General features: G+C 61.7%; 51 protein-coding genes and 1 pseudogene (2 of these 52 only partly in view). 30 read left to right on the top strand and 22 right to left on the bottom strand.

All coding sequences use genetic code 11. The features are described from left to right. The 6 genes from FHX11_RS18695 to FHX11_RS18670 form a co-directional block, all read left to right on the top strand. Window positions 1-272, top strand: partial view of an amino acid ABC transporter permease gene (locus tag FHX11_RS18695; RefSeq protein WP_246781069.1) — the end only. 397 nt of this gene lie to the left of the window's left edge; 272 of the gene's 669 nt are visible here — the last part of the coding sequence; the start codon falls outside the window, past its left edge; the stop codon is at window positions 270-272. Window positions 273-281: 9 nt separating this feature from the next. Further along, on the top strand, window positions 282-932 hold the full coding sequence (locus FHX11_RS18690) for an amino acid ABC transporter permease (protein WP_184359247.1): 651 nt from the start codon (window positions 282-284) through the stop codon (window positions 930-932). Beyond that, a complete protein-coding gene (locus FHX11_RS18685) occupies window positions 919-1,650 on the top strand; it encodes an amino acid ABC transporter ATP-binding protein (protein ID WP_184359245.1) in 732 nt (243 codons plus the stop codon). The genes FHX11_RS18690 and FHX11_RS18685 overlap by 14 nt, the downstream gene beginning before the upstream one ends. A gap of 36 nt (window positions 1,651-1,686) precedes the next feature. Continuing rightward, a complete protein-coding gene (locus FHX11_RS18680) occupies window positions 1,687-2,466 on the top strand; it encodes a transporter substrate-binding domain-containing protein (protein WP_184359243.1) in 780 nt (259 codons plus the stop codon). A gap of 99 nt (window positions 2,467-2,565) precedes the next feature. Further along, window positions 2,566-3,573, top strand: a complete 1,008-nt coding sequence (locus tag FHX11_RS18675) for a succinylglutamate desuccinylase/aspartoacylase family protein (RefSeq protein WP_184359241.1) — start codon at window positions 2,566-2,568, stop codon at window positions 3,571-3,573. 25 nt (window positions 3,574-3,598) lie between these two features. Next, window positions 3,599-4,702, top strand: a complete 1,104-nt coding sequence (locus tag FHX11_RS18670) for a LacI family DNA-binding transcriptional regulator (protein ID WP_184359239.1) — start codon at window positions 3,599-3,601, stop codon at window positions 4,700-4,702. Between the two features lie 487 nt (window positions 4,703-5,189). Here FHX11_RS18670 and FHX11_RS18665 read toward each other — a convergent pair whose 3' ends face one another. After that, on the bottom strand, window positions 5,190-5,333 hold the full coding sequence (locus FHX11_RS18665) for a DUF1127 domain-containing protein (RefSeq protein WP_184359237.1): 144 nt from the start codon (window positions 5,331-5,333) through the stop codon (window positions 5,190-5,192). Between the two features lie 306 nt (window positions 5,334-5,639). On the opposite strand from FHX11_RS18665, the gene FHX11_RS18660 reads away from it, so the two are divergent. The 11 genes from FHX11_RS18660 (at window position 5,640) to FHX11_RS18610 (ending at window position 18,110) form a co-directional block, all read left to right on the top strand. Next, window positions 5,640-6,833 carry an ABC transporter substrate-binding protein gene (locus FHX11_RS18660; RefSeq protein WP_184359235.1) on the top strand — a complete coding sequence of 398 codons (1,194 nt, stop codon included), beginning with the start codon at window positions 5,640-5,642 and terminating at the stop codon, window positions 6,831-6,833. 19 nt (window positions 6,834-6,852) lie between these two features. Further along, complete coding sequence (locus FHX11_RS18655) at window positions 6,853-7,725, top strand: branched-chain amino acid ABC transporter permease (RefSeq protein WP_184359233.1); 873 nt, start codon at window positions 6,853-6,855, stop codon at window positions 7,723-7,725. 40 nt (window positions 7,726-7,765) lie between these two features. Then, window positions 7,766-8,752: a branched-chain amino acid ABC transporter permease gene (locus FHX11_RS18650; RefSeq protein WP_184359231.1), complete on the top strand. Its 987-nt coding sequence runs from the start codon at window positions 7,766-7,768 to the stop codon at window positions 8,750-8,752. Further along, window positions 8,749-9,522: an ABC transporter ATP-binding protein gene (locus FHX11_RS18645; RefSeq protein ID WP_184359229.1), complete on the top strand. Its 774-nt coding sequence runs from the start codon at window positions 8,749-8,751 to the stop codon at window positions 9,520-9,522. Before FHX11_RS18650 ends, FHX11_RS18645 begins: the two co-directional genes overlap by 4 nt. Then, entirely contained in the window at window positions 9,512-10,255 is a 744-nt protein-coding gene (locus tag FHX11_RS18640; RefSeq protein WP_184359227.1) for an ABC transporter ATP-binding protein, read from the top strand. The genes FHX11_RS18645 and FHX11_RS18640 overlap by 11 nt, the downstream gene beginning before the upstream one ends. Before the next feature lie 42 nt (window positions 10,256-10,297). Continuing rightward, window positions 10,298-11,506: an aspartate transaminase gene (locus tag FHX11_RS18635; RefSeq protein WP_184359225.1), complete on the top strand. Its 1,209-nt coding sequence runs from the start codon at window positions 10,298-10,300 to the stop codon at window positions 11,504-11,506. Between the two features lie 85 nt (window positions 11,507-11,591). Continuing rightward, the gene (nac, locus tag FHX11_RS18630) at window positions 11,592-12,530 is read left to right on the top strand and encodes a nitrogen assimilation transcriptional regulator NAC (protein WP_184359223.1); all 939 of its coding nucleotides are present in this window, start codon (window positions 11,592-11,594) and stop codon (window positions 12,528-12,530) included. Window positions 12,531-12,825: 295 nt separating this feature from the next. Next, window positions 12,826-14,889, top strand: coding sequence for a hydantoinase/oxoprolinase family protein (locus FHX11_RS18625; protein WP_184359221.1), 2,064 nt, complete (start codon window positions 12,826-12,828; stop codon window positions 14,887-14,889). 11 nt (window positions 14,890-14,900) lie between these two features. Then, a complete protein-coding gene (locus FHX11_RS18620) occupies window positions 14,901-16,577 on the top strand; it encodes a hydantoinase B/oxoprolinase family protein (protein ID WP_184359219.1) in 1,677 nt (558 codons plus the stop codon). A gap of 10 nt (window positions 16,578-16,587) precedes the next feature. Next, window positions 16,588-17,391 carry an SDR family oxidoreductase gene (locus FHX11_RS18615; protein WP_184359217.1) on the top strand — a complete coding sequence of 268 codons (804 nt, stop codon included), beginning with the start codon at window positions 16,588-16,590 and terminating at the stop codon, window positions 17,389-17,391. 17 nt (window positions 17,392-17,408) lie between these two features. Continuing rightward, window positions 17,409-18,110: an aldolase/citrate lyase family protein gene (locus tag FHX11_RS18610; protein ID WP_184359215.1), complete on the top strand. Its 702-nt coding sequence runs from the start codon at window positions 17,409-17,411 to the stop codon at window positions 18,108-18,110. A gap of 94 nt (window positions 18,111-18,204) precedes the next feature. On the opposite strand, the pseudogene FHX11_RS29955 reads toward FHX11_RS18610, so the two are convergent. The 6 genes and pseudogenes from FHX11_RS29955 to FHX11_RS18585 form a co-directional block, all read right to left on the bottom strand. Beyond that, a pseudogene (locus FHX11_RS29955) lies at window positions 18,205-18,314 on the bottom strand (IS481 family transposase); the annotation flags it as partial. Between the two features lie 279 nt (window positions 18,315-18,593). Beyond that, window positions 18,594-19,640, bottom strand: a complete 1,047-nt coding sequence (locus FHX11_RS18605; protein ID WP_348649717.1) for a LacI family DNA-binding transcriptional regulator — start codon at window positions 19,638-19,640, stop codon at window positions 18,594-18,596. Between the two features lie 82 nt (window positions 19,641-19,722). Beyond that, the gene (locus tag FHX11_RS18600; protein ID WP_246781068.1) at window positions 19,723-20,883 is read right to left on the bottom strand and encodes an alpha-hydroxy acid oxidase; all 1,161 of its coding nucleotides are present in this window, start codon (window positions 20,881-20,883) and stop codon (window positions 19,723-19,725) included. A 99-nt stretch (window positions 20,884-20,982) separates the two neighbouring features. Beyond that, window positions 20,983-22,290 (bottom strand): MFS transporter, encoded by a 1,308-nt coding sequence (locus FHX11_RS18595; RefSeq protein WP_184359211.1) that lies wholly within the window; start codon window positions 22,288-22,290, stop codon window positions 20,983-20,985. Window positions 22,291-22,468: 178 nt separating this feature from the next. Continuing rightward, on the bottom strand, window positions 22,469-23,410 hold the full coding sequence (locus tag FHX11_RS18590) for a dihydrodipicolinate synthase family protein (protein ID WP_184359447.1): 942 nt from the start codon (window positions 23,408-23,410) through the stop codon (window positions 22,469-22,471). 205 nt (window positions 23,411-23,615) lie between these two features. Further along, window positions 23,616-25,001, bottom strand: coding sequence for an FAD-binding oxidoreductase (locus FHX11_RS18585; RefSeq protein WP_184359209.1), 1,386 nt, complete (start codon window positions 24,999-25,001; stop codon window positions 23,616-23,618). A gap of 556 nt (window positions 25,002-25,557) precedes the next feature. Here FHX11_RS18585 and FHX11_RS18580 point away from each other — a divergent pair. Next, window positions 25,558-26,883 carry an acetyl-CoA hydrolase/transferase family protein gene (locus FHX11_RS18580; RefSeq protein ID WP_184359207.1) on the top strand — a complete coding sequence of 442 codons (1,326 nt, stop codon included), beginning with the start codon at window positions 25,558-25,560 and terminating at the stop codon, window positions 26,881-26,883. Window positions 26,884-26,928: 45 nt separating this feature from the next. Here the strand turns inward: FHX11_RS18580 and FHX11_RS18575 are convergent, their stop codons facing one another. The 3 genes from FHX11_RS18575 to FHX11_RS18565 are packed head-to-tail and all read right to left on the bottom strand — an operon-like array spanning window position 26,929 to window position 29,567. After that, window positions 26,929-27,513, bottom strand: coding sequence for an isochorismatase family protein (locus FHX11_RS18575; protein ID WP_184359205.1), 585 nt, complete (start codon window positions 27,511-27,513; stop codon window positions 26,929-26,931). A 40-nt stretch (window positions 27,514-27,553) separates the two neighbouring features. Beyond that, on the bottom strand, window positions 27,554-28,624 hold the full coding sequence (locus tag FHX11_RS18570) for an alkene reductase (protein WP_184359203.1): 1,071 nt from the start codon (window positions 28,622-28,624) through the stop codon (window positions 27,554-27,556). 40 nt (window positions 28,625-28,664) lie between these two features. Further along, complete coding sequence (locus tag FHX11_RS18565) at window positions 28,665-29,567, bottom strand: SDR family NAD(P)-dependent oxidoreductase (RefSeq protein WP_184359200.1); 903 nt, start codon at window positions 29,565-29,567, stop codon at window positions 28,665-28,667. Between the two features lie 176 nt (window positions 29,568-29,743). Here FHX11_RS18565 and FHX11_RS18560 point away from each other — a divergent pair, with 176 nt between their 5' ends. The 5 genes from FHX11_RS18560 to FHX11_RS18540 all read left to right on the top strand — a co-directional run bounded on the left by FHX11_RS18560 (window position 29,744) and on the right by FHX11_RS18540 (window position 35,361). Continuing rightward, complete coding sequence (locus FHX11_RS18560) at window positions 29,744-30,619, top strand: LysR family transcriptional regulator (protein ID WP_184359198.1); 876 nt, start codon at window positions 29,744-29,746, stop codon at window positions 30,617-30,619. A 46-nt stretch (window positions 30,620-30,665) separates the two neighbouring features. Further along, a complete protein-coding gene (locus FHX11_RS18555) occupies window positions 30,666-31,418 on the top strand; it encodes a TetR/AcrR family transcriptional regulator (RefSeq protein ID WP_184359196.1) in 753 nt (250 codons plus the stop codon). Between the two features lie 214 nt (window positions 31,419-31,632). Further along, on the top strand, window positions 31,633-33,195 hold the full coding sequence (locus FHX11_RS18550) for an MFS transporter (RefSeq protein WP_184359194.1): 1,563 nt from the start codon (window positions 31,633-31,635) through the stop codon (window positions 33,193-33,195). A gap of 4 nt (window positions 33,196-33,199) precedes the next feature. Next, entirely contained in the window at window positions 33,200-34,225 is a 1,026-nt protein-coding gene (locus FHX11_RS18545; RefSeq protein ID WP_184359192.1) for an HlyD family secretion protein, read from the top strand. 182 nt (window positions 34,226-34,407) lie between these two features. Then, window positions 34,408-35,361 (top strand): NAD(P)-dependent oxidoreductase, encoded by a 954-nt coding sequence (locus tag FHX11_RS18540; RefSeq protein ID WP_184359190.1) that lies wholly within the window; start codon window positions 34,408-34,410, stop codon window positions 35,359-35,361. A gap of 29 nt (window positions 35,362-35,390) precedes the next feature. Here FHX11_RS18540 and FHX11_RS18535 read toward each other — a convergent pair whose 3' ends face one another. Then, entirely contained in the window at window positions 35,391-36,599 is a 1,209-nt protein-coding gene (locus tag FHX11_RS18535; protein WP_184359188.1) for a TIGR03862 family flavoprotein, read from the bottom strand. Window positions 36,600-36,879: 280 nt separating this feature from the next. On the opposite strand from FHX11_RS18535, the gene FHX11_RS18530 reads away from it, so the two are divergent. The 4 genes from FHX11_RS18530 to FHX11_RS18515 all read left to right on the top strand — a co-directional run bounded on the left by FHX11_RS18530 (window position 36,880) and on the right by FHX11_RS18515 (window position 40,916). Continuing rightward, window positions 36,880-37,587: a TetR/AcrR family transcriptional regulator gene (locus FHX11_RS18530; protein WP_184359186.1), complete on the top strand. Its 708-nt coding sequence runs from the start codon at window positions 36,880-36,882 to the stop codon at window positions 37,585-37,587. Window positions 37,588-37,715: 128 nt separating this feature from the next. Further along, the gene (locus tag FHX11_RS18525) at window positions 37,716-38,873 is read left to right on the top strand and encodes a Gfo/Idh/MocA family oxidoreductase (protein ID WP_184359184.1); all 1,158 of its coding nucleotides are present in this window, start codon (window positions 37,716-37,718) and stop codon (window positions 38,871-38,873) included. 12 nt (window positions 38,874-38,885) lie between these two features. Beyond that, a complete protein-coding gene (locus FHX11_RS18520) occupies window positions 38,886-40,061 on the top strand; it encodes a dihydrodipicolinate synthase family protein (RefSeq protein WP_184359182.1) in 1,176 nt (391 codons plus the stop codon). 30 nt (window positions 40,062-40,091) lie between these two features. Next, a complete protein-coding gene (locus FHX11_RS18515; RefSeq protein ID WP_184359179.1) occupies window positions 40,092-40,916 on the top strand; it encodes a sugar phosphate isomerase/epimerase family protein in 825 nt (274 codons plus the stop codon). Window positions 40,917-41,003: 87 nt separating this feature from the next. Here the strand turns inward: FHX11_RS18515 and FHX11_RS18510 are convergent, their stop codons facing one another. The 3 genes from FHX11_RS18510 to FHX11_RS18500 form a co-directional block, all read right to left on the bottom strand. Further along, window positions 41,004-42,110 (bottom strand): branched-chain amino acid ABC transporter substrate-binding protein, encoded by a 1,107-nt coding sequence (locus tag FHX11_RS18510; RefSeq protein ID WP_184359177.1) that lies wholly within the window; start codon window positions 42,108-42,110, stop codon window positions 41,004-41,006. Window positions 42,111-42,384: 274 nt separating this feature from the next. Beyond that, window positions 42,385-43,392 (bottom strand): pyridoxamine 5'-phosphate oxidase family protein, encoded by a 1,008-nt coding sequence (locus FHX11_RS18505; RefSeq protein ID WP_184359175.1) that lies wholly within the window; start codon window positions 43,390-43,392, stop codon window positions 42,385-42,387. A 21-nt stretch (window positions 43,393-43,413) separates the two neighbouring features. Beyond that, a complete protein-coding gene (locus tag FHX11_RS18500; RefSeq protein ID WP_184359445.1) occupies window positions 43,414-44,031 on the bottom strand; it encodes a glutathione S-transferase in 618 nt (205 codons plus the stop codon). A gap of 127 nt (window positions 44,032-44,158) precedes the next feature. On the opposite strand from FHX11_RS18500, the gene FHX11_RS18495 reads away from it, so the two are divergent. Beyond that, entirely contained in the window at window positions 44,159-45,073 is a 915-nt protein-coding gene (locus tag FHX11_RS18495) for a LysR family transcriptional regulator (RefSeq protein ID WP_184359173.1), read from the top strand. Between the two features lie 28 nt (window positions 45,074-45,101). Here the strand turns inward: FHX11_RS18495 and FHX11_RS18490 are convergent, their stop codons facing one another. From FHX11_RS18490 to FHX11_RS18460, 7 genes are all read right to left on the bottom strand, one after another. Then, window positions 45,102-46,487, bottom strand: a complete 1,386-nt coding sequence (locus FHX11_RS18490; RefSeq protein WP_184359171.1) for an FGGY-family carbohydrate kinase — start codon at window positions 46,485-46,487, stop codon at window positions 45,102-45,104. Further along, complete coding sequence (gene rhaM, locus FHX11_RS18485) at window positions 46,484-46,810, bottom strand: L-rhamnose mutarotase (RefSeq protein WP_184359170.1); 327 nt, start codon at window positions 46,808-46,810, stop codon at window positions 46,484-46,486. Before rhaM ends, FHX11_RS18490 begins: the two co-directional genes overlap by 4 nt. Next, on the bottom strand, window positions 46,807-47,820 hold the full coding sequence (locus FHX11_RS18480; protein WP_184359168.1) for an ABC transporter permease: 1,014 nt from the start codon (window positions 47,818-47,820) through the stop codon (window positions 46,807-46,809). The genes rhaM and FHX11_RS18480 overlap by 4 nt, the downstream gene beginning before the upstream one ends. After that, window positions 47,817-48,821 (bottom strand): ABC transporter permease, encoded by a 1,005-nt coding sequence (locus FHX11_RS18475; protein ID WP_184359166.1) that lies wholly within the window; start codon window positions 48,819-48,821, stop codon window positions 47,817-47,819. Before FHX11_RS18475 ends, FHX11_RS18480 begins: the two co-directional genes overlap by 4 nt. A 10-nt stretch (window positions 48,822-48,831) precedes the next feature. Further along, window positions 48,832-50,367 (bottom strand): sugar ABC transporter ATP-binding protein, encoded by a 1,536-nt coding sequence (locus FHX11_RS18470; RefSeq protein ID WP_184359164.1) that lies wholly within the window; start codon window positions 50,365-50,367, stop codon window positions 48,832-48,834. A gap of 72 nt (window positions 50,368-50,439) precedes the next feature. Then, window positions 50,440-51,435, bottom strand: a complete 996-nt coding sequence (gene rhaS, locus FHX11_RS18465; protein WP_184359162.1) for a rhamnose ABC transporter substrate-binding protein — start codon at window positions 51,433-51,435, stop codon at window positions 50,440-50,442. Window positions 51,436-51,487: 52 nt separating this feature from the next. After that, on the bottom strand, window positions 51,488-52,300 hold the full coding sequence (locus FHX11_RS18460; protein WP_184359160.1) for a DeoR/GlpR family DNA-binding transcription regulator: 813 nt from the start codon (window positions 52,298-52,300) through the stop codon (window positions 51,488-51,490). A 205-nt stretch (window positions 52,301-52,505) separates the two neighbouring features. Here FHX11_RS18460 and FHX11_RS18455 point away from each other — a divergent pair, with 205 nt between their 5' ends. Next, on the top strand, window positions 52,506-54,602 hold the full coding sequence (locus tag FHX11_RS18455; protein ID WP_184359158.1) for a bifunctional rhamnulose-1-phosphate aldolase/short-chain dehydrogenase: 2,097 nt from the start codon (window positions 52,506-52,508) through the stop codon (window positions 54,600-54,602). A gap of 225 nt (window positions 54,603-54,827) precedes the next feature. After that, the gene (gene rhaI / locus FHX11_RS18450) at window positions 54,828-56,120 is read left to right on the top strand and encodes an L-rhamnose catabolism isomerase (RefSeq protein WP_184359156.1); all 1,293 of its coding nucleotides are present in this window, start codon (window positions 54,828-54,830) and stop codon (window positions 56,118-56,120) included. A gap of 34 nt (window positions 56,121-56,154) precedes the next feature. Here the strand turns inward: rhaI and ggt are convergent, their stop codons facing one another. After that, window positions 56,155-57,671, bottom strand: partial view of a gamma-glutamyltransferase gene (gene ggt, locus FHX11_RS18445; protein ID WP_184359154.1) — the 3' portion only. 73 nt of this gene lie beyond the right edge of the window; only the last 1,517 of its 1,590 coding nucleotides appear in the window; its start codon lies beyond the right edge, outside the window; its stop codon occupies window positions 56,155-56,157.

Raw genomic sequence — 57,671 nt, 5'->3', positions numbered from 1 at the left:
TATTGTCGCGGATCGTGCTGCCGCCCGCCCTGCGCAATATCTATCCCTCCGTCACGGCGCAGTTCGTGCTCCTGCTGCTCGGCACGTCGATCGCCTCGCAGGTATCCGCCGACGAGTTGTTTCACGTCGCCGGCTTCATCGACAGCCGCACCTATCGCAGCTTCGAGGTCTACACCCTCATTTGCGCGATCTATTTTGCACTCGTCATCCTCTTCAAGATCGCCTTTGCCGTCATCGGCCGGATGGTCTTTCGTTGGCCGATGCATCGATAGGATCAGGCGATGCGCTCGTTTACATTTTCCGATTTTCTCTTTCTTCTGACGGCGCTGGAATGGACCTTCCTGATGGCGGCCATGGCGCTGGCATTCGGCGCGCCTCTGGCTGTACTGCTTGCCATTGCCCGCAGCGGTAAAGTCATGCTGCCGCGTTACGCCGCGAGCGCCTTCATCGATCTCGTCCAGGGTATCCCGCTGCTCGGGCTGCTGATGTTCTTCTATTTCGGCGTGCCGGTCCTGCTTGGGACCGACGTGCCGGCGCTGGTCGCGGTCGGTGCCGCCCACACCATCTATACGGCAGCCTTCCTGGGCGAAGTGTGGCGCGGCGGCATTCAGGCCGTCAAGCAGGCACAATGGGAGGCCGGTGCCTGTCTCGGCCTTTCCTGGCAACAGCAATTCATCCACATCATCGGTCCGCAGGCATTCCGCGTCGCTCTTCCGGCAACGGTCGGTTTTCTGGTGCAGCTCATCAAGAATACCTCGCTCGCCTCGGTCGTCGGCATCGTCGAGCTGGCGCGCGCGGGTCAGATGGTCAGCGCCGGAACCTTCCAGCCGCTTTTCGTCTATCTGCTGATCGCCGGCATCTATTTTGCCATCTGTTTTCCCTTGACCACCTGGTCTCGCAAGCTGGAGGCGCGGCTCAATGGCGCTCGTTGAAATCAAGAACGTTCATAAGAATTACGGCCATCTCGAAGTCCTCAAGGGCGTTTCGCTCGATATCGAGAAAGGCGAAATCGTCACCATTATCGGACGCAGCGGTTCCGGCAAAAGTACCTTGCTTCGTTGCATCAACGCGCTGGAAACCATCCAGGGCGGCGAGATCCTGCTCGAAGGACAGTCGGTCTCGGCGGATATGCGTGATCTGCGCGCCATGCGTCAGAAGGTCGGCATCGTCTTTCAGGCCTTCAACCTTTTCCCGCACATGACTATCGAGCGCAACATCACATTGGCGCCCGTGCTGACGGGCAAGGTCGAAAGACCGGCGGCTCGCGCGCTTGCTCTTTCCGTGCTGGAGCGTGTCGGCCTGGCCGACAAACTCCACGCTTATCCCGAGCAGCTTTCCGGCGGTCAGCAGCAGCGTGTCGCCGTCGCCCGCTGCCTCGCCATGTCGCCGCACCTCATGCTGTTCGACGAGGTCACCTCCGCGCTGGACCCCGAACTGGTCGGCGAGGTGTTGAAAGTGATGGAGGAGATGGCGCGGCAGGGCATGACGATGGTGCTCGTCACCCATGAAATGAACTTCGCGCGCAATGTCGCGACCAAGCTCGTGTTCATGCATCAAGGCCGCGTTTGGGAACAGGGAGACCCGAAGAGCCTCTTTGCCAATCCGCAAACGCCGGAGCTCAAAAGTTTCATCGGTCACCACAATCAATGACCGATGGAAGGAAGCCATTCAAAAAAGGGGAATGATATGAAATTCATGAGCAGCATCTTCGCGGCGGCATTCACGCTCGCAAGCCTTACCTTGCCGGCCAGTGCCGATACGCTCGCCGATGTCATCTCGAACGGCAAATTGCGTGTCGGCGTGCTCCTCGATGCCGCACCCTGGGGGTACAAGGGTCAGGATGGCAAGGACACCGGTCTTGATGTCGAGCTTGCCCGCATGATGGCAAAGGATCTGAATGCCGAGCTCGAAATCGTGCCGTTGACCGGCCCAAGCCGCATTCCGAGCCTGCTCGCCGACAAGATCGACGTGCTGATCGCCGCAGCCGGCGCCACGCCGGAACGCGCGCAGCAAGTGATGTTTTCCCAGCCCTATGCCGCCGTCAGCCTCGGCGTCTTCGGCGCCCCCGGCGCTCCGCTCGCCAATGTGGCAGATCTCGCCGGCAAGCAGATCGCGGTTGCCAAGGGCTCGACGCTCGATACCTGGCTGACGGACAACGCACCCGGTGCCCAGCTCGTTCGCTTCGAGGATACGCCCTCGGCAATTTCCGCATTCCTCGCTGGCCAGGCACAATATTTTGCCGAAAACAGCGCGATTGCGGCCAAGGTGATGGAGGACAATCCTGGCAAGCCGGTCTCGCTCGCCTTTCTCATCCGCCAATCGCCGGCTCATGTGGCAGTGAAGCAGGGGGAGCAGAATTTCCTCAACTGGATCAATACGTTCCTGTTCTATCATAACATGAACGGCGATCTGGCGAAGTTGCAGAAGACCTTCTTCAAGGAAGAACAGGCCCTTCCGCATATGTAAGATCATCAGCCATTCCAGGCTCGCCGTCAGGCGGGCCGTCGAACCCTCGGACCAATACCGCTCATGCAAATGCCGGGCATCCGGCGCGGAAGGCACCTCATGCATACCGGACTATTCCATTCGATCGACTTTAGCGCAGACGGCAAGCATTCCGCCTGGCTTTCGGCCCCGTTCTCCGTCGATCGGTCGCCCTATTTTCATGTTCGCACCCCGATATCGGTCATCCGCAACGGCGAAGGTCCGTCGGTGCTGCTGATGGCCGGCAATCACGGCGACGAATATGAGGGCGAGATCAATCTCGTGCGCCTCATACGCGCTGTCACCGTGCAGGACATCCGCGGCACATTGACGATCCTGCCCTTCGCCAACATGCCGGCGGTGATGAATGGCCGCCGCTGCTCGCCGCTCGATGGCGGCAACCTGAACCGCGCCTTTCCGGGCAGTCTCGAGGGCACGCCGACAAGCCGCATGGCCCACTTCCTCGAGCACGATCTCTTCCCGCGTCACGATATCGTTTTCGACCTGCATTCCGGCGGAACGTCGATGGCTCATCTGCCGACCGGGCTGATCGAGGAGAGCGACGATCCCAAACGCCACAAGCGGGCGACCGAGCTTTTGAAAGCGCTCGGCATGCCTTATGTGTTCATCGCCCGCAACGGCGTGGATGCTCCGACATCGATGGCCGCGGCCGCCCGTGCGGGGGCGATCGGCATCAGCGGCGAGTTCGGTGGCGGCGGGACGGTGACGCCTGAAACCATGTCGATGTCAGCGCTCGCCATCAATCGTCTTTTGATCGCAGCCGGCATCACCGACAAATCGCTGCTGCCGACCCGCTCCGAACCACAGATCACCCGTCTGCTGAAGCTCGATTCGCACGATCAGGCGATCTACGCCAGCCGCACGGGCTGGTTCGAGCCGGCCGTCGATATCGGCGCGGAGGTGAAGGAAGGCGATGTCGCCGGCTGGTACCACGATTTCGAGCGCCTTGGAGAAGCGGAGGAAACGCTGCGTTTCGCCGCGGCCGGCATCGTCATTTCCCGCCGCCTGCACACCCAGTGCCAATCCGGCGATTGCCTCATCCAGGTCGGGCGGATAATCAAGGGCTGAGACCTTAGCGCGGAACCGAACATTTATGGCCGATCATCAAAGGGATGCACGCGACAGTGCCGTTATTTACGACGATGTCGTCCGCATTCCGGCCGCAGCGGTTGAGGGCGCGATCCCGATCGGTGGACAGGCACCGGATGGTGCCCCCGCCAGCATCGGAGACGTCGCGCGGCTGGCGGACGTCGCGCCGATCACCGTATCGCGCGCCCTGCGCAATCCCGAGCAGGTGAGCGCAGAAAAACGCGAGCGCATTTTTCAAGCGGTGAAACAGACCGGTTATCGCGTCAATCCCTTCGCCCGCGCGCTGAAAAGCGGACGATCCAATGTCGTCCTGGCTTTTGCATCGAACATGTTCAGCGAGCAGTTCGCGCTTGCCCTGCATGCTTGCGCCGAGGTCCTGGAGGCGGCGGGCTATCTGTTTCTCGTCGGCCAGACGTCCTATTCCTATGAGCGTGAAACAGCTGCCATCCGCTCCCTTCAGGCCCTGAAGCCTGCCGCCGTCATGTTCACGGGGGTCATAGAGCTGGAGGCGAACCGTGAGATCCTGCGGGATCTCGCTATCCCCATCATGGAGACATGGGCATTGCCGCGGGATCCGATCGACATGCTGGTCGGCTTCTCGAATACCGAGGCCGGCCGGCTGGCGGCGGCAACCCTTGCCAGACAGGGACACAAGAAAGTCGCCTACGTCGGCCGCAAGGGCGGCCGTGGCGCATTGCGCCTGAAAGGCTTTCGGGAGGGCTGCCTGGAAATGGGGCTCGATATGGTCGGGGAGCTGCTGGTCGACGACGTCATTGGCCCTTCCGATGGCCGCCGGTGCCTGTCGGAACTTCTCGAGAGAGGTACGGGCGCGGAAGCACTATTCTGCGGAAATGACCTTCTGGCGCTCGGCTGCATCATGGAGGCGCGCCGGCGTCGTATTTCCGTTCCTGAAAGCCTTGCGGTCATCGGTTTCGGGGACAGCGATATTGCCGCTGAAATTCCGCCCGGTCTGACCACGATCGGCATCGACAGCGCTGAACTTGGGCGCTGCGCGGGCGAAATGTTGCTGGCGAGGCTTTCGGGCCAGAGGCTGGAAGAACGCATACGGCGTCTCCCATTGGTCTTGATTTCTCGTGGCAGCCTTTGACGCAGCTTGGCGCATTCCAATTACAAGGCACTACCTACCAATTCTAGCTGCGCAATAGGCTATAGTCAGCAGGGCTTCGGACTTCGCGGTTTCGATTCCGTTCAAGAACTGCATGGGCGGCTTCTGCCGGCTCGGCGAAATGGCGAAGAAGTCCAACTCTGCCGATTGTCGCCGGGGTCAACTGACGGCGGAGGAGGGTGTGGAGGAACGCGGCACGGGATTGGCTCATCGAAGATACGATGCGCAGTGAGCCGAGTTGGTTCGGCCCCGATCTCTTCCGCCGGAGCCAGCTGACAGCCATCGCATCGAGCGTTCCAAGCCCTTCGATGGAGTTCACTTCGGCCTATGCCGGTGCAGGGTTGCTCGGAGCAAGCAACGTTTGGAACTCATGTCCTCGTCGCGCGTGAACTGCCGGAGCGCAAACGGCAGACGATCCCGCCGCTGGTGAACGGCGAAGTCATGGAGCAGCTTGATTTTTATCGAGTCATCAACGCGCTTTGCCAAGCACGGCAGAGCGGATATGCGAGCGCGAAAGCCCGAGGTCGCTCAGGACGTGATCATCAAGCCGTGAAAGCTCCCGGATTGCTCTGCGGTTTTCAGTGAACTGCCGAAATCGTTCTGCGATTTTCATGGTATTTCCCTTGTTGGTTCTGCCGAGGAAATAAGCTTTCGAGTGATTGTTTTGAAGGCATTTGATCGCATAGGAGGCATCCGCTTTTCGCAGGGCGCATTGCTTTCAAGCGCCAGCAGAAAATGTCGAGTTCCGCCATAAAGAAACGCTATGGCGGCAGAATGGAGTTGTGTTGGCCAGAGACACTTCTATGAACCTACTCTGACGACAGCGGTGAAAGCCGCATCCGACAGAACCGCTTAAGCGGCAGTCGCAAGGCTCAGCGAAAATGCCGAGCTTACGCATTCGAGAACACGGAGTGGGAACATGGTCCTCAATTTGACGCGTAGAACTCTTTGCATTTCCACGGCGAGCCTTATGCTTGCCATGGCTTCCCCGATCTACTGCGGCGCTGCCGTCGCCGATGAAAAGCCCATCAAGCTCGGGATCGTCGCTCCGATGAGCGGCCCGAATGCCCGCTATGGCGCGTTCTCGATGCACGGCGCCGAATTGGCGGTCAAGGAAATCAACGATGCGGGCGGCGTCGACGGTCACAAGATCGAACTGTACAATGCTGACAGCCAGGGCACGCCGGTCGAGGGCGTCTCGGCCACCCGCCGTCTTATTGACGAAGACGAGGTCGGTTTCATCATCGGCGACGTCTCGAGCTCTGTGACTCTGGCCATGCAGCCGGTGGCCGAAGATGCGCAAGTTCTCCTCCTGAACGCAGCATCTTCCAACCCGAAGATCACCTATGGCGCCGGCGTCGGCGGCTTCAAATGGACCTACCGCAACTATCCCACAGATGAAAATCGCGCCTTCATCGTCGCTAAATATGCGGCGGAACAGCGTGGTTTCACCAAATTCGCGGTTCTATCGGTCGACACAGACTACGGTCGTTCCGCGATCGCCTTCACGAAGAAGTATCTTCCGCAGTTCAAGGGCGAGATACTGAGCGAGGACTATTACAAGGAAGGCGAAGTCGACTTCCGCAGCGTTCTTTCGAAGATCCGCGACAATGGCGCACAGGCGATCATCATGTACGGCCTGGCCGACACGACCCCCATCGTTGCTCGCCAGATGGTCGAACTTGGTCTCGCCGGAAAGGTGACCTTGATCGGCAATGGCGAGTTCAATACCGCCAAGACGATCGCCACCGCGCCGACGGCGCTCGAAGGCGCGGTCGAGGCGGCTGCGTGGCTTCCCGCGTGGGATTCCCCGGAAAGCAAGGCGTTCGTCGAGAAGTTCACCGCCACCTACAAGGACGCGCCCAACAACCATGCCTACGTTCATTGGGACACGGTCCGTCTGCTCGCGAAAGCCATCCACGAAGCGGGCAGCATCGATCAGGAAAAGGTTCGAGAGGCTCTGTCAAAGATCAAATATAAGAGTCCGGTCGGCGAGGTGACCTTCGACGATCACAATCAGGCCCGCCTGCCGATGATCCTTCTCCAGATCGAAAACGGCAAGCCGGCCATCAAGGGAGCCTATACGGCAGATATCCAATATCCCGCACAATAAGCTCGAAAGGCGGATGGTTATGATCTCGACGATCCTCGAGCAAATTGTGAACGGCGTCGTGACCGGATCCGTCTATGCGATCGTGGCGGTCGGCATGACGATGATCTTCGGCGTCCTGCGGGCGATCAATTTCGCCCATGGCGAATATTACATGCTGGGCACCTTCGGCGCGTGGTTCGCCGTCGACTATCTGGGTCTCTCTTATGAAGCCTCGATCGTCGTCGGCGTCGTCTCCACCATCGTCGTCGCCTATGTCGTGGGCAAGCTCGTCATGCAGCGCATGGTGGGGGCTCCGGCGGAGTCCGGGGTGCTCGCAACCCTGGGCGTCGCGCTGGTTCTTCAGAACACGGTCATCCTCGTCTTCGGAGGCGGCTACAAGTTCTTCTCCGCCGGCTATATCGAGCCCGTGTCGATCCTCGGCTTCAGCCTCGCAGAGCAGCGCATCATCATTCTCGTGACCTGCCTTCTGGTGTTCATCGGCCTCGAATTGATGGTGACCTATAGCCGGATGGGCAAGGCGATGCGCGCGGTATCGCAGAATGTCGAATGCTGCGAAGTGGTCGGCATCGATGTTCCCCAGGTGGTTCTCCGCACCTTCATTCTAGGTGCCGCACTCGCGGCGCTGTCCGGCGTCCTGACTGCGCCGGTCAATGTCAGCGTCTATGGCGGCATGGGCGAACTGATTACCTTCAAGACCCTGCCGATCATCATCATGGGCGGCTTGGGCAATGTTCGGGGCACGTTCTTCGCGGCGATGATCCTCGGTATCGCGGAAAGCCTGGTGGCGACCTATGTCGGCCTTCAGTTCCGCGACACGGTGGGGTTCGCGACGCTGATCCTGATGCTGATGTGGCGACCGCACGGTCTCTTCTCGACGCAAGCGCGCTTCTAAGCGACCGCCGGCATATTCTCGAACTCTGAGGACTTGTGAAATGTCTCTCGCTCAAACGACCCAGCAGGCAAGGCGACGCGATCTCCGCATCCCGCTCGCGGCCGTGCTGATCGTGCTTGCCGTGGCGGCGCCCTTCATAGGAAGTCGCTATGTCACCCACGCATTGATCATCGCGTTGATCTTCATGCTTCCGGCGCACGGCCTGAACCTTCTCGTGGGCTATACCGGCCTGCTTTCGCTCGCCCAGGCCGCCTTCTTCGGCATCGGCGCCTATACCGCCAGTCTCCTGGCCGTGAATTACGGAACGCCCTTCTATGTCAACTTCGCAGCCGCCGCGCTTGTTTCCGGCGCGCTGGCGCTTCCGCTCGGCATTCCGGCCTTGCGTCTGAGATCGACCTCCTTCGTGATGTGTACGCTGGGCTTCGTGATCATCGGCCAGGCCATCGCCAAGAATTGGATTTCAGTGACACGTGGGGATATGGGCCTCTCCGCCATCCCGAAGCCGCATTTCGCGCTTGGGCCGCTGTCGTTCAACGTATCCGGAACGACGAACTTTTATTATCTCGCGCTGGCCACGGGTATCCTGGCGACGCTGCTGGCCTGGGCTATCGTGAAGTCGCCCGCCGGGCGCAACATGGTCGCGATCCGCGAAAACGAAACCCTTGCCGAATCCGTCGGCATCCCGACGTGGCGCTATAAGCTGATCGTCTTCATGATCAGCGCGGCCTTCGCCGGTGCCGGCGGTTGCCTCTACGCACATTATCTGACCGTCGTCAGCCCCTTGACCTTCCAGATGTACTATTCGACCACGATGCTCATCATCGTTCTCGGTGGCGGCGCCGGACTAATCTCCGGAACGGTGTTCGGCAGCCTGCTGTTCGTCGGTCTGACGGAAGCGCTCCGCGTGACCCCCGAACTGCGAATGATCATCTATGGGATCTGCCTTCTCATTCTCGTCTTCGGCTTCAAGAAGGGCTTCGCTCCGCTGATCAACCGCTTCTGGAGCGCGATCGGAGGTGGCAAATGACCGCTCACCTGCCGATCCTCGAGATCAAGAATCTCAGCAAATCCTATGGCGCGGTGAAGGCCGTCAACGATGTCAGCATGCACATCGATCGCGGCGAGATCGCCGGCCTCATCGGCCCGAATGGCTCCGGAAAATCCACCTTCTTCGATTGCACGACCGGCCTTGCCCGTCCTGACACGGGAACCGTCATCCTCGACGGGCAGGACATCACCGGCTGGTCTTTGAACCGCATTGCGCGCGAGGGACGGATGCTCCGCTCCTTCCAGAAAACCGTGACGTTCAAGGCTCTCGACGTCGAGGAGAACCTTGTTATCGCCGGGCAGATGTTCACATTCCCCGACGTCGCCTCGACATTCGGTCTCGGCCGCAGATCGCGCCAGCGCATCGACGCACTCCGGGAACGGGCAAGGGATCTCATTCGGATGGCGGGTCTCTGGGACGTTCGCCACCAGCCGGCCGGCAATCTTTCGGGCGGTCAGCAGAAGCTGATCCAGTTCGCCTCGATGCTCATGCCGGAGCCGAAGCTCATCCTTCTCGACGAACCCATGGCCGGCATCAACCCGAAGATCATCGAGCGTGTCGTCGAGACGATCGTCTATGCGAACAAGTCGCTCGGTGTCAGCTTCCTCGTCATCGAGCATAATATCGATGTCGTCACCAGCATCTGCCAGCGGGTCATCGTTCTCGATCAGGGCACTAAGCTGGTGGAGGGACTGCCGCATGACATCATTCAGGACCAGCGCGTAAGGGAGGCCTATCTTGGCGGCTGAATCGAACCTGTCGATCCAGGGCCTGCGCGCAGGCTATGGGAACCTGGATATCCTCAACGGCGTCGATCTCGACGTTCCGCCCGGCCAGTTTGTCGCGCTGATGGGACCGAACGGCGCCGGCAAGTCGACCCTTCTGAAGACACTCTACGGCATGACGACGATCAAGGGCGGCTCTATCGAATGGCGCGGCAAGAATATCGCCGGCATGAGGTCGCGGGCGATATTGGGCGAGGGCGTCTCCTTCGTGCCCCAAGGCCGCTGCAATTTTCCTGTGATGACCGTTGACGAGAACCTTCAAATGGCGGCGTTCACCATCCGCGATGCCAAGGTCAAGGCCGATCGCGACTATGTCTACGACCTTTTCCCGATCCTGAAGACCCGGCGCTCGACGCTTGCCGGCAACATGTCGGGCGGCGAGCAGCAGCTTCTCGAAGTTGCGATGGCCGTTCTGCAGAGACCGAAGGTGCTGCTGGTGGATGAGCCGTCCGTAGGCCTGTCTCCCGCCGCCATCGGTGTCGTCTTCGACGAGCTGCTGCGCTTGCACGCGGCCGGCATGACGATCCTGCTGGTGGAACAGAACACCAAGAAGGCCATGGAGGTGGCGCAGCGTGCCGTCATTCTCAGGCTGGGTAAGGTGATCTGGGACGGAAAGCCGGCGGAAATCACGCATGACGAACTCGGCGAGCTCTTCCTGACGGGAAGAATGCGCGGTGAAGCCGACGCCGTTCACTGACCATCGACAGAACGATAAGCAATCAAAACGAGGAAGCTTTCCATGAGCACTTTCGTGCCCGCATCACGCGTGTCCAGGATCAAGGTGTCTCCAAGCACGGCCGCTGCCGCACGCGCCAGAGAGTTGAAGGCGGCAGGCCGGGACATCGTCGACCTCACCGTCGGCGAGCCCGATTTCGACACGCCGGCCAACATCAAGAAGGCCGCCCACGAGGCCATCGATCGCGGCGAAACGAAATATACGCCCGTCAACGGAACCCCGGCTCTGCGCAAGGCGATCATCGGGGACTTTCAGCGGCGCCTTGGGCTCTCCTATTCGGATCAGGAGATCTGCGTCGGCGGCGGTGCGAAACAGATCCTTTTTCTTGCCCTCATGGCCAGCGTCGAAAACAATGCCGAGGTCATCATCCCGGCGCCCTATTGGGTCTCCTATCCGGACATGGTGATCGCCAATGAAGGCAAGCCGGTCATCGTCCAATGCCCGCAGGAGACAGGGTTCAAGCTTTCCGCGGAGGCATTGGAGAAGGTGATTACGCCGAAGACCTTGTGGCTGATCCTCAATGCGCCGTCCAATCCCACGGGGTCGGCCTATTCGCGCAGCGAACTCGAGGCGATCGGCAAGGTTCTCCTGCGTCATCCGCATGTCTTTGTACTGTCCGACGATATCTACGACCAGGTGTGGTTCAAGGACGAACCGATGACGACGCTGGTCGCGGCCGTGCCGGAGCTCAAGGACCGCGTTCTCCTGACCAATGGCGTCTCGAAATCCTACGCTATGACCGGCTGGCGCATAGGTTACGCGGCGGGTCCTGCCGCGCTTGTCGCCGCCATCAACAAGCTGCAATCGCAAATGTCGTCCTGCCCTTCCTCCGTCAGCCAGGCTGCCGCGGCCTACGCGCTTGCCGGCGACCAAAGCTTCATTGCCGAGAGCGTGAAGGTCTACAAGGAGCGCCGCGACTATGCATGCGCAAGATTGAACGCCGTCGAAGGTCTTTCCTGCCTCGTTCCGGACGGCGCGTTCTATCTCTATCCGAACTGCGGCGGCGTGATCGGCAAGAGGACACCGGAGGGAAAGGTGATCGAAAATGACCTCGAATTCGTCCTCTATCTGCTCGATGGCGTCGGCGTCGCTGCCCTGCAGGGCGCGGCTTACGGCCTGTCTCCTTACTTCCGCTTGTCTTTCGCGACCTCCATGGAGCTGATCGCGGAAGCCTGTGACCGCATCGAACGCGCGGTGAAGGCGCTAAGCTGAATCGCTATCCTGGATAAATCGGGAAGGGGAGGCTTGCATGTCTCCTTCCCGGGAGCATAGGGTCCACGAAAAAGGGCGTGGAACCATGAGCGTAGACTTCCGGAAGCTTAGAAGCTTCGTGAAAATCGTCGACACCGGAAGCGTATCGCGCGCAGCGGCAATCCTCCGAACAGCCCAACCGGCTCTTTCGCAACAGGTCGCGTCGCTCGAAGCGCACTTCAAGCACAAGCTTTTGATCCGCAGCAATGTCGGTATTGCTCCGACGGAAGCCGGCCTCATCCTTTACCGGCACGCTCAGCTGATGCTGAAGCAGATCGATCAGGCCCAGACCGACATGAACCAGGCGGATGCTTCGATCGCCGGACGCGTTTCGATCGGGCTGGCGACCTATTCGTCGTCGACGTCCCTATCGCTTCCGCTTCTCCGAGAGATGAAGAGCCGGCACCCGCAGATCGTCGTCCACATCAACGACAGTTTCGGCCAGATTCTCAGCGAGCTCATCATGACCGGAAAGATGGACATGGCGCTCATCTACGCGTCGGAGCCGATCAAGGGCACGACGCTGCAGCCGCTCTTCAAGGAGGAGATGTTCCTCGTGTCCCCGCCGGGCATGGTGTTGCCGGGTGAGCTGAACGAGGCGCTGCCGGTCGGGGCGCTCGCGGATACGCCGCTGCTGCTTCCGAGCAAGAATCATCTTCTGCGACGTATGATCGACGATGCTCTTGCGCGGGCGAGAGTGGCCCCGAGGGTCGTCTCGGAGATCGAATCCGTTCCTGCCCTCAGCGCTGCTGTCCTCGACGGTCTGGGAGCGACGATCGTGCCCGCTTCCGTCGTGACCGCCACGCCGTCCTTTGCCGGCGCGCAGATCCGCGCCCTGACGCGGCCGGTCATCGATGCCACGGTCTCGCTATGCATCTCCGACCATCTTCCGCTTTCGGAGCCCGCGCTGGCGGCAAGGGCAGTTCTGCTGGATGTCGTCGGCTCCATGACATCGCGCAAGCATGCGGGCATCAGCGCGGTATAAACGTTCCCTCAAATCTGCACTGCTCGCGCAAGCCGTATCGTCATTCTGTTGACTGTTCCGGTCCGCCCGCGCGAGCCGCCAGAATTGACATTTCTGCAATCACCGCTCGACAGCCAGATACGAAATTTGCGTTCCGAGGCGGTGTTTCGCCATAAGCAAACCCTATGGCGGCAGACCGTAGTTGTGTTGGCGAACCCTCGCTCAATTCACCTAACCTCATGGCAGATAAAGAGTTCGACATGCGGACTCATGGCAACGGGCGCACCCGGCGCCGACCTTCTGCTTCGAGGGAAATATGGCAAAACTGGCTTTCGATACTGGTGGGACATTCACCGACTTCGCGCTGCTCGACGACAACGGCGACCTCCATCTTCATAAGGTGCTGAGCACCCCGAAGAACCCGGCGGAAGCGGTCGTCCAGGGCGTATCGGAACTGCTGGAGACGTTCTCCTCCGCGATCACCGTCGAAAACCTGCAGGTCCTCGGCGCGACGACCGTGGTGACCAACGCCGTCCTTGAGCGCAAGGGCGTCGAGACCGGCTTCGTCACCACCGACGGCTTCCAGGACATGCTGCGTATCCGTAACGAAGGCCGCTACGACCTCTACGATCTCAACATCAAATATCCAGATCCACTCGTCTCCCGCGCAAACAGCTATGGCGCGAAAGAACGCATTGCGGCGGATGGTTCGGTCATGACCGAGTTGAAGGAAGAGACGGTGCGAGAGATCGCCGGTCGCCTCAAGGAAAGGGGAATTCGCTCGGTCGCCGTCTGCCTGCTTCATGCCTATAAGTACCCGCAGCATGAGCAGCGCGTCGCTGCTCTGCTGCGCGAAGAAGACCCGGACATCTTCGTCTCATTGTCCTCGGAAGTGTGCCCTGAAATGCGCGAATTCGACCGCGCCTCCACCACTGTCGTCAACGCCTATACGCGTCCGCAGATGGCGGGACACGTCGCGCACCTGCAGCGGGAGTTCTCTGCCAAGGGTATCGACCGTCAGGTACTCTGGATGACCTCTTCCGGCGGTCTGGTTCCCAGCCGGCGCGCTGCCGAACTGCCGGTGCGTCTGATCGAGTCCGGCCCGGCCGCCGGTGCGGTTGCCGCCGCCGAGTTTGGCCGCACGGCGGGTGAAACAAGCGTGCTCTCTTTCGACATGGGTGGTACGACCGCCAAGCTCTGCCTCATCCCGGACGGTGAACCGAACGTCGGTACCGATCTTGAAGTCGCACACTACCAGCGCTTCCGAAAGGGATCGGGCTTTCCGCTGAAGATCCAGTCGATCCAGATGATCGAGATCGGCGCGGGCGGCGGCTCGATCGCCGCCAGGAACCCGCTCGGGCTGCTCGATGTCGGACCGCATTCGGCCGGCGCGATGCCAGGTCCCGCCGCCTATCAGCGCGGCGGAACGCAGCCGACCGTTACGGACGCCGACATTCTGCTTGGCTACATGGGCACCGAGTCCTTCGTCGGCGGCTCGTTCAAGGTGTCGAAGGACGCTGCTCGCGAGGCGATGAGCAAGCTCGCTGCTTCGCTTGCCGTGTCCATCGAGCGTTGCGCCTGGGGCATCCACGACCTGGTCAACGAATCCATGAGCAAGGCGGCCGCGATGCACGCGACTGACCTCGGCGTCGATCCCCGCTCGCTTCCAATGGTCGCCTTCGGGGGCGCGGGTCCGGTCCATGCTTACGGAATTGCCCGCAAGCTCGGCATCTCACGGATCATCTGCCCGACCGGCGCGGGCGTCAGCTCGGCGATCGGCCTCCTGATCGCTCCGGTGGCGGTTGATCTGTCGGCCAGCCATCCTATGGCGCTCGATGCCTGGGATGTCGACGCGGTGAACCGTCTGCTTGACGATCTGGCTGCCCAGGGCGCCGAGGTCGTTTCCGCTGCGGGCGTGGTGACCGAGTCGATCTCCAACCGCTATACCGTGGACATGCGCCATGTCGGCCAGGGGCATGAGATCACGGTCGTTCTGCCGGACAGGAACCTGCCGAAGGAGGAGTTCCTGAAGGAGTTGAAGGACGCATTCTTCAAGCTCTACCGCGAACTTTTCGGCCGTACCGTTGCTGCCCCACTGGAAGTCATTACCTGGCGTCTGCGCGCAAGCGGCGAGAAGGATCAGGTCACCCGGCCGCACGAGACTGTCGTCGCGGGCGCCAGAAAGGGTAGCCGCGAGGTCTTCTTCAACGAAATCGGCAGCTATGTCGAAACCACCGTGTACGACCACTACAAGCTTCCGGTCGGACAGGAGGTCAAGGGGCCAGCCATTGTTGAGCAGCGTGAATCGACCGCGGTCGTTGGGCCGAGCGGCATCTTCCATGTCGACGCCCATGGCAACCTCGTGATCAATATCCTCTAAGGGGCATTCAGATGTCGAAACCCGCCACCGATTTCAATGACCCGATCAATCTGCAGGTCATGTGGAACCGCCTGATCTTTATCGCCGACCAGGCTGACAACGTCCTTGGCAAGACGGCCTTTTCGCCGATCGTCCGTGAAAATCACGACTACGTCACCGTGCTTCTGGACGCCAAGGGCCGGGCGCTCGCGCAATGCACCTGGTCCATCCCGGTTTTCATCACGTCGCTGCCAGCCGCCGCACAAAAGTATTTCCTGCCGAAGTTCCCGGCAGACAAGCTTGTCGAAGGTGACGTTCTCGCAACCAACGATCCCGAAATCGGCACTGGTCACCTTCCCGACGTGACCATGATCACGCCGATCTTCAAGAACGGGAAAGTCGTTGCCTACGCCGGCTCGATCGCGCATCTGCCCGATATCGGCGGTGCCCCGCTGCACTCCGAAGCAAGCGACATCTTCGCTGAAGGCATTCGCTTTCCGATCGTCAAGCTCCTCAAGGCCAGTATTCCCAATGAGGACGTTTTCGATATCATCGCGGCCTCCGTCCGTCTTCCGACCGAGGTCCGGGGCGACCTGGAATCGATGATCGCCGCCAACAATGTCATGGGCCGCGAGCTTGTTAAGTTCCTCGACGAATATGGCCTCGACGATGTCGAGGGGCTGGCGCATGCCATCCATTCGCGCTCGGAAGCGCAGACCCGGAAAGCCATCAAGGAATGGCCGAACGGCACCTACAGCGCGGAAGTCCTGCTCGACGGCTATGATGTCGACGTGACGCTGAAAGCATCGGTCATCGTCAAGGACGAATCCATCCACGTTGACTATACCGGCACCTCCGATCAGGTTCTCCATTCGATCAATTGCCGCACGAACTATCGCTACGCGCATTCGGTCTATGCGTTGAAATGCCTGCTCGATCCGGAGACGCCGAACAACGAAGGCTGCATCGTCCCGATCACCGACGAAGCGCCGCTCGGTTCGATTCTCAATCCACAGCCGTGGACGGCTGGCAATTCGCGAAACCTTATCGGCCACGTCATTCCGTCTCTCATCTTCAAGGCGCTCGAAGGCGTCGTGCCCGACAAGGTGATGGGAGACAGCGGCGGCGCTCCGATCTGGGCGGCAAATTGCGTCGGCCAGCGCAACGACGGCACGCAGTACGGCTCCGTTCAGAACTTCCATGGTGGGCAGGGCGCTCGCGCCGCGTTCGACGGTCTCGATACGCTGAGCTTTCCATCGAACTGCAAGGTGACCGCCATCGAGATGTTCGAGGTCGCCGTTCCCGCTCTGACGGAATGCAAGGAGCTCATTCCCGACTCGGGCGGTGCCGGCAAGCATCGCGGCGGTCTGGGCCAGCGGGTCATCCTCCGGAATCTCGGAAAGAACCCGATGAGCATCTATCTCGCGTCGGAACGGGTCCGTCATCCTTGTTTCGGTGTTGTCGAAGGAAAGAACGGAACTGTCGGCAAGGTCAGCAAGGAAGGCAAACCGCACTTTCCGAAGGGCAAGGTGGTCCTGAAGACCGGCGAGCGGCTCGAAGTCGAAACGCCCGGCGGCGGCGGATGGGGCCGGGCGGCAGACCGCTCCCGTCAGCTTATCGAGCAGGATCTCTCCGAAAATCTCGTGACGCCGAAGGCGGCCAAGGACATTTACGGCTATTCTGGCCCGATAACCGCGGCCGCCGAATAGGAGGGAAGAGATGGGACGTCTTGGTGGAAAAATTGCTCTCGTAACCGGAGCGGGATCGGGGATCGGGCGGGAGACGGCTCTCCTGCTGGCCCAGGAGGGGGCGACCATCGTATTGACCGGCCGACGTGTTCAGCCATTGGACGAAGTCGCCAGTCTGATCAAGAACGTGGGAGGCAAGGCCATTGCGCTAAGCTTGGACATCGGGTCCCGTGACGCGATCTTCGAGGCCGTCAAGTGGATCAAGAGCGCGGTCGGCCCGGTCGACATCCTGGTGAACAACGCCGGCAGCGCCAGCAAGGTGCTCAACGCCCGCTTCATCAGCGAGGAGGAGTGGGCCGCCACCATCAACGTGAACCTGACGGCGGTGTTCAATCTCACGCAGGCCGTTCTGCCGGAGATGATCGCCAAGGGCGAAGGAACGATCATTACCGTATCCTCCCTTGCCGTGGTCAATCCGAACCTGTTGGGCGGCGCCGCCTATGGCGCCGCGAAAGCGGGCGTGAAAAACTTCATGACCTTCCTGCACAACACCTACAGAAACCAGGGGATCAGGGCGACGACGATCCTGCCTGGAGAGACGAACACGCCGATCATGAACAATCGCGCCCGGCCTCCGTCGGAAGAGGAACGCGCGGTCATGATGGATCCTCACGACGTCGCCCGGGCGATCGTCCTTTGCGCAAGCCTGAACAGGAGTGCAGTCATTCCCGAGCTGCACATCTGCCCGACATTCATGCGCGACACGTCGGCCGATATCGACGTTGCGCGATGGGTCGGGGCGCCGGCCGATACGCCCGACATGCCGAAGACCTAACAACTGGGAGGAAATCCATGAATGGTGCAAAGTTGCGCGCGCGGCTCCAGGCCGGCGAACCCATAACCATGTTCACACCGCATCATTCGTCCTCTGGACTGGCAGCCCGTCTGGTGGAGCTCGGAGCGGACTCTGTCTTCGTAGACTGCGAACACGGCACCTGGAGTTTCGAGGACGTCCGGGAGACGGCGCAGATCGTCCGCTCTGTCGGCGGAGCCGCGATCGTTCGTCCACACTCGCATGAGCGACCGGTCATCATCCGGTATCTGAATGCCGGTGCGGATGGCGTCATGGTGCCGATGGTTGATACCGCCGATCAGGCAAAGGCGATCGTGGACGCGGTACGCTACGCGATGCCATCCGACTACGAGAGGCGCCTGGTGGTGGCGATGATCGAAACGGTCGATGCGATCGACAATCTTGAGGACATGCTCAAGGTCGAGGGCATCGACGTCTTCTTCATCGGACCCGGCGATCTCTCCCAAAACATGGGCTTTCCGCCCGCGCCGCCGTTCGGCGAACCTCGCCCGTCCGAGGTTCGCGAGAAGGTGGGTGACGCTGTTCGTAAGATCCGCGCGGCCGGAAAGGTTGCAGGCACCCTGGTCACGGCAGACGAACTGCCCGGCTGGCTCGAGCAGGGGGTCCAGTTCTTCTACATCCACTCGGACCCCTTCTTGCGCCGTGGTATCGCCGCGATCAGGCAAACGCTGGCGCGGTGAAGGCCATGCCGTTGTTGGTGAGCACGGTGTGGGTCTTGTAGGGGAAAGATGTGGACGTAACCCCTATCGGCGATGCCTGGTATCGCCTGTCGGGCACGGGATATTGTCGCTCATGAACCGTTTCCGCCGTTCTTTGGTTTCCTCGACGGGCAGTCGGGATATGCCATGGCGTTGCAGGCAGCGGTGCAGCGCGCTCTGACTTAGTTGGGGATTGTGGTATCGTGCAGGCAGCCCTGCACGTCATCCAGTGGCAGCAGCATCTTCTGCTGAAATAGCGACATTGTGAACATTTGGACTTTGAAAGAGTATGCCCGAGTTTGCTGGACTGGCCCACACATTCGAGAATTTCACCCGTAGGACATTGCCGCCGCTCACCGGTTCGATGGATACGCAATTTCCCATACACGCATCGAAGTAGGTGTTCGTGGCGTAGATCGTTCCCAAAGTTCGATCAGGCACACGCCTGGCCGATATCCGATGCTTTTATGGCGCCGGCCCCGTGCTCTGCCGTATCTTAAGTTCCGGCTTGATCTCAACTGGATCTGGTACGTGATTTCGCTCCGCGATTGCTTGCAGAAGCGCCGTGGCGGCGCGGCGTCCGATTTCTTGGTTGTCGATCATCATCGTCGTAAGGGTGGGGCGAAATCGCGACGAAATCGCAAGGTTGTCGAAGCCGGTTATGGAGAAATCCGTTGGGGCGTCCAATCCGATCTCTTTCGCTCTCAACAAGGCGCCCAGTGCAATATTGTCATTCCCGCATATGATCGCCGTCGGCCGGTCTGTCTGGCCCATCATATGCAAGAAGCTCGAGGCCCCAAAATCCATTGTCGACGGACCGATGAGACAGCGGTCTTCGGCAATGGCCAAACCGGCATCCTTCAATCTATCCACAACTCCCTTTAACCTGGCCCTGACGCGATCATTGTTATCGAGCGGCTGGAAAATGGCGCCGAAGCTGCGGTGGCCGAGAGAAAGAAGGTGCTCGACGATCTCACGGAACGCGGCATAATTGTCGAATCCGATGCAAGGATGCGGGGACGTCCTGTTGAAGGCATAGGTCACAACATAGGGTACATGCCGCGACCTCAGGGCTTCGAAAAGTTCGGGGGGATGATCTTCGCCAACGATCGCAATCGCGTCGACCCCACGGGCAAGCATCGCGCGGGCTTGCCGCAAACCCTCTTGCGGATCGTAGTTTGAGCAACCGAGAAGCAAGGTGAAGCCGTGCTTGCTGAAGACGGATTGCATACCGCTGATCTGATTGGCAAAAATCTCGTTGTCGAGCGTCGGAATGATTGCGCCGGCAATCTGCGTCTTGCGTGACGCCAAGGCTCGACCGGCCGCGTTGGGAATCCAGTTCAGAGCGTGGGCGGCCTCGAAGACGCGCTGTCTGACCTCCTCCGACACCTTTGAGGGCTCATTGAATGCGCGCGAAACAGTCGCCGTAGACACATTCGCCTTTTGGGCGACTTCCTGAAGCTTGACCCGGCCGCTTCCATTGCGTGTTCGTCTTATGGGCTCACCTTCCAATTTAATCCCCGCCTCGCATCTCATGCATCCTTGCGTCGATACTTATGCGACCCGGAAGGCGATTGGAAAGGAAAAACCGGTTTCAGCCGATGCCGTGCCGCCGGGTCACGAGTTCATCTTGTCGCCTGTGAATATCCGAGAGGTCTCTAAGCCCCATCTGACCGATGGTGGAATCGATCTCCGTGCGCAGGAGGTGAATAACGGTGCTCACACCCTGTTGGCCGCCGGCGGCCAGTCCGTAGGCATAGGCGCGCCCCAGCAGAACGGCCTTGGCCCCGAGTGTCAGGGCTTTCACGACATGGGTGCCCCGGCGAATGCCTCCATCAAGAAAAACATCGAGCTTGTCGCCAACGACATCGACGATACGGGGCAGGGTTTCGATCGTCGAGGCGGCGCCATCGAGCTGTCTGCCGCCGTGATTTGAAACGACAATACCGTCGGCTCCGGCATTGAGGGCGTGAGCGGCATCCAGCGGGTTCAGTATTCCCTTCAGCAACAGCTTTCCGGGCCAGGCTTTGCGTATCCAGGCGATGTCGTCCCAGTTCATCGACGCATCGATATACTCGCCAAGCTTGGTCGCCTGCTCCAAGGCGTTGGAGCCATATTGCGGCATGCCGGCGAGGTTGCCGATTTCAGGGATGCCATGCCTGAGGATCCGGGCACACCATCCGGGCTTCTGGGCCAATGCGAAGGCCAGCTTCGGCGTGACTTTCGTCAGACTTCTAAATCCGTTGCGAACATCTTTTTCGCGAACGCCGCCGATCGGCGTATCGACGGTGACACATAGCACCTCGACATCGGTTCTGATGGCGATGTCGATCATCTTCTGCGCCAGGCCGCGATCCTTCAGCACATAGAGCTGAAACCACAGAGGCCCGCTTGTCGCTTCGCGCAACGCCTCGAGAGAGGTGATGGCGAAGCTGGACAGGCAAAAGGGGATACCGGCTGCGTGCGCGGCCCGTGCCGCCTGAATTTCTCCCCGCTCGGCAAAGAGACCGGAGAAGCCGACCGGACCGAGGAGGAAGGGGAGTGCGCGCTCCTTGCCGAGATAGCTGACCTTCTGGCTGCGGCTCGAGACATCGACCAGCACGCGCTGCTGCAAGGTCCAGTTCGAGAAATCGCTGATGTTTCTGTGCGCAGTTTCTTCGCTGAACGCCGCGCCGTCGATGTATTCGAAAAATACCTTCGGGAGCTTCCTGCGCGCGAGGAGCCGGGCGTCCTCTACGTTTGCGATCACCATCATCTTATCCTGAATGGATATGGCATCTTGATGCCGGTCGTCGTGGTAGTTGCAGGCTCCGGCCCTGAACGGTCGGAGCCTTGTTGAGTTGGCCTTCCTGCCTCAGTTGGAAAGCGGCTTCAGCCGCGGCAGAAGGAAGGCGTAGTTCGCAGCGCCAATGAGAGCAACGCAGCCGGCGATAATCAGCGGCAGCTCGAACGAGGAGGTGATACCGGTAATGACGCCCATGAGGATTGGGGAAATGATACCCGCCAGATTGGCAGCGGCATTTTGAATGCCACCGATCGAGCCGACGTGATGGTTTGCAGGCGCGACATCGCCCGGCAGGCACCACACGGAAGCGGCGGCGAAGGTGCTGGAGAAATACGAAGCGGACAAGGCGAGCAAGGCCATGCCGACCGTCGGCGACAAGACGGCCAGGCCGATCGTCGAGGTGCCGAGCAGCCCGCCCACCAGGCATACTTTGCGCGCAGTCGTAAGGTCCGTTCCGCGGCGAACGAGCCAATCGGAGACCAGGCCGCCCGTCCAGCCACCGATCATGGATGCGATACCCGGAATCATCCCGAGAAAACCAAGCTTGAGCAGGCTCAAATTGTAGGTGCTGACGAGATAGGAGGGGAACCAGGTGATGAAGAAGTAGGCGCAAAAATTGACGCAGAAGAAACCGATCATCATGGCCCAGATGGTGCGCTGTTTGAACAGGGCCGGCCAAGACAGGTCGTCCTGAGCAATGTTCTTGGCGCTCGCTTCCCCGTCGGCCTGAATATAGTCCAGCTCCGCCTTGCTGAGTTGCCTGGATTCGGCCGGGGAGCGGTAGAAGAACCACCACGCGATCGCATAGATGACGGCCAGCAAGCCTGCGGCGACAAAGGCATGGCGCCAGCCTGTCCAGGAAATGAGCAGCGCAACCAGCGGAACGGAAAGGGTGGAGCCGATCGGATTGCCATTGTTGAAGGTGCCGGAAGCGAAACCGCGCTCGGATCGCGGGAACCATTGCGAAACCGCTTGGGCGGCCGCAGGAAAGCCCGGAGCTTCGCCAATGCCGAGGAGGAGGCGCAATACGATAATCGAGGTGACGCCCCAGGCAAAACCCATCCCGATTGTGGCAAGGCCGAATGTGAGGGCCGAAAGGGCAATCATCTTGCGCGGGCCGAGGCGACCGGCAAGGTAGCCCATCGGCAACTGGCCGCTTGCATAGGTCCAGAAAAAGGCAGACAGCAGGACGCCGCTAATGGCGGGCGACAGGCCGAACTCCTCCTTGATCGACGGCAGGGCCACGCTCATCGTCGCGCGGTCCATATAGTTGACGGCGATCCCGAGCGTGATCATCAAAAGCACCACGTAGCGGTGCTTCCCGACCCGCGCATCCGTCGCGACGGCCTGTGGTTTGGTCTGGGTCAATTGAACCATTTATGCAATCCTCCAACAAAATGCCCGACCGCGATGCGGAGCGGATTTTCCTCCCGTTTCAGGAACCTCAAGCGAAACAATCCGCAGATCGATATCTGTAAGCGCTTACATAAATTAAGCTGCGAGACCCTGGTCTCAATTTGAATATCGATCACCGTTCCTGCCGGATTTTCCTGCGTCAACGCCCCTTGGCGTGTTCTGCCAGGCGCGTTCGAAATAGCTCCGTTCCTTCAACGATCTTGTCGAGGAGAGCGTCGAGGGCCCAGTATTTTTCCCTGATGTCGATGCCTATGACCCGGCTGTGTGCAGAGCCGAAGGTGCCGAGACGTTGATGATAAAGCTTTGCGAGCTTGGGATAGCCCATGGGTTCCGCCATCGCAGCCAAGGCGAGATAGATGGAAAGCTCGTCGGCGAGCTTGGATGCCGCATGGCGATTTTCAAACAGCCATTTGTAGAGATCCGGATGGAAATTGGTGAACACGCCGGTAAATCCAAGAGAGCCGGCCTTCATGGCGTCGTAGGCGATCGCGGCATTGGCATTGACGATCGCAAGCGGCGTGTCCTTTACCAGCGCGACCCGTCGCTTCACCGTTTCCAGATCGCAGGAGACGTCCTTCAGGATATGAAAACGGCCGCCGTTGGCGCAATACATCAACTCCTCATCGGTGAGCAGGCGCCGATAGGGGGCAGGGCATTCATAGAGTCCGAGCGGCAGATCGCTCGGCAGCTTTGCGAGAAGCCAATCGAGATCGTCGATGAATTTCGTACCGCCCTGCTGCTTCGCATCGAGGCGATTGGTGACGAGCACCATGCCGTCGACGCCGGTGGCGGCGATCGCGTTTAGTTCTTCCGACTGTTCTTCAAGGCTTTCCGCGACATGCCCGGATGCAATGACGGGAACCCGTCCGGCGGCCGCCTTCTTCACGAACGCGGCGAGTTCCACGCGCTCGTTCAGGCTTAGAAATTGCATCTCGCTCGATTGGCAGACGGCAAAGAGCGCGTCCGAGCCGTTTGCGATGTACCATTCGACCAGCTTGCCGACGCCGTCATAATCGATTTCACCCGTTTCCGCGAACGGCGTGATCATGACCGGAATGATGCCCTGGAATTTCTTCATTATGTCTCGCTTGCGATCGTCTTGCTGGCTGTTGTGCAGGCAGGCTTTCGCTGCTGCGTATAGAGGAGGGGAACGTGGATACAACTGCGACCAGTTCGTATCGATTTTTGTAAGCGCTTACATTTCTCAATTCATCACCTGTGTCAAGGAGCAATCCGGTCGCCCAGACTGCTCCGCACAGGCTATGGTTTAAAATCGTCCTTGCCGGTTACAGCACCTTGCCGGGATTGAGCAGGTGCTGCGGATCGAGCGCGTCCTTGAGGCGCTGCATCAATGCCAATTCCTCGGGGCTGCGGACGAAGGATAGGAACGGCTTCTTGGTAAGGCCAATCCCGTGTTCGGCGGAGATGGTGCCGCCAAACTGGCGTACCTGATCATAGACGATATTGACGATTTCGTCCTTGGGCTGGGGACTTTCTCCCGGCACACAGGCAACGATGTGGATATTGCCATCGCCGATATGGCCGTAGAACAAGGCTATGATGCTTGGAAATCTTGCGCGCAATGCGGCAAGGCAGGACCGGACGTAATCATCCATTCTGGCAACGGGCAAACCGATGTCAAAAGGCTCATGCGGACCCAGTACCTGCGGAAACTCCGAACAGGCGTCGCGTACGCCCCAGAATGCGCGCACATCGGCAAGCGATTGCGAAACCGCGGCATCCGCCAAAATGCCCGCCTCGGCCTGCTGCTCGAGCCAGGCCTGGAAACGCGGCGCGTCGATAGCCTCATCGGTTCCCTGCGCTTCCACCAGTACATAGGCGCCATGCTTGCCGGCAATCGGGTTGCGGACGCCGGGCATCGCGATCACGGTGTCCCAATAGTCCGGCCACATCACTTCGAATGCGGAAAGCAGGGGTCCAAGGCCGCGTCTCGCCGCCGAAAGCAGGTCGAGGACCTTGCTGTAATCCTCCAATGCGCAAAGCGCGGCCATGGTGCAGCCCGGTCGCGGCGATAGTCGCAGCACCGCTCGCGTAATGATGCCGAGCGTGCCCTCGCTGCCGATAAACAGATGTTTCAGGTCGTAGCCCGCATTGTTCTTGATCATCTTGTTGAGGTTTCGGATGATGGTGCCGTCGGGCATCACCACTTCCAGACCCAGAACCATTTCGCGTGCCATGCCATAGCGAATCACACGGTTGCCCCCGGCATTCGTGGACAAATTGCCGCCGATCGCGCACGATCCACGGGCGCCAAGATCCAATGGGATGAAGAAGTCGGCAGCAGCGGCCGCCTCCTGCACGACCTGCAGCGGAGTGCCGGACTTCACGGTCATCGTGGCGGCGGCGGGATCGATTTCCTCCACACCAGTCATTTTTTCGAGCGACAGCGCAACGGCGCCGCCAATCGGCCGGCCGCCGCCGCATAGTCCGGTCAGGCCGCCCTGCGGGACCACCGCGACCCCATGCTCGCTACACAAGCGCATGGTCGTTGCCACACCTTCCGTGTCCGTCGGACGTACGACGCAAAGTGGCGTTTCCGGCCCGAGTGTCGACCAGTCCTTGAGATTGCGCGGCGGAATTGCCTCGTCAACCAAGACAGTGGTCGGGCCAAGCGCTGCGACAAGCGCTCTGATCAAAGCCGAGCCAGTCATGACGTCATCCCTTCTGATTTCAAAGATTTAACAAGTTAAGCCACTTGCATCAGAGATGATGTCGGCTTGTTGATCGATAGTGAGAAGCTCGCGTTCATATCATTTCGAGACAAAACGATGGTTGTTGGGAGTGAGCATTGTTTCTCAGCGAAACTTAAGGCGGGAGCGTGATTTGTAAGCGCTTACATATCGACCGTCCATGTGGCTTGTCAATCATTGTCCCCACCGTCTTCTCGATGTGATGGAGCGACCGCGTGTTCGTGACGACAATGCTGTGCTCACGGATCGGGGAAATCGTCGTCGCCCTCGGCCGGAAGCACGGCGCGCTCCGTGCCGTGCCGCCTCACGAGCTAGTCGGGCCGGCTGACCCCGAAGAAATGACCGGTCTCCCACATCACCGGTCGTCCAGTCTTGCCAGAATACGCATTACGCGGTTTTGATAAGGGGTGTTCCGTGGAGGCCAAGGCACCTGCAACGATCGTAAAGGCCGGTGAGGACGGTGAACAAGACAATCGACGTTGATTCTTTCTGAAAATAGCACCGGGAGGAGGACCCAATGACTGCTATGCATCAGATGCTGTATCGCGAGCGGCTGCGATCCGCAAAGGAGGCTGTCGCTCTCATTCCGTCGGGCGCGAAGGTCGCGATGCCGATCGCTGCCGGTCAGCCGCCCGCCATTCTTGCCGCGCTCGCTGAGCGGGCCCGGGCGGGGGCCGTCGACAATGTGCGGCTCCACTATCTTCTCTGCACCGGCGTTGCGGGAACCAGTGTTTTCGATTTCGACCTCTGCCATCGGATCATTCCGATAAGCTACTTCCATGGCGGCGTGGAGCGTGCGCTCGACAAGAGGCGATCGGCGGAGGCATTGCCGGCCATCGACCTGGTGCCCTGTCATTTCAGCCAGGTGCCGCGCTCCCTGGTCGAGCATGTCGGCGTGGATACGCTGATTGCAACGGTCGCGCCGATGGATGCGGACGGCAATTTCAGCCTGGGCGCCAGTACCGACTATGCGCTTGCAGTGTCGCGGAAGCCGGGAATTCGGCTGATCCTCGAAGTCAATGCCAAGATGCCCTACGTTCGGGGCGATTGCATGATCCCCGTATCGAGCGTGACGGCGCTCGTCGAAAACGACGTCAGCCTGCCGATCCTGCCGGCGGCGCCGAGCAACGAGGTGGACGATGCCATCGGTGCGATCGTTGCGGGCCTGGTGGAAGACGGCGATTGCCTGCAAATGGGCATCGGCGCCTTGCCGGATGCGGTGTGTTCGCGGCTTTCGCACCATCGCCACCTTGGCATCCATACGGAAATGATGACGGTGGGCCTCGCCAATCTGGTCAAGGCGGGCGTGGTCGACAATAGCCGCAAGCAGACGCATATCGGGCGGTCGATCTTCACCTTCGCGCTCGGAGATCAATCGCTTTACGACTTCCTGCACAACAATCCGGACGTTGAAGCCTATCCGGTCGACTATGTGAACAACCCATTCGTTATTTCTCAGAACGACCGGGCGGTGTCGGTCAACGCGACGCTGCAGATCGATTTGAACGGGGCGTGCAATTCGGAATTTATGAACGGCCGGCAGTTCAGTGCGTCCGGCGGTCAGGTCGATTTCGTGCGTGGCGCCTATGCGTCGCGGGGAGGACGGTCTATCATCGCCTGTCATTCCACCGCGGCCAAGGGCACGCTCTCGCGCATCGTTCCGGCGTTGACCGGGCCGGTGACCACATCGCGCAACGACACGCATATCGTCGTCACGGAATATGGATGGACGAATCTCAAGGGCAAGTCCGTTGCCGAACGAGCAAGGGCACTGATTGCGCTGGCCCACCCGGATTTTCGCGAGCCGCTGGAAAGGGCGGCCCATGGGTTGGGCGCCGGCTGATAGGCAGAGCCGCATCGGCGGCCCTGCGATATGATATCATCTTAGCTAAGCCGCCAGTGCCTCGACCAGCACCTGTGCCAACTGGCCGCCTTCCGGCGTGGCCCAGCTCCCAGCCAGTTCGGCGATGAGCTGGTTGGTGCTCGTGATCGTCGCCCCGGCCTTGTCCATGCGACGGATGGCGATCTCATCCGCCATCTTGCTGGGCGAGGCACCGGCATCGGCGACCACCTGCACGTCGTAGCCTGCTTCCAGCAGGCTCAATGTGGGATAGACGGTGCAGACGTCGTTGGTGACGCCGGCGATGATGATCTTCTTGCGTCCGGTTGCCTTGACTGCGGCGGCGAAGTTTTCGTCATCCAATGCGTTGACGATGCCGAGGCGTTTGATACGCGCAGCAAATTCGGCCGGCAGCAGCTCCTCCAGCTCGCTCAGGAGCGGACCTTGCGCATGGTCTTCCATGCTCGAGGTAAGGATTGTCGGGATTTTGAGAATGCTTGCCGTCCTGGCCAGCATCAGCGCATTGCGCTTCAACTCCTCGAACGGCATCGACTTTGCCCAGCCCATGGTGCCGACCTGATGGTCGATCAGCAGCATTGCCGTATTGCTGGCGGTGATTGTGTCTCGGGACATGATATTCTTCCTTGTTGATTGGGTCGCTGCGGCCGCGGCTTTAGGCGCCGGCCGTGGCGATGGTCGGATAGTCGGTGTAACCTTGGGCATTGCCGCCGAAGAAGGTGCCGCGGTCCGCCGCATTGAACGGAGCGCCGGCCTTCAGACGCGCGATGAAATCCGGATTCGCCAGGACCGCCTGGCCATAGGCTTCCAGATCGGCCAGGCCCGAAGCCACGTCGGAGCCGATCTCCTCGCGCGGCCGGCTCGGCCGGTTGAGGATCAGCGGGTGCTCCCAGAGCTTGCGAATGTCCGCCAGCAGCGCCTCGTTGCCTTGGTGCATAATGTGCAGATAGGCGAGATCGAGCTTGTCGAGCTGGGTGACGAGATAACGGTAGAGGTCGGAGCCTTCCGGACCCTCGTCGATGCCCCACATGGCGGTGCCGGGCGACAGGCGAATGGCTGTCCGGTCAGCGCCGATCTCTTCGGCGATCGCGGCCGCGACCTCGACGGCAAACCGTGCGCGATTTTCGATCGAGCCCCCATATTCATCGAGGCGGATATTGGCGCTCGGCGCGAAGAACTGCTGGATCAGATAGGCATTCGCGCCATGGATCTCGACGCCATCGGCGCCGGCCTCTATGGCGCAGCGGGCCGCGTGGCGGAAGTCCCGGACGGTCTGGCGTACTTCCTCGGTCGTCAGGGCGCGCGGTGTCGGAATATCCTGCATGCCCTTGGCGGTGAACATCGGCGCGCCCGGTGCGATCGCCGACGGCGCGACGCCCTGACGATGATGCGGGGTATTGTCGGGATGCGACATGCGCCCGGCATGCATGAGCTGAATGAAGATATGGCCACCCTTGTCATGCACAGCGGAGACGATTTTCCGCCAGCCGGCAATCTGGGCATCGGTATAGATGCCCGGTGTGGTGAGGTAGCCCTGTCCGTCGTCGGAGGGCTGGGTGCCCTCGGTAACGATCAGGCCGATCTCGGCCCGTTGGGCATAGTATTCGGCCGCCAGCGCTCCGGGCGTGCCGTCGAATTCGGCGCGGCTGCGGGTCATCGGCGCCATGACAAGCCGGTTCGGCAGAACATAGCGACCGACGTCAACGGTCGTGAACAATTTGCTCATGATGCAATCCTTGCGATTGGGTTGTAGGAGGCGGTCTTGATTACGGGAGCCGGAACGGAGCCACCTGGACCTTCGCCCGCGCCGCCAGTGTCTCGGAGGCTGCCATTATCTTGCTGACGATACGATTGGTCAGCTTGGACGACGGCAGGATCGGCTCTCCCTTGTTGTTGAACATTGCGCCGCTGTGACCTTCGATATCCGGGGATATGAGAAGAGGCGCGATCCGCTCGGCATAGCTTTCCGGGCTGCTCGTCATGAAGCCGGTCATCCACTCGACGATCCGCAACACCATTTTAGGACCGAAGAGATTGCTGCGGATGCCGGTTTTGACGAAGCCCGGGTTGAGCCCGAAGAAGGCCGCCTGCGGATAGCGAGCGGCGGCATCGAGAACCAACGCCTCGTTGCCCGCGACCGTGTTCATGTGCGCCGTCCAGCGGCTATACGATGTCTCGCTGTTCAGATCGTCCGGCTTCCCGAGCTGATTGCTGCCGGGGAAACCCATGACGAAGACGCGCGGCTTGGTCGATGCCTCGGTCCGACCCTTGCCGAGGCGCGGGCCGATCTCGTTGAGCATGACGAACCGGCTCAGATAGCTGATGGCGACGTCCCGCTCGATACCGTCGAGGGTCTGCTCACGCGTAGGCCCGGCCATGATGCCGGTCGTGAAGATGACGAGATCGAGCGTTTCGGCAGGCAGGCTCGCGCCGACCCGCCTGGCTTCCTGCATCAGGCTTAGATCCGCCTTGATGAAGCTGATTCCGGATAGGTCGGAATCGCGGAATGTCTGGCCAACGACCACGACATTTGCGCCGTGTGCCGCGAGGTGACGGCTCAGTGCACGGCCGATGCCGCCCGTTCCGCCGATCACGGCGATCTTCAATCCCGTGAAGTCGAGGCGCGTCGCGGCAATAGGCTGCCACGTCCAGCTCCTGTCTCGTTTCATAAGACCTGTCCTTTGTCGAATGAGACCTCTTGGCGAGTCTCGTCTGATGACGTGCGGGGTCTCACAAAAGATCCGTGAGGCGCTGCCGTCTCGATGTGCCACACAATTTAGGTGTGGACGCATGTGGAATAAATATGCTCTCTTGGAACAGATTGATCCATATATGGAGCAGTTTGTTGGAATTCCTGAACGACATGGCGTTGTTCGTCGAGGTGATGAACGCCCGCAGCTTTCGCCGCGCCGCCGAAGCGCTCGGCATGCCGAACTCGACGCTGTCGCGCAGGATAAGCCTTCTGGAAAAGGCGATCGGCCTGAGGCTGTTGCACCGGACGACGCGCAGGATTGAGCCAACGGAGGCGGGGCAACTCTATTATGAGCGCTGCAAGCGTATCGTGGACGAGGCCCGCCTTGCTCATGAGCAGCTGGGCGAAATGGTCGCACAGCCCAGCGGTACGCTGCGGGCCTCGCTGCCGGTGGATTTCGCCACCACCTATCTCGCACCGCTATTGGCGGAATTCGCGCAGCTTTATCCCGGCATACGCTTCGAGTTCGATTTGACGCCGCGCAATGTCGATCTGGTCTCCGAGCCGTTCGATATCGCGATCCGGATGGGAGAGCCGGCGGATTCCAGTCTGGTCGCGCGGCCGCTGGCCCGCCTTACGCCCTATCTATATGCCTCGCCGCGTTATCTGGAGCTTTCCGGAGAGCCCGAGGAGCCGATGGATCTCAGCCGCCACGAATGTCTGGATTTTCCGAAGGCCGGCAAATGGACATTGAGCGCCGGCGGGCAGACGATCCAGGTGCCGATTGAAGGCCGCTTTCGGCTCAATAGCCCCGGAATGATCCGGCGGCTTGCGACACTTGATCTCGGAATTACCCTGCTGCCGAAAGAGGTCGTTGCGGATGAGGTTGCGGACGGGCGCCTGCGGCGTATCCTGCCTGAGTGGCAGGGTGTCGCGGTTCCGGTTTATGCCCTGACCGAAACCCGCCTCCTGCCGGCCAAGACCCAGCGCTTCATCGAGTTTCTGCGGGAGCGTCTCAGGGCCGCCTGACGTACCGCCAGTCCGCGCGCGCCGTTCTTGAGTGCTGGCGACGCGGATGCGTTTGTTCCACGGAACGCGCCGTCATCCGGTCGAGCAGCCTTGGGGAGGACCAGCGCGCCATCTGGTTCACGGCTCGGTAATGTGCGATACCATTCTCATGGCCAAATCGACCCAAAAGCAGACACCCCATCAAAGGACGCGGCCGCGGAAGTTCGTACCCGTGACGGATCAGGAACCCTTGATCCTCGATGCCGCGGCGGAACTCTTTCTGAAGCGCGGATATGAAGGGGTTTCCATCGACGCTCTGACGGCGGTCGTCGGTGGCTCCAAGCGGGATATTTATGCCCTGTTCGGGGATAAGGAGACGCTGTTTCGGCGTGCGGTCGAAAAGCTGGCGATGGAGCGTGCGGATCTGTTCCTCGGAATCCCCGTTTCCGACGATTTGCGCACCGCGCTGCGTTTTGTCGGCGCAAGGATTATCAGCGTCCTGTTGTCGCCTCGCTCTCTAGCATTGCACAGGCTGATGACGACGGCCGCCGCGCGGGTGCCTGAAGCGGCGGAGACTTTTTTGCACAATGCGCCACACAGGGCTTACGCCACCGCGGCGCACCTGCTTCGTCAGCATGCTGCGAAAGGCGACATCATCGTGCCCGATCCGGACATGTCCGCGCGCATATTCGTCGGCGCCCTGGTGGCCGATCTTCAACTGAGGGCTCTTCTCGGCAAGCCGGTGGATGAGGCTGAACGGCAGGCCAGAGTCGATGCGGTCGTCGAGCACCTTCTGGACGGCATAAGCGCCAGCCGATAGCGCGCCTGTCACCCTCTCTCGGGAAGAGCAGGAAACGGCGAAACTTACTCGCGCATGATTCCTGTTGATTGGTACGCAGCGTTACCCTATATGGTAACTCAAATTACCGTATAGGGTAACGCCACGTCTTCTCCGGGAAAACGAGACCGTTTGACGAGTCGGAACCTTGCAAAGGATTGCCTCTGCGCGAGGCAAGAACGGAGACATCGAAAGGATGGCAGACACATCACAATCGTCCCCAGCGGCGCCGGCCGGTGCGCCGCCCTTGACGACCCGCGCGCTGATCGGCCTGCTTGGTATCTTTCTGTCCGCAATGATGGCCGGCCTCAACAGCCGGAGCGGCTCCCTCGGCCTTGCCGACGTGCGCGGCGTGCTCGGTTTCGGCTCCGACGATGCCTCCTGGCTGAACACGTTCTATGCGGCAGGCGAGCTTGTTGCCATGCCGTTCACGACCTGGTTTGCGATCACATTTACCGTGCGCCGTTTTCATCTGTTCATGGTCAGCCTGTCCGCGTTGATTGCGATTGCGCTTCCCTTCGTCGTTGACCTGAACATGCTGCTGGTGTTGCGGACGATCCAGGGGATCAGCGCCGGTGCGCTCATTCCGCTCCTGATGATGATGGCATTGAGAACATTGCCGCCGTCCATCCGTCTGCATGGCCTCGCACTCTATGCGATGACGGCGACCTTCGCGCCCAATATCGCGATCTGGATCGTCGGCCAATGGACGGACGTGCTCGTGGACTGGCGCTGGCTGTCCTGGCAGTTCATTCCGGTGGCGATCGTTTCGGCTTCGCTGGTCGCCTGGGCCATGCCGCGGGAGCCGATTGCGTGGAAGCGGTTCTCGTCGATCAACCTGCCGGCCTTGCTTGCCGGGATACCGGGCCTTTTCCTGCTGGCCATCGCGCTCGACCAGGGCAACCGCCTCGACTGGTTCAACTCGCCGCTCATCAGCACGTCCATGACCGTCGGCTGTCTCTGCATTGGTGCCTACGTCGCCTTCGAGTGGTTTCATCCGGCGCCGTTCATCAAGTTCCAGCTCCTGTCGCGTCGAAACCTCCACCTCGGCTTCGCCATTTTCATCCTGATGCTGGTCGCGCTGATATCGGGCGCAGTTCTGCCAACGTCCTTTCTGGCATCGAACTGGGGTTATCGCGCTCTGCAGAACGCGCCGATCGGGCTGATCATCGGACTGCCGCAGCTCATCGCCGGCTCGTTGGTTGCCTTCCTGCTCTACCAGAAATGGGTGGATGCGCGACTTGTCTTCGCCACCGGACTGGCGCTGATCGGCCTGTCCTGCTTTCAGGCATCCCATGTCGACACCAGTTGGATCTGGGAACAGTTCATCCCCGCGCAATTGATGCAGGCAGTCGGTCAGCCGATGGCTATCGTTTCGATGCTGTTCCTGGCAACCAGCGTCGTACAGCCGATGGAAGGGCCTTATATCGCCGGCTTCGTCAACACGCTGCGATCCGTCAGCTCTCTAGTTGGTGGCGCGATCGTCAATCGGCTGCTGGAGGTCCGGGAGCATTTCCACTCCTATATTCTGGTCGACCGGTTCGGTATCGTCGGGAAAAACCTGCCGCAAGTCACCGATACCACCGCCCTGACCAATGCGTTCAATGCTCAGGTTCTCGCTCTCGCGACCGCGGATGTCTATCGTGTCCTCGGCATCCTGGCCTTGGCGCTCGTACCTCTGGCGCTGATGATGCAGTTCATCCCGGCGCCAAATTCCCGGCCTCAGGCCCTCCCAATTCCTTCCCCGACCCATGGATAAAGACATGTCGCGCATCATCAAGTTGGCCGTCGGCGGCCTCATCATCGCCGTTTCAGCCGGCAGCTATTCCTATTTCAACCAGCCGGAGGCCTCCGCCTCTCGCCAGTCGACGGATGACGCCTACATGCAGGCCGACTTCACAAATGTCGCCTCCAGGGTAGCGGGCGTTGTGGAGACGGTTCTGGTGGAGGAAAATCAGGCGATCCAACAGGGCGATGTGCTTGCGATCCTCGACGATCGCGATCTGAGGATTGCTGTCGAGAATGCGCAGGCGGCCGTGGCGGTCAATGAGGCCAGCCTCAAAACCCTGCAAGCGCAGATCCAGCGCCAGGGTGCCCTGATCGCCGAAGCCCAGGCCGCGATCGACGCCGACGATGCGGCACTTCTCCTGGCCCGGACGAACGAAAGCCGCCTGCGGCAGCTCGTGGTCAAAGGGTCGGGCTCGCAGCAGGCGCTTGATGAAGCGGTTTCGAAGCTCTCGTCCGCCATGGCAAGTCGCAGCAGCCATGTTGCCGCCCTTGATGCCGCCAAACGGCAGCTCGATGTTTTCAATACCCAACTGGAGGGCGCATCCGCCTCGCTCATGCAGGCAACCGCCAGCTTGGACGATGCTAAGCTGAAGCTCTCCTACACAAAAATCGTCGCGCCGATCTCGGGAACCGTCGGCCAGAAGGCCGTCCGAACCGGGGCCTATGTCCCTGTGGGAACGACGCTGTTGTCGATCGTGCCTTTGGACAAGCTGTATGTCCGCGCCAATTACAGGGAAACGCAGCTGGCCCGCGTTCGTGCCGGCCAGGAGGTTGCGATCAAAGTGGACGCGCTTTCCGATCATGTCTTCAAGGGGACGGTCGAGAGTCTTGGTCCCGCCAGCGGGGCCAGCTATTCGGCGATCGCGCCGCAGAATGCCACCGGAAACTTCACGAAGGTGGTTCAGCGTTTGCCCGTCCGCATCCGGATCGAGCCGGGGCAAGCCGGGATCGAGGGACTCCGTGTCGGCATGTCCGTCGTTCCCGAAATTTTGATCAACTGACAAAGCGAGCGGGGTGATTACGACCGTCGGGCGTTGCGGGCCGGCGGCCGTTCGTGGAATGCCCGCTATTTTTCCTGATCCGGGGATGACAAGCTGGCAAGGTCTCCTATTCTTCGGCAGGAATGGTCCTTGGTCCGGATGTCGCGCAGCATCCGGTTTTTGCATCATCATGGGAGGAGAGCATGGCGCGTGCAGTGGTCATCGGCGCAACCGGTCATGTCGGCACCTATCTTGTGCCGCGGCTGGTCGAAGCGGGATATGAAGTGCTGGCGGTGAGCCGGGGCGAGGCGAAACCCTATCAGCCGAACCGGGCCTGGGACGCCGTCGAGCATGTGACGATGGATCGCGGCGCGATGGAAAAAGACGGCAGTTTCGGGCCGGCGATCCGGGCGCTGAAGGCGGATATCGTCATCGACATGATCTGCTTCACCCTGGAAAGCGCCGAGCATCTGGTGCAGGCGCTTTCCGGTAATGTCGGACATTTCCTGCATACGGGCACCATCTGGACCCATGGCTATCCGACGGTCGTGCCGACGCCGGAAGAGGCGCCGAAACGGCCCTTCGGCGACTATGGAATCCAGAAGGCGGCCATCGAGACCTATCTGTTGGGGGAGGCGCGCGGCAAGGGCTTCCCGGCCACCCTGATCCATCCCGGCCATATCGTCGGCCCCGGCTGGGCACCGCTCAATCCGGCAGGCAATTTCAATCTCTCGGTCTTTTCGGCGCTGGCGCGGGGCGAGGCGCTTTCATTGCCGAATTTCGGCCTGGAAACGGTCCATCACGTCCATGCCGACGACGTCGCGCAGATGTTCATGGACGCGATCGCCAACTGGCGGGCTTCGACCGGCGAGAGCTTCCACGCGGTCTCGAGCGGCGCGCTGACGCTGCGCGGCTATGCCGAAGCCATGTCGCATTGGTTCGGCCACAAGCCGAGGCTGGAGTTCCTGCCCTTCGAAAAATGGGCCGAGGGCCAGGCGGCGGAAGATGCGCAGGCAACTTGGGAGCATATCGCCCGCAGCCCCAACTGCTCGATCGCCAAGGCCGAGCGTCTTCTCGGCTATGCGCCGCGCTATAGCTCGCTGCAGGCGGTGCAGGAGGCGGTCGCGTGGCTGATGGAGAACGGGCGGATCGGCTGAGGATAAGGATATGAGAGGCGCGGGAGCGCCTAGCGCTGCAGCCAGCGTTCCAACCCTCTTGCGGCGGCGCGTCCGGTGGCGAAACAGGCGGTGAGGAGGTAGCCGCCGGTCGGTGCTTCCCAATCGATCATCTCTCCGGCCACGAAGAGGCCGGGCAGCGCCTTCAGCATGTAGGCATCGTCGATGTCGCTCCAGCGAATGCCGCCGGCCGAGGAGATGGCTTCGGCGATCGGCCGCGGCCGCAGCAGCGGGATCGGCAGCGCCTTGATCCGCCGTGCCAGCCGCTCTGGCGTCGCCAGCGTCTCCGGCGGGGCAAGCTCGCGCAGAAGTGCCGCCTTGACGCCTTCGATCCCCGCGCCCTTGCGCAGCCGGTTGGAAAGACTGGCCTTGCCATCCTGCCGCGAGAGATCGCGGGTCAGGCGCTCGGCCGAGCGGCCGGGCGCGAGATCGACCAGCAACGCCGCTTCGCCGTCGCCGGCCAGCCGGTCGCGCAGGCGGGCGGCATGGGCATAGACGAGGCTGCCTTCGATTCCATGCCGTGAAATGACGAATTCGCCGGGAAACGTGCCGGCTTCCGACGTGGCCGTCACCGCCTTCAAAGGCTCGCCGGCGAAGCGTTCGCTGAACAACGGGCTCCAAGCGACATCGAAGCCGCAATTGGCCGGCTGGAAATCGCCGATGGCGATGCCTTTGCCGCGAAGCCAGTCGATCCAGCCGCCATCCGAGCCGAGCCTCGGATAGCTTGCGCCGCCGAGCGCCAGCATCGCCGCGTCACAATGAACGACAACGCGGCCCTCCGGTGTTTCGAAGACAAATCCGTCATCGGCAAATCCCGACCAGCGATGCCGGGTCAGAATCCTGACGCCCTGCGCTTCCAATCTCCCGAGCCAGGCGCGCAGCAGCGGCGATGCCTTCATGGCCTTTGGAAAGACGCGGCCGGAGGAGCCGGTGAAGGTTTCGGTGCCGAGCCCGGCTGCCCAGGTCCTGACATCCTCGGGCGTGAAGGCATCGAGCGCGGCGCGCAGCCGACCCGATGTCGGACCGAAGCGACCGGCAAAGCGGGCGTAGTCTTCCGAATGGGTGATGTTGAGGCCGGATTTGCCGGCCAGCAGGAACTTGCGCGCGACGGTCGGCATGGCGTCATAGACCGTGACCCGATGACCGGACAGCGAGAGCACCTCCGCCGCCATCAGACCCGCAGGCCCGCCCCCGATAATCGCAATCTGCATTCCCGTCATCAAGCCGCCCGGCGCTGGTTTCTTATCCGCTCTCTTGAGCCGTGCCGTCGTCGAAAGCAAGCAGGTTTCTGCAATCGGAAACCGCTTCGACGGCCGCCGATCGATCCGAATGGAACAGGAATCAGGCCGAGATCACGCCTGCTTCCGGACAGTCGCGAATATGTAACCACATGGTTACTGCTTCTGCGAATTTTCGGGGGGCTGTCAACTTACGCGCCAATCGGTTACTTATCGGCTGTGAAAGGCCGCATGAGCCTTGCCAGCGCCGCCAGGAGCCGTGATGTCCGAAGCCAGAACCACCAAGAGCCGCGCAAAGAGCGCCAAGGGCGAGACCGGAACGCAAGCGGCCGCGACTACGACGGCCGAACGGCCGCGTCTCAGGGATGCGGAGCGCACCAGCAAGGCGATCCTGGCGGCCGCGACCAAGGAATTTGCCGAGCGCGGTTATGGCGGCGCCCGCGTCGACGCCATCGCCGAGCGCGCCAAGATCAACAAGCGCATGCTCTATCATTATTTCGGCGGCAAGGATGCGCTCTATGTCGCCGTTCTCGAAGGCAGCTACGTCGCCATCCGCTCGGCGGAAGCAAGGCTTGATCTCTCGCATCGCGATCCCAAGGACGGCATGCGGGAGCTGGTTGTTTTCACCTGGAAATACTTCCTGGATCACCCGGAGTTTCTCGGCATCCTCAGCACGGAGAACATGCACAAGGCCCGCTTCCTGAAGCGGTCGGCGCGGATTTTCGCGCTGCACTCGCCGCTGGTGGCGGAGATTTCCGGCCTGCTCGACCGCGGCGCCGCCGCCGGCGACTTCCGGCCGGATTGCGATCCGGTGAAGATCTATATGAGCATCGCCGCGCTCGGCTCCTTCTTCCTGACGAACCGCTGGACGCTGTCGACGATCTTCCAGCGCAACCTTTCCGACAAGTCGGAAATCGATGCCTGGGGCGAGCATATCGTCGACGTCATCTTCGCCTATCTACGCCCTTGAGGGCCTGAATCCCGGCAATTCCTGTAAATCGGCTCGTCCGCTGCAACCGTCATCCCCGATGATCGTTGACAGCTGCGCATTGCCGTGTCACTCATGTAACTATATAGTTATTTACGGGAGGAAGAAACATGGCGACAAAGCCGATCGGTATCATCATGCACGGCATCACCGGCCGCATGGGCTACAATCAGCATCTGGTGCGTTCGATCCTGGCGATCCGCGAGCAGGGCGGCGTTCTGCTCGCCAACGGCGACCGGCTGATGCCCGATCCGATCCTGGTCGGCCGCAATGCCGAGAAGATCGCTGAAATCGCCCGCAGGCACGGTCTGTCCAAGACGACCACCGATCTGGATGCCGTGCTTGCCGATCCCAACAACACGATCTTTTTCGATGCCGGCTCGACGCAGATGCGCGTTGCGCTGCTGGAGCGGGCGATCGCCGCCGGCAAGCATGTCTATTGCGAAAAGCCGATCTCGGAGACGCTGGACGAAGCGCTGTCCGTCGCCGCCTCGGCCGAGCGCCGCGGCGTCAAGAACGGCGTCGTGCAGGACAAGCTGTTCCTGCCGGGCCTGCGCAAGATCGCCATGCTGCGCGACAGTGGCTTCTTCGGCAAGATTTTGTCGGTGCGCGGCGAGTTCGGCTATTGGGTCTTCGAGGGTGACTGGGGCGTCAAGGCGCAGCGGCCCTCATGGAACTACCGCAAGGCCGAAGGCGGCGGCATGATCCTCGATATGCTGCCGCATTGGCGCTATGTGCTCGACAATCTCTTCGGCGAGGTCAAGGCTGTCAGCTGCCTCGGTGCCACGCATATTCCAAGCCGCGTCGACGAAAACGGCAAGACCTATGCCGCCGATGCCGACGATGCCGCCTATGCCACCTTCGAGCTGGAGGGCGGCATCGTCGCCCATATCAATTCCTCCTGGGCGGTGCGGGTGCGCCGCGACGATCTCGTCACCTTCCAGGTGGACGGCACGCATGGCTCGGCGGTCGCCGGCCTGATGCGCTGCTTCACGCAGCACCGCGTCAACACCCCGAAGCCGGTCTGGAATCCCGACCAGCCGCAGACCATCGATTTCTTCGACACCTGGGACGAAGTGCCGGATACGCAGGTCTTCGACAATGGTTTCAAGGCGCAGTGGGAGGATTTCCTGCGCCATGTCGCGGAAGATGCGCCGTGGAAATTTACCCTGCGTGAGGGTGCCAAGGGTGTCCAGCTCGCCGAACTCGCGCAGAAAAGCTCGGCGGAGCGTCGCTGGGTCGACGTGCCCGCGCTTGCCGCGCGATAGGAGGTGGAGACCATGACGAAGACGCTTCGCCTGCCGGGTACCGATGGCAAGCTTGCCGATTTCACCCTCGTCAACACGCCGCTTTCGCCGCCGGAACGGCCGGCCGGCGGCCATCATTTCAATCGCGTCGCCTTCGCCGCCGCCCATGTCGTCGTCGATCCCTTCGCCGACAATGATCCCTGGCTCGATCGCAATATCGATTGGGAGCGGACGATCGCCTATCGTGACTATCTCTGGGATCTCGGCCTCGGCGTGGCCGAGGCCATGGATACGGCGCAGCGCGGCATGGGTCTCGACTGGACCGGGGCCAAGGAGCTGATCACGCATGCGCAATCAGCGGCCCGCAACCGTTCGGATGCGCTGATCGCCTATGGCGCCGGCACCGACCATCTCGCTCCCGGTCCTGATGTCACCATCGATGAGGTCATTCGTGCCTATGAGGAGCAAGTCGCCTTCGTCGAAGGCCAGGGCGGACGCATCATCCTGATGGCAAGCCGGGCCCTTGCCGCGGCCGCCAAGGGGCCGGACGATTATGCCCGCGTCTATAACCGCATTCTCGGACAGGTGAAGGAGCCGGTGATGATCCATTGGCTCGGCTCGATGTTCGATCCGGCGCTGGCGGGCTATTGGGGGTCGGCCGATGACATGCAGGCCATGGACACGGCGGTTGCCATCATCAACGACAATGCCGCCAAGGTCGATGGCGTGAAGATTTCGCTGCTGTCGGCGGAAAAGGAGATCGTCATGCGCCGGAGGCTCGATCCGCGCGTGAAGATGTATACGGGCGACGATTTCAACTATGCCGAACTGATCGCCGGCGACGATCAGGGTTACTCGCATGCGCTGCTCGGTATTTTCGATGCGATCGCGCCGGCGGCGAGCGCGGCGCTGTCGAAGCTTGCTGAGAATGATCTCGACGCCTTCCATCAGATCCTGGCGCCGACCGTGCCGCTGTCGCGCCATATCTTCAAAGCGCCGACCCGCTTCTACAAGACCGGCGTCGTCTTCCTCGCCTATCTCAACGGCTTTCAGGATCATTTCCAGATGCTGGGCGGCCAGCAGAGCACGCGCTCCATTGTCCATCTTTCGGAGCTTTTCCGACTGGCGGATGCGGCGCGGGTTCTCCGGGACCCCGATCTTGCCGTGCAGCGGATGAAGACGATCCTGGCAACGGGCGGCGTCGCCTAATCGGAAACAGGATCTGGGAGGATCATCAGCATGGCTATAGAGGGCCTTTCCATCAATCTCGCGACCGTACGCCAGCAATATGACATGCGCCAGGCGGTCGAGGTCTGCCTCAAGCAGGACATCGTCGCCATCGCGCCCTGGCGCGACCAGGTGCACAAGATCGGCCTTGCGGAGGCGGCGCGGATCGTTGCCGACAACCGCTTGAAGGTCACGGGCCTGTGCCGTGGCGGCATGTTTCCGGCCGCCGATCCGGAGGGCCTGAAGGCGGCGATCGACGACAACAGGCGGGCGATCGACGAGGCGGCGGCGTTGAATGCCGATTGCCTCGTGCTGGTCGTCGGCGGTCTGCCGAAGGGATCGAAGGATATCGGCCGGGCGCGCGAGATGGTGGCCGACGGCATCGCGACGATCCTGCCGCATGCCCGCAGCGCCGGCATTCCCCTGGCGATCGAGCCGCTACACCCGATGTATGCCGCCGACCGCGCCTGCGTGAACACGCTCGAACAGGCGCTCGACATTTGCGACCTTTTGGGCGAGGGCGTCGGCGTCGCCATCGACGTCTATCACGTCTGGTGGGACCCGAAGCTCTACGGGCAGATCGCCCGCGCCGGCGCCAATGGTCAGATTCTCGCGCACCATATCTGCGACTGGCTGGTGCCGACCACGGATCTGCTGCTCGACCGCGGCATGATGGGCGACGGCGTCATCGACCTGAAGCGCATCCGCGCCGCCATCGAGGAGGCAGGCTATTTCGGCCTGCAGGAAGTGGAGATCTTCTCGGAAAATAATTGGTGGAAGCGGCCGGGCGAGGAAGTTCTTTCCACCTGCGTCGATCGCTTCCGCACCGTCTGCTGAGAGATCATCGGGCCGACCGACTTGAAACATAAAAACGCCGGGCCACGCATGGCCCGGCGCAATTCAAAAGCATGATGACGCGACGGCTTATTCAGCCGCGACGATCTTGCCGTCTTCCCACTTGTAGAGCGAGAAGCTCTGCGAGGTGAGGTCACCGGTTTCGCCGTAGGTGACCTTGCCGATGGCGGTGTCGACGGCGTCGCCCTTCTTCAGCGCGGTGGAAACGGCTTCCGCATCATCGGCGCTGCCGGCCTTCTCGATGCCGGCCTTCAGCACCTGCACGGCGGCATAGGCGTTCAGCGTGAAGGCTTCGGCCGGGATGTTGCGCGCCTTCAGCGCTGCGACGGCCGTCTGGGAATCCGGGTTCTTCAGCGCGTCGGACGCGTTGGTGAAGATCGTGCCGGCGGCTGCCTCATGGCCGATCGCCCAGTATTCCGTGTTCGAGAGGCCGTCACCGCCGATGATCTGCGCTTTGACGGAGATATCCTTCAGCTGACGGGCGAGCAGGCCGGCTTCCGGATGATAGCCGCCGAAGTAGATGAGATCGATGCCGGCTGCCTTCAGCTTCGTCGTCAGCGCGCTATAGTCTTTTTCGTTGGGGGTCAGGCTGTCGTTGATCGCCTCGGTCACGCCGCCGGCGTTCAGCGTTGCCTTGAAGGCGTCCGCTAGGCCCTTGCCGTAGGCGCCCTTGTCGTTGAGGATGGCGATCTTCTTGTCCTTGAAGTTCTTCAGGACGTAGTTGGCGGCAACTGTCGCCTGCTGGTCGTCGCGGCCGCAGGTACGCAGGATGTTGGTCAGGCCGCGCGTGGTGAGATCGGGCGCGGTCGCCGTTGGCGTCACCATCAGGATGCCGTTTTCAGCCAAAGCGTCGGAAACCGGAATGGCAACGCCCGAGGTTACCGGGCCGACGACGAAGCGAATGCTGTCGCCGACGAAACCATTGGCGACGGAGACGCCCTGCTTCGGGTCGCCGGCATCGTCGCCGAGCTTCAGGACGACCTTCTGGCCGAGAATGCCACCGCTCTTGTTGATCTCGTCGACGGCGGTCTGGGCGCCGTTCTTGACCTGATCGCCATAGGCGGCGACCGGGCCGGTCAGCGGGGCGATCAGGCCGATGGTGATATCGGCATGGGCGAGCGGTGCAAAGGCCAGCGAAGCGACGAAGGTCGCAGCCGTCAAAGTCTTCAGACTCATTTTTTCTCTCCTTGGATGGGCGCGGCAGCACCCTATGAACCCGCCGCAATGACCTGTCGTGACGCGCGAACTGCCGTAAGCCGCCCTGAAACGGCGACAGGAGGTGACATCGAGGCTGATGATCGCTTTCGGACATTTTTGACCTCAAAAGCGCTCATAAGGGTAGTTTCTGTAGGAATATTAGCGCGATTCCGCAAGAAAATAACCGTCGCGGATACAATTTTAGCGATTTCCGGGAGATTTTGCCCGCGGTCCAGTCCCGGGATTTGACGGGTCATGGCCCTTTCCGGCCGTCGCCCGTTTTGTCGTCGGCGTCGTTCCAGCGTCCGGTCATCAGCGAATGCGGCGACCAGCCGTCCTCGCGGAATTTCCAGCGTAGCGGCAGCGCACCGGGGCGGCGGACGATCTTGCGCGGCGTAAAGCGCCACAGCCGTTCGGCGCCGTCGAAAGACGCGATCTCCGGCGAGTCCAGAATGAGCTTCGCGTCGCCGGTCAGCTGCAGCAACTCGCCGCTGTCGAAATCGGCAAAAACCAACCCGGCCTTCGGATTGAGGACGAAGTTGCCGAGCGTGTTGAAGAACAGGTTGCCGGCGAAATCCGGAATGGTCAGCACACCGTCGTCACCGATGCGCACAAAGCCTGCCCTGCCGCCGCGATGCGACACATCCACCTGCCTGCCTCCGTCTTCTCGGTCCACATAGGAAGCGACGAAGAAGGTGTCGGCACCGGCAATGATCGCCTTCGCCCGGCCGTCCAGCACGGCGAGACGAAACGTCGGCCCGTCCGCCAGCTCGGCCGGATCGCGGATGAATTCGAAATCCCGCAACTGGATGTATTTTGGACAGTTGCCGAAGGACTGGCCGACGTCGACGTCGAAACCCTCGCTTGCCTGCCGGCGGATCGTGCCGTTCAGGCGATTGCGGCGGCGGGTGTGAAGCTCGATGCCGAGCAGGGCGATGGCCTTGCCGTCTTCCATGCCCGCATCGGCGGGATCGGCCGGATCGCGGCCGAGTTCGACGCTGAGGGTATGGATATCGGGGCTGTGCAGGAAGCCGGGGCGGTTGGCACGCAGCGTCGCCCAGGCATCACCGTCGGCATCGACGCTGCCGAGCACGATGAAGGGCAGTTGCGGATAGAAATCGCGATGCTGCTCGATCAGGTGGTCGCGTAACACGCGCGGGCCGATCTCGGCCATGCGCGTCGCCACGCCCACTTTCGTCTGCAGCGCGATTTCACCGTCATGCCAGGCGGATACCCTGTTGGTTTCAGCGGCGATCGACATGATCCGCCCTTTCGTCAATGGTCAAGCCACGTCGGCAAGCCCGACCGGCGTTTTCTGGAAGGGGTGAAAACCGGCAAGCGCCTCGATGCGGGCAAGCCATGCGGTGACATTGTGATACCGGAAGCGGTCGACATTGCCCTCCGGCGCGCGGGCGATATAGCTGTAGAGCGCGACATCGGCGATGGTCGGATGATCGGCGGCGATCCATTGACGGCCGGCAAGTTCCGCATCGATCCTCTGCAGGATGCTATGGGCGCGGGCGATCACTTCCTCCGCGTCGAATTTGGCGCCGAAGACGGTGACGAGGCGGGCGGCGCAGGGGCCGTAGGCGATTTCGCCCGATGCGACCGACAGCCAGCGCTGCACGCCGGCAGCCCCGGCCGCGTCCTCCGGCAGCCAGCCCTTCGGCGCATAGGCCTTGGCGAGATAGACGAGGATGGCGGTGGAATCGGCGATCACCGTACCACCGTCTTCCAGCACCGGAACCTGCCCGAAGGGATTGAGCGCCAGGAACGCCGGCGTCTTATGCTCTCCCTTGGCAAGATCCAGTTCGATGATATCGGCATCGAGGCCGATGAGGGAGATGAACAGCCGGGCGCGATGGGCATGGCCGGATAGCGGATGGACGTAGAGTTTTATCATCGGAAGCTCCAGATCGACAGGCGTCCGGTTAAAATGATTGTTTCTACCCGAAAGTATAAGTGCGATAAGAGGCAAGAAACTATTCCGTCATGCGGAATAATTGGCTTGTGATGGGTAGGGATAAATGGACAGGCTGCAATGCATGAAGGTGCTGGTGAAGGTGGCCGATGCCGGCAGTTTCGCCGATGCGGCGCGTGCCCTGCATATGAGCCCGCCGGCCGTCACCCGCGCCGTGGCCTTCCTTGAGGAGGTCACCGGCGCCCGCCTCTTCCTGCGTTCGACGCGCTCGGTGAAGCTCACCGCGCAGGGCCGTCATTATGTCGAAGACTGCCGGCGCATTCTCAGCGATATCGAGGAGGCGGAGGCCTCGGCTGGCGGCGCCTATGCAACGCCGTCCGGCATGCTGACTGTCACCGCGCCGGTACTGTTCGGGCAATATCATGTCATGCCGATCATGACGGAGTTTCTGGGCCTGCATCCGGCGGTTACCGGTCGGGTGCTGCTGTTCGACCGCAACGTCAATCTGATGGAAGAGGGGATCGACGTCGCCGTGCGCATCGGCCACCTGCCGGATTCCAGCTATAATGCGATCAGGGTCGGCAGCGTGCGCCGCGTCGTCTGCGCGGCGCCGGACTATCTCGACCGCCATGGCCTGCCGCGAACGCCGGCGGATCTGTCCCGCCATACGCTCATCGCCAGCACCGGATCGTCCACGCCTCTGGAATGGCGTTTCGGCCCGAATTCCAAGCCACTCGCCGTTTTCGAGCCGCGCCTGTTCTGCAATACGGTCGCCGCCGCGATCTCGGCGGCGGTCAGCGGCTGGGGTTTGGCGCGCGCGCTGTCCTATCAGATCGTCGAGCCGGTCGCCGACGGCCGGCTGCGCGTCATTCTGGAGGATTACGAGGAAGCGCCGCTGCCGGTGCACGTCATGCATCCGGAGGGCCGTCACGTCTCCGCCAAGACGCGCGCTTTCGTCGATTTCGCCGTGGAACGGTTGCGGCGAACCCCGATCCTGCATGCCGGTTCGAAAGAAGCTTGATGCCCCGATCGGTCAGGCAGGGCGATGACTATCGCTCCAGCGCTTCCCGCCAGGTCCGCCGGTAATCCCGCAGGCCGTGGAGATCGGCGCGGATCGGCAGGCTTTCCGCCGCTGCGGGAGGCCTGATGCCGGTCAAAAGGGCGGCGCCCTGGCTGGTGCCGGTGGAGCCCGGAAGAGCGATGACGTCGGAGCCGGTCAGCGAGGAAAGCGCTGCAAGATAGGCGCGATTGAGCGCGAAAGGCCCTTCGACGAAGATCGGCCCCTTGGCGCCGATCAGGCCGAGACAGGCTTCGGTCATCAACGCCAGATAGAGGTTGACGGCGGCGAGGCGTTCCGCCTGATTTGCCGAGGTGTCGCCGATCCAGCGCCTGGTCTGGCCGGGGAAGGGGCCGGAGCCTTCGACGACATTCGGCAGCAGCATCAGGCTCTTGCCGATCACGGTTTCGAGCGCGGCTTCGACGGCCTCCGGGGCCGCATGGCCGATTTCATCAGCCAGAAGCTCAAATTCCCGCCCACCCATGAAGCGGGAGGAGGGGACGGCGCGGCCATAGGCGTCGACATTAGCGAGCGCGTCGCGCCTGGGGTCGAGATGCTCGAGATCGCCGCCGACGGCGAAGCTGATGACCCAGGTGCCGGTGGAGACCACCGCGAACGGCGCTTCGTTCTCCACCAGATGCGGCAGCAGCGACGCGTTGGAATCATGAATGCCGCAATAGACCGGCACCGGCGCATCCAGGCCGATCTCGCCTGCGATCCCAGGCAGGACCGGCCCGAGCGCTTCGAAGGCGGAGCGGATCGGCGCCATCAGGGGGCGAATGCCGAGTGTGTCGACCAGCGAGGAATAGGTTCTAGCCGTTGGGTTCCACAGATCGGTATGGCAGCCGAGCGACGTCGCCTCGTTGGCGGCGACGCCGGTCAGCCGGAAGGCCCAATATTGCGGATAGGTGAGGATGGCGCGGGCGCGCGAAAATTCGTCGGGAAACTGGCTCTTCTGATAGTGGATCTGCGCGCCGACATTCAGCCCGCCCGAAAGCCCAGGCGAAAAGGTCTCGCTGAAGGGCGGGCGCAGCCGCTCATAGGCTTCCTGCACCTCGACCGGATAGACATGCTCATAGTCGAGCACCGGCAAAGCCAGGCTGCCGTCGGCGGCGAGAAGCACGGCGGAGGCACCATGGGTGGTGATCGATATCGCGTCGAAACCGGGTGCTTCGGTAAAGCCTTTCAGCGCGCCGACGACGAAATCCCACAGCCGCTCGATATCGTAATGCGGGTAGGGGCCGGTCTTCAGCACCGTATTGGCCGTCTTCACGGCGGCGATCTCCGCGCCGCTCTGGGCATCGAGCACCACGACCTTGGCATTGGTCTTGCCGATATCGAGAACGGCGATGCGGCGATAGGTCGGCTCAGCGCTCATGGCAGATGAAAGACCGTGACGAGATCGCTTTGAACCGGCGAATTGTCAGGATTGGTCGCCATGATATCGGCCATGTGCGCCCACCATTTCTTCATCACCGGATGATCCGGCAGCCCCGCCATCGTGTGATCTCTGGGCCGGGTCAGGACGCCGAACAGCGTGTTGGTCTCGCGGTCGAGATGGATGGAATAGTCGCTGGCGCCGGCCTGGTGCAGCAGTTCGACGAGTTCCGGCCAGATCTCGTCATGACGCTTCCTGTATTCGGCCTCCATGCCGGGATTGAGCCTCATCTTGAAAGCGTGACGTTCCAGTGCTGCGGTCATTTGGCGCTCATGGCTTTGATGCGCTTGGCGACGATCGGCAGCGCGATGGTGATGATCAGGAGCAGGCCGATGAAGATCGACATGACGATGCCCGGCACATTCAGCAATCCAAGGCCGAAGGTGACGAGGCCCATGACGAAGGCGGCGATGACGACGCCGCCGATCGTGCCGGAGCCGCCGAGGATCGATACGCCGCCGAGCACCACCATCGTCACCACTTCCAGCTCCCAGCCGAGCGCGATCGACGGCCGCGTCGAGCCGAGGCGGGAAGTGAGGCAGACGGCGGCTAGGCCGCTCATGATGCCGGTCAGCAGGAAGAGGATGAATTTGACGCGCTCGACCGGAATGCCGGAAAAGCGGGCGGCAAAATCATTGTTGCCGATCGTATAGACCTGCCGGCCGAAATTGGTGGCATGCAGCAGGATCGCAAAGGCGATCGCCAGCACGATGAAGAGGACGAATTCGAAGGAGAAGACCCAGAAGACGTAGCCCTGGCCGAAATAGCCGAAACTGTCGGGATAGTTGCCATAGGCCTGGTCGCCGAGCACGATATAGGAAATGCCGCGGAAGAGGCTCATCGTGCCGATGGTGACGACGATCGAGGGCAGCTTCAGCACCGAGACGAGAAAGCCGTTGAAAAACCCGCAGACGAGCCCGACGCCGAGGCCGATGGCGACGAGGCCGGGCGTATCGACGCCGGCCTGGGCGGCCGCTCCCATGGCGGTCGAGGCGAGCGCGATGATGGCGGCGACGGACAGGTCGATTTCACCCGATATGACGAGCAGCGCCATGGCAAAGGCGATCATCGCCTTCTCGGTGAAATTGAAGGTCGCGTCGGACAGATTGTAGGGATCGAGGAAATAGGGCGACGCCAGCGAATTGAAGATGAAGATCGCGACGGCGACGCCGAAGAGCAGCACTTCCCAGCTTGCCAGGATGCGTTTGAGCGGCGTGCCGAGGCGGTCGGGGATAGCGCGCTTTTCGGTGGCGCTGTTGGAAGTGGTGCTCATGCGGCGACCTCCCGGCCAGAGGTTTCCTTCGCCGCCTGATCCCTGAGGATGATGCGGCCGCGGTTGCGTTCGCGCCGGGCGTTGAAGACGACGGCGAGGATGATGACGGTTCCTGAGATCGCCATCTGCGTGAAGGGCGAGATGCCGATGACCGGAAGGGCGTTCTTGATGACGCCGAGGAACAGCGCGCCGAGCACGGTGCCGACGACCGAGCCGACGCCGCCGGCGATCGAGATGCCGCCGATGACGCAGGCCGCGACGCTGTCGAGCTCGAAGCCGTTGGCGATGTCGACATAGGCGACCGCATAGCGCGATACCCAGAGATAGCTGCTGAGGCCGGCCAGCGCGCCGGACAGGACGAAGGCGAGGAAGCGGGTCCAGCCGACATCGATGCCGGCATAGACGGCGGCCACCGGATTACCGCCGCTGGCATAGGCGGAGCGGCCGAACTGAGTATAGCGCAGCAGCAGATACATCATAGCCACGATGGCGATGCCGACCCAGGAGAGCACCGGCAGGCCGAGCAGCTCGGTGCGCGGGACGCTCAGGAATTCCGGCGTGAACTGATGCGCGTTGACCCAGGCGCCGCCCGACAGCACGAAGGCCATGCCGCGATAGATGGTGAGCGTGCCGAGCGTGACGACGATCGGCGGGATTTCCAGCGCCCAGACCAGATAGCCGTTGATGGCGCCGAGCACCGCGCCCATGGCGATGGCCGCGACCACGAGGACGATCAGCGGCAGGTCGGGATAGGCGGCGTTCAGCATGGCGATGGCCATGCCGGTGAAGGCGAGGTTGGCGGCGACGGACAGGTCGATCGATTTCGTCAGGATGACGGTCATCTGTGCCAGCGCGAGGATGATCAGGATCGAGGTGTCGTTGAAGATCTTGGCGAGATTGGCGGGCTCGGCAAAGCCGGCCGCGCGCGTCGCAAAGCTTGCGATCATCGCGATGATGATGACGAAAAGCAGCGTTTCGCGTCTTTTGAGGATGCGTGGCATCCAACCCTCCCTATGCATTGCCCGTTGCGGCGCGCACCAGCGTTTCCGGCGTCAGCCCGTCACGCTCGAACAGGCCGGCCGACAGGCCCTCCTTCATCACCAGCACCCGGTCGGACATGCCGAGAATCTCGGGCAGTTCGGAGGAGATCATGATGATGCTGAGCCCCTCGGCCGCCAGCTCGCTGATGAAGCCGTGCACGGCGGCCTTGGAGCCGATATCGATACCCTTGGTCGGCTCGTCGAGGATGATGATCTTCGGCTGGGTCGCCAGCCATTTGCCGATCACGACCTTCTGCTGGTTGCCGCCCGAGAGCGTGCCGACAGGAACGGAAAGGGCGGCGGCGCGCAGGTCCAGCCGTTCGGCATATTTGCGCGCCAGCGCGAATTCGTCGGCGGCCTTCAGGAAGCCCTTGCGCGAGGTGCGTCCGAGCGAAGGCAGCGACATGTTTTGATAGATCGGCATCGGCAACGCCAAGCCATGGCGGCCGCGCTCCTCCGGCACGTAGACGATACCGGCGCGGATGGCGTCCTGCGGCGAATGGATGCGGACGTCCTCGCCGTTCAGCGTCAGCTTGCCGGACAGCGGCCGGGTGATGCCGAAGAGGGACTGGCAGAGCTCGGAACGACCGGCGCCGATCAGGCCATAGACGCCGAGGATCTCGCCGCGGCGCAGCTTGAACGAAATATCGCGGAATTCGGTGGCGTGGCAGTAGTTGGTAACTTCAAGGACGGTATCGCCGATCGTGACCGGCACCTTGGGGAAGGCGTCCTTGACGTCGCGGCCGACCATCATGCGGACGATCTCGTCCTGCGGCGTTTCCTTCAGCCGGCCATGGCCGACGGCGCGGCCGTCGCGGAAGACGACGAAATTGTCGGCGATCTCGTAGAGTTCATCGAATTTGTGGCTGATGAAGAGGATCGCCTTGCCCTGCGCCTTCAGCCCCTCGACGATGCGGAAGAGGTCGTCGATCTCCTTGCGCGAAAGCGCGGCCGTCGGCTCGTCCATGATGACGATGCGGGCCTCGATCGACAGCGCGCGGGCGATCGCCACCAGGTGGCGCTGCGCGATGGAGAGGTCCTTCAGCCGCGTGGTGGGATCGATGCTGCTTTCCAGCGATTCCAGCAGCTGCCTGGAGCGGCTGTTCATCGTCTTCCAGTCGATGGTGCGCCAAGACGTGCGCGGCGCATGGCCGAGGAAGATGTTTTCGGCGACCGTCAGCTCATCGAAGAGCACGGTTTCCTGATGGATGGCGGTCACGCCGGCGTCGATGGCGGCCTGGGCATTGTGGAAGGTGACGGGCTTGCCGTCGACGAGGATTTCACCTTCGTTCGGACGGTAGATGCCGGTGAGAATCTTGACGAGCGTCGACTTGCCGGCGCCGTTCTCGCCGATGAGCGCGGTCACCTTGCCGGGATAAAGCGCAATGCTGACGCCATCGAGCGCCTTCACGCCGGGAAAGATCTGCGAAATGCCGCGCATTTCCAGAATGGCCGTGTTGCTCAGGGTGGATGGCCCCGTTGCGGGCCGTTGAAGGACAGTGGTCATCAGCAATGCACCGGATGGATGAAGCGAGATCCGGCGGCCGAGGCCGCCGGAAAGCTGCGGACGAAGTCTCGATCAGAAGACCTTGGAGAACTGATCGATGTTCGATGCGTTGTAGACAAAGGGATCGGCCATGGCGGCTTCGCCATTCTCGCCGACCTTGATCTTGCCCATGCGGCCGGCATTGATCTCGCTGCCCGGCTTGCCGTCAGTCTCGCCCTTGACGAGGCGATAGGCGATCTGCGTTGCCGAATAGCCGAGGTCGATCGGGTTCCAGATCGCGAATTCCTTGGTCGCGCCCGACTTGATGGCGCCGGCCATTTCGGAGGGCAGGCCGAGGCCGGTCACGTAGACCTGGCCGATCTTGCCGGCATCCTTGACGGCCTGCGAGGCGGCGAGGACACCGACGGTGGTCGGAGCGACGATGACCTTGACGTCCGGATGCGAGGTCAGGAGGCCCTGGGCTTCGCGGTAGCTCTTGTCCGAGAGGTCGTCGCCATAGACCGTGGTCACGAGGTTAAGGCCGGGGAAGTCCTTGAGCTGCTTCTTCATCTCGCCGATCCAGATGTTCTGGTTGGTCGAGGTGGTGGTGGCCGACAGGATGGCGAAGTTGCCCTTACCGCCGTCGAGGTGATCCTTGGCGAGCGTCAGGCACATCTTGCCGATCAGCGCGTTCGAAGACGGGTTGAGCTGCAGGATGCGGCCGGCCGGGGCGACGCCGGAATCCCACGAGATCACCTTGATACCGCGCTGCTTGGCCTTCTTGAGGGCCGGGACGACGGCATCCGGATCGTTGGCGGAAATCGCGATGGCGTCGACACCCTGTGCGATCAGCGAGTTGATGACTTCGATCTGGCCTTCGGCCGTGGTCGAGGTCGGGCCGGTGTAGATCACTTCGACGCCGCCGAGTTCCTTGGCTGCTTCCTGGGCACCCTTGTTGGCCGCCTCGAAGAAGCCGTTACCGAGGGACTTCACCACGAGGCCGATCTTGACGTCCTTCGCGCTTGCCGTGCCGGCCATCAATGCCGCGGCGAGCGCGACGCCGATTGCCAGTTTCTTTGCAATATTCATGTCTCTTCCTCCCAAAGTTGATAGGCTATGCTCACTCCGCCGCGGCCGTGCCTTATGCGACCGACGGGGAATCCTCCTCCTCGGCCGCAGCCGATGCGCTCGTGATGATCAGCGACACGCCCGCATCCTCGATCATCCGAATGGTTTCCGCCGAAATGCCGTCGTCGGTGATGATGGTCGTCACCTGTTCGAGCGGACACAGGATCAGGCTGGAACGCTGATTGAACTTGCTGGAATCGACCATGACGACCAGCTCGTCGGCCTGGCGCATCAGCTTCTGCTCGCTCTGGATGACCAGAGCGTCGGCCTCCATGATGCCGAGCGGGCCGACGCCCTGGGCACCGATGAACATCCGCCGCGCATAGAAATTGCGGGTCGTGTCATTGTCGAAGGGCGACAGGATCAGGCTCTGCTCGCGATAGATCGCGCCGCCCGGGACCGTCACCGTGTTCTTGGAATGCTTGACCAGGTGCTCGGCGATCGCGAAGGAGTTGGTCATCACCTGCAGCCGGAAGGCGGAGATATAGTGCACGAGCTGGAACGTCGTCGTGCCGCCATTGATGATGATGGCGTCGCCCGGATTGCAGAGTTCGGCGGCCTTGCGCGCAATTGCGCGTTTCTTGTCGATGTTGACGCCTTCCGAAACGCGGAAAGGGCGGCCGGCCAGATTGCCGAGTTGTGGCGGGTGGATCGATTCGGCACCGCCGCGCACACGCCGGATCTTTCCCTGTACATGCAGGGCGGCGATATCACGGCGGATGGTCGCCTCCGAGGCCTCGGTCAATTCAGAAATATCCTGAATCGTCACGACAGGCTTCTCCTGTACGGCGCTCAAAATGATGCGATGGCGTTCGCGTTCGTGCATCGGTTCCTCCTGGCTGGGGTTATTTCGCAAATATGGCAAGGTGTCAATCAGAAACGATCATAAACTTTCATATTGCATCGCAGCATTAGCAATTATGATCGTTTTCGATTGACAAAGTGACTCTTCGTGAGCGATATGCTGATCGCAACGGAGCGGCATCCATGATTTCGGTACGCTCGCGAGAGATGATTTATGGGAGGATGACATGACGGCCGAGGTTCGACTTCTGGATAATCGTTGGGATGACGCCTATGTGGCCAAGCTCGACGAGCCGGGCAAGTTGCTCTACCGCTCCAATCTGCTGGGCGCCGACAAGCGTATCACCAATTATGGTGGCGGCAACACGTCGGCCAAGGTCATGGAAACCGATCCGCTGAATGGCGAAAAGGTTAGGGTGTTGTGGGTCAAGGGCTCCGGTGGCGATGTCGGCACGATCAAGCTCGACGGCTTCGCGACGCTCTATCAGGACAAGCTCGATAGCCTGAAGAGCATCTACAAGGGCGTCGCCGACGAGGATCGCATGGTCGGCTTCCTGCCGCACTGCACCTTCAACCTCAATGCGCGTGCCGCGTCCATCGATACGCCGCTGCATGGTTTCGTGCCCTTCACCCATGTCGATCATATGCATCCGGATGCGATCATCGCCATCGCCGCCTCGAAGAACTCGCGCGAACTGACCCGCGAAATCTTCGGTGACGAGATCGGCTGGCTGCCCTGGCGGCGCCCTGGTTTCCAGCTCGGCCTCGATCTCGAAGCCTTCGTCAAGGCGCATCCGAATGCCAAGGGCGTCGTGCTCGAAAGCCACGGTCTCTTCACCTGGGCGAATGATGCCAAGGATTGCTACGAGCTGACGCTTGAGATCATCAACAAGGCGATCGAGTGGTTCGCCGCCAAGACCGTAGGCAAGACCATTTTCGGCGGCACGGCGGTCCAGAGCCTGCCGCAGGCTGAGCGCCGAGCGATCGCCGCCAAGCTGATGCCGGAAATCCGCGGCCGTATCGGCAAAGCCGAGCGCAAGCTCGGACATTTCGACGATCAGGATGCCGTGCTCGAATTCGTCAACTCGAAGAACCTCCGCCCGCTCGGCGCGCTCGGCACGAGCTGCCCGGACCATTTCCTGCGCACCAAGATCCGCCCGCTGATCGTCGATTTCGATCCGGCCAAGCCGGATGTCGATGCCATCATCGCCGGCCTCGACAAGGCGCTGGAGGATTATCGCGCCGACTACGCCCGCTATTACAACGACTGCAAGCATGACAATTCGCCGGCGATGCGCGATCCGAACCCGGTGATCTTCCTGGTGCCGGGCGTCGGCCTTCTGTCCTTTGCCCGCGACAAGGCGACTGCCCGCATTGCCGGCGAATTCTATGTCAACGCCATCAATGTCATGCGCGGTGCCTCCACGGTCTCCGAATATCAGGGCCTGCCGGAGCAAGAAGCCTTCGATATCGAATATTGGCTGCTGGAAGAGGCGAAGCTGCAGCGCATGCCGAAGCCGAAGAGCCTTGCCGGCCGCGTCGCCTTCGTCACCGGCGGTGCCGGCGGCATCGGCCGCGCCACGGCGGCGCGTCTGGTGGACGAGGGCGCCTGCGTGGTGCTGGCGGATATTGACCAGGTGGCGCTTGAGAGCACCCAGGCGGATTTCGCCAAGGCATACGGCGCCGACGCGGTGCGCAGCGTGAGACTCGACGTCACCAAGGAAGAGGGCGTCATCTCCTCCTTTGCCGAAGCCTGTGTCGAATTCGGCGGCATCGACATTCTCGTCTCCAATGCCGGCATTGCTTCCTCCGCGCCGATCGAAAGCACCGAGCTTTCGATGTGGAATCGCAATATCGACATTCTCGCCACCGGCTATTTCCTCGTCTCGCGTGAGGCCTTCCGGTTGTTCCGCCGCCAGAATCTCGGCGGCAACGTCGTCTTCGTCGCCTCCAAGAACGGCCTCGCCTCGTCGCCGAACGCCGCCGCCTATTGCACGGCCAAGGCCGCCGAGATCCATCTGGCGCGTTGCCTGGCGCTTGAAGGTGCGGAAGCCGGCATTCGCGTCAACACGGTCAATCCCGATGCCGTCCTGCGTGGCTCGAAGATCTGGAACGGCGAATGGCGCGAGCAGCGCGCCGCCTCTTCGAAGATCGAAGTGGACGATCTGGAGGAACATTACCGCAAGCGTTCGATGCTGAAGCTCAATGTCTTCCCCGAGGACATCGCCGAGGCAATCTACTTCCTGGCGTCGGACCTTTCGGCCAAATCGACAGGCAATATCATCAACGTCGACGCCGGCAACGCGCAGAGCTTTACGCGGTAATCGATACGTTCTTCCTTCTCCCCAGCGGGGAGAAGGTGGCCCGCAGGGTCGGATGAGGGGGTAGCGCGGCAGACCCAATTCTATCTTTCGCTCGCGCTCAAGATGGTCGTCGCTACGCTCCTCGCTTCCTCATCTGCCCGTTGGGCATCTTCTCCCCGCTGGGGAGAAGAGGGGTGGGCCAATGAGGCGCCATAACATTTCGAATGACATATCCGGGAGGAAAGAATGGCTGAGTTCAGAATTGCGCCCGATCTCGTGGCTACCGAAAACGACAAGCGCGCCGCCGCGCTGAAGTCCGACTACGAAGCGCTGGGCACATCGCTCGCCCGCCGTGGCATCGATATCGAGGCTGTCACCAAAAAGGTTTCCGAATTCTTCGTCGCGGTTCCCTCCTGGGGCGTCGGTACCGGCGGCACGCGCTTTGCCCGCTTTCCGGGCGTGGGCGAGCCGCGCGGCATTTTCGACAAGCTGGATGACTGCGCCGTCATCAACCAGCTGACGCGCGCGACGCCCAATGTTTCGCTGCACATTCCCTGGGACAAGGCGGATGCGAAGGAAATCAGGGCCAAGGGCGATGCGCTCGGCCTTGGCTTCGACGCCATGAACTCCAACACCTTCTCGGATGCGCCCGGTCAGGCGCATTCCTACAAATACGGTTCGCTCAGCCATGTCGACGCGGCGACCCGTGCCCAGGCGGTCGAGCACAATCTCGAATGTATCGAGATCGGCAAGGCCATCGGCTCCAAGGCGCTGACGGTCTGGGTCGGCGACGGTTCGAACTTCCCCGGCCAGAGCAATTTCACCAAGGCATTCGAGCGCTATCTCGCCGCCATGGCGGAGATCTACAAAGCGCTGCCGGACGACTGGCGGCTGTTTTCCGAACACAAGATGTACGAGCCTGCCTTCTATTCGACCGTCGTGCAGGATTGGGGCACCAACTACCTGATCGCGCAGACGCTGGGACCGAAGGCCCAGTGCCTCGTCGATCTCGGCCATCACGCGCCGAACACCAATATCGAAATGATCGTCGCCCGCCTCATCCAGTTCGGCAAGCTCGGCGGCTTCCATTTCAACGATTCCAAATATGGCGACGACGACCTCGACGCCGGCGCGATCGAGCCCTACCGCCTGTTCCTTGTCTTCAACGAGCTGATCGATGCGGAGCAGCGCGGCGTCAACGACTTCAATCCGGCGCATATGATCGACCAGTCGCACAATGTCACCGACCCGATCGAAAGCCTGATCTCCAGCGCTAACGAAATCCGCCGCGCCTATGCGCAGGCCTTGATCGTCGACCGCGACGCCCTGGCCGGCTATCAGGATGCCAATGACGCGCTGATGGCCTCTGAGACGTTGAAGCGCGCCTATCGCGCCGACGTCGAGCCGATCCTCGCCGAAGCCCGCCGCCGCACCGGCGGCGCCATCGATCCAATCTCAGCCTACAGGGCAAGCGGCTATCGGAGGAAGGTCGCGAGCGAGCGTCCGGCTTCTGCGGCAGGCGGCGGTGGGATTATCTGAGGCGCCTAAAGTTCCGGCGGATGGATGAACGCGCTCAATACCCCAGCGCGACCCCGTCCTTGCGGTGATCCGAAGCGCCGAGGAGGACGCCGCGTTCGTGATCGATCATGATCGCCTGCGCGCCGCCGATCGGCTCGTCCGCCCATTCGACGACATGGCCGCGCCGCTCGAGATCGCGTCTGGTCTCTTCCGAAATCGTCGGCTCCAGCGACAGCTTGCCGCCGAAGCAGAAGCTGCGCGGCTGGTCGCTCGCCTGTTGCGGGTCGAGATCGCGGTCGAGAATCTGGGTCAGCATATGGGCATGGCCGGCGGCCTGATACTGCCCGCCCATGACGCCGAAGCTCATGCGCACCTTGCCGTTTTCCATCAGCATTCCCGGAATGATGGTGTGGAAGGGCAGCTTGCCGGGGCCGATGGCGTTCGGATGTCCCGGCTTGAGGACGAAGCCGGCACCGCGATTTTGCAGCAACACGCCGCAGCCCGGTGCATAGATGCCGCTGCCGAAGGGGAAGAAGACCGAATTGATCAGCGAAATCGCATTGCCGTCGCGGTCGACCACGGAGACATAGACGGTATCCCTGTGCGTCGGCCCGTCCCAGACCGAAGCGTCGGCAGCCCGCTCGAGGCTGATCTTGGCGCGCATGGCGGCAATCGAGCGGTCCGACAGCAGGGCATCGATATCGAAGGTCAGGTACTCCGGATCGCTGATCAGCTGGTCGCGCATGGCATAGCCGGCCTTGGTCGCTTCCGCATGCAGATGGATGCGGTCGGCGTCGCTGAGCTTGGGATCGCGAAGGTCGAAGCCATCGAGAATGCGGGTGATCAGCAGGGCCGCGAGGCCCTGTCCGTTCGGCGGGCATTCCAGGAGATCGCGGCCGCGGAACTTGCCCGAGATCGGCGTGGTCTCGAACGCCTTGTAGTCGGCGAAGTCCCTTTCTTCGTGCAGGCCGCCCAGCGACTGCAGCAGCTTTGTGATTTCCTCGGCGACCCGCCCGCGATAGAAGGCATCCCGGCCTTCCCTGGCGACGGCTTTCAGCGTCGCGGCCAGCGCGGGATTGGTGACGCGTTGGCCGGTGCGTGGCGCTTGGCCATGCGGCAGGAAATAGGCTGACGACGCCGGATATTTGGCCACACGGCCGCTGTAACGATGCCAGTCGAGTTCGACGCGCGGGGTGATGCAATAGCCCTCTTCGGCAGCCGCGATCGCCGGCGCGAGCACCCGGCCCATGTCGAAGCGGCCATAGGCGCCGATCAGTCGGCACCAGGCGTCGATGGCACCCGGAATGGTGACCGCATGCGGGCTGTCGTCGGGAATGGCGGTGAGGCCCTGTTCCAGGAAATAATCGAGCTTTGCCCTTTGCGGTGCGCGGCCGGAACCGTTGAGCGCGACCGGCGTGCCGCCGGCGGGCGCATAAAGTGCGAAGCAGTCGCCGCCAATGCCGGTCATGTGCGGATCGATGACGCATTGCAGCGCGACCGCGGCGACGGCGGCGTCAACCGCGCTGCCCCCCTCGCGCAGGATATCGACGGCGGCAAGGGTGGCCAGCGGAT

This window comes from Rhizobium sp. BK602, assembly GCF_014195095.1.
GTDB lineage: Bacteria > Pseudomonadota > Alphaproteobacteria > Rhizobiales > Rhizobiaceae > Rhizobium.
This window is presented reverse-complemented; position numbering and strand designations above follow the sequence as displayed.

Bases quoted from the DNA above. Each gene is read 5' to 3' on its own strand.
- FHX11_RS18690 (WP_184359247.1), top strand. From the start codon at position 282: ATGCGCTCGTTTACATTTTCCGATTTTCTCTTTCTTCTGACGGCGCTG.
- FHX11_RS18685 (WP_184359245.1), top strand. From the start codon at position 919: ATGGCGCTCGTTGAAATCAAGAACGTTCATAAGAATTACGGCCATCTC.
- FHX11_RS18680 (WP_184359243.1), top strand. From the start codon at position 1,687: ATGAAATTCATGAGCAGCATCTTCGCGGCGGCATTCACGCTCGCAAGC.
- FHX11_RS18675 (WP_184359241.1), top strand. From the start codon at position 2,566: ATGCATACCGGACTATTCCATTCGATCGACTTTAGCGCAGACGGCAAG.
- FHX11_RS18670 (WP_184359239.1), top strand. From the start codon at position 3,599: ATGGCCGATCATCAAAGGGATGCACGCGACAGTGCCGTTATTTACGAC.
- FHX11_RS18665 (WP_184359237.1), bottom strand. From the start codon at position 5,333: ATGAAAATCGCAGAACGATTTCGGCAGTTCACTGAAAACCGCAGAGCA.
- FHX11_RS18660 (WP_184359235.1), top strand. From the start codon at position 5,640: ATGGTCCTCAATTTGACGCGTAGAACTCTTTGCATTTCCACGGCGAGC.
- FHX11_RS18655 (WP_184359233.1), top strand. From the start codon at position 6,853: ATGATCTCGACGATCCTCGAGCAAATTGTGAACGGCGTCGTGACCGGA.
- FHX11_RS18650 (WP_184359231.1), top strand. From the start codon at position 7,766: ATGTCTCTCGCTCAAACGACCCAGCAGGCAAGGCGACGCGATCTCCGC.
- FHX11_RS18645 (WP_184359229.1), top strand. From the start codon at position 8,749: ATGACCGCTCACCTGCCGATCCTCGAGATCAAGAATCTCAGCAAATCC.
- FHX11_RS18635 (WP_184359225.1), top strand. From the start codon at position 10,298: ATGAGCACTTTCGTGCCCGCATCACGCGTGTCCAGGATCAAGGTGTCT.
- nac (WP_184359223.1), top strand. From the start codon at position 11,592: ATGAGCGTAGACTTCCGGAAGCTTAGAAGCTTCGTGAAAATCGTCGAC.
- FHX11_RS18625 (WP_184359221.1), top strand. From the start codon at position 12,826: ATGGCAAAACTGGCTTTCGATACTGGTGGGACATTCACCGACTTCGCG.
- FHX11_RS18620 (WP_184359219.1), top strand. From the start codon at position 14,901: ATGTCGAAACCCGCCACCGATTTCAATGACCCGATCAATCTGCAGGTC.
- FHX11_RS18615 (WP_184359217.1), top strand. From the start codon at position 16,588: ATGGGACGTCTTGGTGGAAAAATTGCTCTCGTAACCGGAGCGGGATCG.
- FHX11_RS18610 (WP_184359215.1), top strand. From the start codon at position 17,409: ATGAATGGTGCAAAGTTGCGCGCGCGGCTCCAGGCCGGCGAACCCATA.
- FHX11_RS18600 (WP_246781068.1), bottom strand. From the start codon at position 20,883: ATGATGGTGATCGCAAACGTAGAGGACGCCCGGCTCCTCGCGCGCAGG.
- FHX11_RS18595 (WP_184359211.1), bottom strand. From the start codon at position 22,290: ATGGTTCAATTGACCCAGACCAAACCACAGGCCGTCGCGACGGATGCG.
- FHX11_RS18585 (WP_184359209.1), bottom strand. From the start codon at position 25,001: ATGACTGGCTCGGCTTTGATCAGAGCGCTTGTCGCAGCGCTTGGCCCG.
- FHX11_RS18580 (WP_184359207.1), top strand. From the start codon at position 25,558: ATGACTGCTATGCATCAGATGCTGTATCGCGAGCGGCTGCGATCCGCA.
- FHX11_RS18575 (WP_184359205.1), bottom strand. From the start codon at position 27,513: ATGTCCCGAGACACAATCACCGCCAGCAATACGGCAATGCTGCTGATC.
- FHX11_RS18570 (WP_184359203.1), bottom strand. From the start codon at position 28,624: ATGAGCAAATTGTTCACGACCGTTGACGTCGGTCGCTATGTTCTGCCG.
- FHX11_RS18565 (WP_184359200.1), bottom strand. From the start codon at position 29,567: ATGAAACGAGACAGGAGCTGGACGTGGCAGCCTATTGCCGCGACGCGC.
- FHX11_RS18555 (WP_184359196.1), top strand. From the start codon at position 30,666: ATGCGTTTGTTCCACGGAACGCGCCGTCATCCGGTCGAGCAGCCTTGG.
- FHX11_RS18550 (WP_184359194.1), top strand. From the start codon at position 31,633: ATGGCAGACACATCACAATCGTCCCCAGCGGCGCCGGCCGGTGCGCCG.
- FHX11_RS18545 (WP_184359192.1), top strand. From the start codon at position 33,200: ATGTCGCGCATCATCAAGTTGGCCGTCGGCGGCCTCATCATCGCCGTT.
- FHX11_RS18540 (WP_184359190.1), top strand. From the start codon at position 34,408: ATGGCGCGTGCAGTGGTCATCGGCGCAACCGGTCATGTCGGCACCTAT.
- FHX11_RS18535 (WP_184359188.1), bottom strand. From the start codon at position 36,599: ATGACGGGAATGCAGATTGCGATTATCGGGGGCGGGCCTGCGGGTCTG.
- FHX11_RS18530 (WP_184359186.1), top strand. From the start codon at position 36,880: ATGTCCGAAGCCAGAACCACCAAGAGCCGCGCAAAGAGCGCCAAGGGC.
- FHX11_RS18525 (WP_184359184.1), top strand. From the start codon at position 37,716: ATGGCGACAAAGCCGATCGGTATCATCATGCACGGCATCACCGGCCGC.
- FHX11_RS18520 (WP_184359182.1), top strand. From the start codon at position 38,886: ATGACGAAGACGCTTCGCCTGCCGGGTACCGATGGCAAGCTTGCCGAT.
- FHX11_RS18515 (WP_184359179.1), top strand. From the start codon at position 40,092: ATGGCTATAGAGGGCCTTTCCATCAATCTCGCGACCGTACGCCAGCAA.
- FHX11_RS18510 (WP_184359177.1), bottom strand. From the start codon at position 42,110: ATGAGTCTGAAGACTTTGACGGCTGCGACCTTCGTCGCTTCGCTGGCC.
- FHX11_RS18505 (WP_184359175.1), bottom strand. From the start codon at position 43,392: ATGTCGATCGCCGCTGAAACCAACAGGGTATCCGCCTGGCATGACGGT.
- FHX11_RS18495 (WP_184359173.1), top strand. From the start codon at position 44,159: ATGGACAGGCTGCAATGCATGAAGGTGCTGGTGAAGGTGGCCGATGCC.
- FHX11_RS18490 (WP_184359171.1), bottom strand. From the start codon at position 46,487: ATGAGCGCTGAGCCGACCTATCGCCGCATCGCCGTTCTCGATATCGGC.
- rhaM (WP_184359170.1), bottom strand. From the start codon at position 46,810: ATGACCGCAGCACTGGAACGTCACGCTTTCAAGATGAGGCTCAATCCC.
- FHX11_RS18480 (WP_184359168.1), bottom strand. From the start codon at position 47,820: ATGAGCACCACTTCCAACAGCGCCACCGAAAAGCGCGCTATCCCCGAC.
- FHX11_RS18475 (WP_184359166.1), bottom strand. From the start codon at position 48,821: ATGCCACGCATCCTCAAAAGACGCGAAACGCTGCTTTTCGTCATCATC.
- FHX11_RS18470 (WP_184359164.1), bottom strand. From the start codon at position 50,367: ATGACCACTGTCCTTCAACGGCCCGCAACGGGGCCATCCACCCTGAGC.
- rhaS (WP_184359162.1), bottom strand. From the start codon at position 51,435: ATGAATATTGCAAAGAAACTGGCAATCGGCGTCGCGCTCGCCGCGGCA.
- FHX11_RS18460 (WP_184359160.1), bottom strand. From the start codon at position 52,300: ATGCACGAACGCGAACGCCATCGCATCATTTTGAGCGCCGTACAGGAG.
- FHX11_RS18455 (WP_184359158.1), top strand. From the start codon at position 52,506: ATGACGGCCGAGGTTCGACTTCTGGATAATCGTTGGGATGACGCCTAT.
- rhaI (WP_184359156.1), top strand. From the start codon at position 54,828: ATGGCTGAGTTCAGAATTGCGCCCGATCTCGTGGCTACCGAAAACGAC.